We start from the raw sequence: 57,671 nt of genomic DNA, 5'->3' as shown, positions 1-57,671 counted from the left end.
AGGAGTCAAAACTCACGAGACCATCAGCGATGCACTCTATATGTTGAGTAACATGGAGCACAGAGGAGGTAGAGGAAGTGATCCGAAGACTGGCGATGGTGCCGGGATTTTGATTCAAATACCTCATTCATTTTTGAAAGAAGTCACTAGCAGGGCCGGCTTTGATATCCCCGGAGAAGGAAGCTATGGTGTGGGAATGACATTTTTCCCCAAAAACAAACAGCTTTACAAGAAGTCTAAAGAACGGCTTAACGAGATCATTAAAGAACTTGGGTTCAAATTACTTGGATATAGACAAGTTCCTGTAGACGAAACAGTTCCTGGGTCAGGTGCATTGGATGTAATGCCTATCATTGAGCAAGTATTTGTAAGACATAGAGATGGGCTTCAGGATATTGATCTAGAGCGCAAGCTTTATGTATTGAGAAACTATGCTACACGCGAGATCAACAAAGAAATCCCTGGTGTAAATAATGCTTTTTATTTTGCAAGTTTTAGCTCCAATACCATTATATATAAAGGTCAGCTAAGAACTGATCAGGTGCTGCCATTTTACAAGGATCTGCAAAACAACAAAATCACCTCAGGGCTGGCTATTGTCCATTCAAGGTTTTCTACGAATACTTTTCCTAACTGGAGATTGGCGCAGCCTTTCAGGTACCTGTCTCATAATGGAGAGATCAATACGATCAGAGGTAACTTGAATAAAATGAAGTCCAAGATGTCACTCATGCGCTCAGTGAACTTCACCGATGATGAGCTAGCCAAAGTCATGCCTGTGACCAACAAGCAGTACTCAGACTCAGCAAACTTGGATGCATTGGTAGAGCTATTGACTTTAAGTGGTCGCTCGCTCCCACATGTGATGATGATGCTTGTGCCAGAAGCTTGGCAAGACAATCAGATGATGGATAAAGAGCGTAAAGCATTCTACAAATTTCACGCTGCATTGATGGAGCCTTGGGATGGTCCAGCTGCATTGCTTTTTACTGATGGCAAATCGATCGGAGCTACATTGGATAGAAATGGACTGAGACCTTTGAGATATTTCATCACCAATGATGATCGGGTCATTCTCTCTTCTGAGGCTGGCGCACTACCTATCAGAGAGGCTACTGTCAAAGAAAAAGGAAGAATCAGCCCTGGAAGAATGCTTTGGATAGACTTAGAAAAGGGTAAAATATCCTTTGATGATGAAGTCAAATCAACAGTATGTGACAACAAACCTTATGACAAGTGGGTAAGAGAAGAGCGGATCAAATTGAGGTTGATGCCAAATCCTAAGACCCTCAGCAACCCTTATGATACCGCAGAAATCAAGAAGAAGCAGACGATTTTTGGATATACCTCAGAGGAAGTAAAGGTCATCTTAGCTCCTATGGGAGACACCTCTTATGAGCCAATCGGTTCTATGGGGGCAGACACGCCCTTAGCTGTCCTCTCTAAGCAAAGTCAACACATTTCAAATTACTTTAAGCAGCTTTTTGCACAGGTCAGCAATCCTCCGATTGATCCGATCAGAGAAAAGCTGGTGATGTCTCTATTTACCCGAATCGGAGAAAGCCATAATATATTGGATGAAAGCCCTAGACACACAAGGCAGATCCATATCTCTCAGCCAGTCTTACTCAATGAAGACTTAGAAAAACTAAAACATTTAGAAGATCAAGGCTATAGGGCTGTGACTTTATATGCACATTTTGATGCCACAAGCAGACCGGGTAGTTTGCTCGAGGCACTGAATGAACTCGGAAAGCAAGCTGAAGGAGCCATCTATGCAGGCAAGAACATCATCATCATCTCTGATAGAGGTACGGATGAATCCAAAGCACCAATTCCTAGTTTGCTAGCTATAGGCGCTGTACACCATCATTTGGTGAAGAAAAAACTACGTACCAGAGCAGGCCTTGTAGTAGAGGCAGGTGACATTAGAGAGACGCATCACTTTGCTACTGTTATTGGCTATGGAGCTTCTGCGATCAACCCATACTTAGCCCTCGAAACTCTTTTAGACCTCAATGAAAAAGAGCAACTCAGCAAAAAACTAACACCAAATCAACTATTCAGCAACTATCAAGCAGCCGTAGGTAAAGGATTGCTCAAGGTGTTATCTAAAATGGGAATCAGTACACTCCAATCATACCAAGGAGCTCAAATTTTTGAAGCTATTGGATTAGGGCCAGAGGTAATAGACCGATGCTTCAAAGGAACGGTGAGTAGAATATCAGGTATTTCATTTGATGAATTGGCAGAAGAAGTCTTGGTCAGGCACCAAGCAGCCTACCAAAATGAACGTCCAGTACTAGAGACTGGTGGAGTATACCAATGGAAGCGGAGAGGAGAAAAGCATCTTTTCAACCCTGAAACCATTCATTTGCTTCAGAAGTCTACCAAGCTCAATGATTATGCACTTTACAAAAAGTTTGCTGAAAAAATCAATGTACAGACCAAAGATGCCCTGACCTTACGTGGATTATTTGAATTCAAGAAAAGAATATCCATACCCATAGAAGAGGTAGAGCCTGTAGAATCTATTATGAAGAGATTTGCCACAGGAGCGATGTCTTTTGGCTCGATATCACATGAAGCCCATACGACATTGGCCATCGCCATGAATAGAATTGGTGCTAAAAGTAACAGTGGTGAAGGAGGAGAGGATGAAATCAGATTTGAAAGAAAAGAAAATGGGGATTGGGAGCGATCTGCAATCAAGCAGGTGGCCTCAGGAAGATTTGGTGTGACATCTAACTACCTCAGTAATGCCGAGGAAATACAAATCAAAATGGCTCAAGGCGCTAAGCCTGGGGAAGGTGGACAGCTTCCTGGTCACAAAGTTGATGATTGGATCGGTAGAGTGAGACACTCCACACCAGGTGTAGGACTGATCTCTCCGCCGCCTCACCATGATATCTATTCAATAGAAGACTTAGCGCAATTGATCTATGATCTAAAGAATGCAAATAGAAGAGCTAGAATCAATGTCAAATTAGTGTCGCAAGCTGGTGTCGGTACAGTAGCCGCAGGTGTAGCCAAGGCGCAATCAGATGTGATCCTGATTTCAGGTGCTGATGGTGGAACAGGTGCATCACCACTCAGTTCAATTCGTCATGCAGGATTGCCTTGGGAGCTCGGACTTTCAGAAGCACATCAGACCTTAGTCAAAAACAACCTCAGAAGCCGCGTAGTCTTACAGACAGATGGACAGTTGAGAACAGGCAGAGACATCGCTATAGCTACTCTACTTGGCGCTGAGGAATGGGGAATATCTACAGGTGCGCTTGTAGTAGAAGGCTGTATTATGATGCGTAAGTGTCATTTGAATACTTGTCCAGTAGGTATCGCCACACAAAATCCAGATCTGAGAAAGCTCTTTACGGGAGATCCAGAGCATGTGGTCAACTATTTCACTTTCTTAGCCCAAGATCTCAGAGAAATCATGGCTTCCTTAGGTTTTGCAACTATTGATGAAATGGTGGGTCAAAGTGATGTATTGAAAGCTACTGGGAATATGAATCATTGGAAATGGGACAAGGTAGATCTCACACCAATATTCCACAAGGTAGAGGTACCAGATCATGTGGGTATCCACAAGCAGATCGATCAGGAATTTGAGCTGAAAAAAGTACTCGATAGAAAGCTGATCAAATCAGCACTTCCAGCGCTAGAGCAAGCCAACCCTGTAAATGGGAAATTTGAAATTAAAAATACAGATCGATCAGTAGGAGCCATGCTATCTAATGAGATCTCAAAAATATATGGTAGCCCTGGACTTCCAGAAGACACCATCAGGTACAAATTTATCGGTTCGGCCGGTCAGACTTTTGCTGGCTTCCTGACCAAAGGCGTGACTTTTGAACTAGAAGGAGAAGCTAATGACTACTTTGGAAAAGGGCTATCAGGGGGAAAACTCATTGTCTACCCTAGTCGCAACGCCAGCTTCAAGGCTGAGGATAATATCATAATCGGTAACGTAGCCTTTTATGGAGCGACATCGGGAGAAGCTTATATCAATGGCAAAGGAGGTGAGCGATTCTGTGTTCGTAACTCAGGGGTGAGCACAGTGGTAGAAGGGATAGGAGATCACGGGTGTGAGTACATGACAGGAGGTCTTGTGGTCAATTTGGGTGAGATCGGACGCAACTTTGCTGCGGGGATGAGTGGCGGTATTGCTTATATTCTCAAAGACTACCTTCATTTGATCAATCCAGAGATGGTCGATATAGACCCGCTCAATGAGGATGATTTCGTCACGATCAAGGGGATGATAGTAAGGCATCAGGAACTTACCAATAGCCCGCTTGCTACATATTACTTGGATCACTGGGAAGATTACAAAGGGCATTTTGCTAAAGTAATACCGAGAGATTACAAAGAAGTGCTGAGAAAAAGAGCTTTGGAACAAACAAAAACATTAGTGTAACATGGGAGCGAAAGAAGGATTTATCCAATACAAGAGAGAGCTACCAGAATCACGCTCTCCAGAAGAAAGGATCAACGATTACAAAGAAATATACAAGCCATTTGATGCCAAAAAGTTGAATGAACAATCAGCTCGATGCATGGATTGTGGCATACCATTTTGCCATCAGGGATGCCCGCTGGGCAATGTAATACCCGAGTTTAACGATGCTGTGTACCATAATGAATGGGAGGAAGCTTTTCATATTTTACGAAGCACTAACAATTTCCCAGAATTTACCGGTAGGATTTGCCCAGCGCCCTGTGAGGCATCATGTGTATTGGGGATCAACAAAGATCCTGTAGCCATAGAATTAATTGAGAAAAATATCGCTGAGAAGGCATATGAGCATGGATTTGTGAAACCAAAACTACCTAAAGGTAGAACTGGCAAAACTGTAGCTGTGATAGGTTCTGGACCAGCTGGCTTGGCTGCTGCCGATCAATTGAATCAAGCAGGGCATGAAGTGACAGTATTCGAGAAGGATAAAAAAGTCGGTGGATTGTTGCGCTATGGAATTCCAGATTTCAAACTTGAGAAGTGGGTGATTGACCGTCGTGTGGAAGTGATGGAGCAAGAAGGTGTGATTTTCTCAACTGAGACGGAAATTGGCTTCAATATCAAAGCGGAAAATATCCTTTCTAATTATGATGCAGTAGTATTGGCAACAGGAGCTGCACAACCTAGATCTCTAAACATCAAGGGTTCAGATCTAAAAGGGGTTCATTTTGCCATGGATTTCTTAGGCAAACAAAATCAGGTAATCGCAGGTGAAATCAAAGAAAACCCGATTTCGGCCAAAGGTAAAGATGTAATTGTCATAGGTGGGGGAGATACAGGCTCAGATTGTATCGGAACTTCAAATCGTCATGGTGCAAAAAGCATTACACAACTTGAATTACTTCCAAAGCCCCCGCAACAAAGAACTGTTCTCAATCCATGGCCAGAATGGCCAATGACATTGAAAACTTCAAGTTCACACGAAGAAGGAGCTGAGCGCGTATTCTCAATACTCACCAAGGAGTTTGTTGGAAATAAAAAAGGGGAAGTCACAGGACTAGTATTGGTCGATCTGGAGTGGAAAGAAGAAAATGGCAGGATGCAGTTTGTGGAAGTTCCAGGTACAGAGCGTACAGTTCCTTGCGATTTAGCATTCATAGCTATAGGGTATATAGGTCCTGCTGAGAATGGATTATTGGAAGCTTTTAAGGTTGAGAAGATGGAAAACAGCCTTCCTAAATCAAAGAATTACCAATCTACTTCTAAAAAAGTCTTTTTGGCGGGGGATATGCGTAGAGGCCAATCTTTGGTAGTGTGGGCCATCTCCGAAGGTAGAGAAGCTGCTGTGAGAGTGGATGAATTCCTAATGGGAAGCTCATCCCTACCTAGAAAAGATGAAGGCTTCTATCAAGTAGAGGAAGAAGTCACTTTATGATTTTACGATAAACCACTAGTTCAACCTAAACCGATCTGGGATTTCTCGGGTCGGTTTTTTTATTAAAAAAGCAGGCCACAAGCCTGCTCTTTACTTTTCATCTGATTACTCAGACTTTCAATTAACCAACCTTTTATGAAAATTTATCTTTGGCCTCTTGGGCGTATATTTCCTCTACTTCGCTGTTGAAGTTTTTCAGAATCTGGATTATTTCTTGCGTCGCGAATCGTGTTCATTCTTTCTCTGTTTTCATCCCTTAGCTCGACAAATTTCTCTCTTTGTTCGGGAGTCAAAACAGCTTCAATTTTAGCTTGTTGTTCTTTTTGCTTGGCCAGCATCTCTTCTCTTTTGGCTTTCATTTCGGCTCTTCTAGCTTCCATTTCTGCTTGGCGCTTGCTGGCGTTTTCCAAATGTATGGCATATACTTCTTGCTTTTGTGCTTCATTGAGCTCAAGTTTTTCTGCCATCCTGTTTGTCATCATCTCAGCCCTTTTTTCTGGACTTGCCATTTCGGCTCTTTTTTCTGCATTCATTCCACTTCTCTGCATTGGACCTCTTTGGGCATGGGCGGATAAGATTCCAAAGGAAAATACTGCGGCAATTATCAATAACTTTTTCATGATTTCTCTGATTTAGTAGTTTTGTTTTTTGTTGTAATCCATCACTAACCCGGGTGTGATGGTATGTTGGCTTAGTTTCCATTCATTTGTGAAACTTGTCTATTAGACCAGATATTAGTTCGTAGGTTTAAATAGACTATCTAAGAAAAATGTTAACAAATCTTAAAAGCTTTCTACGTGAGGGGTAGGGCATAAAAAAAAGCTACTCCGTCACTAGAGTAGCTTGCTTTAGGGTTATTATTGGGTTATTGATTATTTTCTAATTCTTCTACATTGGGCGTGAAAGGGTTAGAGTCTCTGATGAGTCCAGCAGGGAGTTCTCCTTCTGTGGAGGCTACCGTCACACAAACTGCGGCATCTCCAGTGATATTGACTACTGTTCTGAACATGTCCAAAATTCTATCTGGAGCTATAATCAAAGCTACACCTGCACCAGGTACTCCGATGGCTTCCAATACGATAATCAACATAATTAAGCCAGCTCCCGGTACACCAGCAGAACCAATTGCAGCCAAAGTAGCTGTCAATACAATAGTCAGTTGCTGAGATAATGTCAAGTCCATACCCAGTGCCTGAGCTATGAATACCGCTGCTACCGCTTGGTAAAGACTCGTGCCGTTCATATTGATGGTAGCTCCCAAAGGCAAAACAAAGCTGCTTACTTCCTCAGAAACTCCCAATTCTTCTTCTACCAATTTCATGGTAACTGGTAAGGTAGCAGAGCTAGAAGAGGTTGAAAATCCGAGCAACATGGCAGGCCTTAATGCCTTGATAAAATCCCTGAAAGAAATTTTGGTGAAAGCTTTCAACATGGTCGAATACACTCCTACTATAATCAAAAGTAGGCCACCCATCACTACCATAGTATATTTTAAAAGAGCCAAAAGTAGCTCGACTGCCGAATCTGGATTATCTCCGGCGATCTCAACTATCAGTGAGGCCATCAGAGCAAAAACCCCATAAGGAGCAATCATCATGATATATTCTACTATCTTAATGATCACATCATTAAGTGCATCAAAGAAGTCTGTGAATGTTTTTGCCTTATCTTTAGGAATCTGAAGTAGAGCAATCCCTGCTATGATGGCAAAAAATACCACCTGCAGCATGCTTCCATTGTCAGCTGCTGCGGCAATCAAGTTTTCTGGTACGATGTCTACAAGTGGCTGAAGAGGCCCTTGGTCTTTGATGGCCGAGGCAGTTGCTGCTTTAGACCCAGCTTGAGAGTCAAACTGCGCCATCAATTTATCTCTGGTGTCTTGTGGCAGCTGCTCCCCTGGTTCAAAAACATTGACCAATAATAAACCGAGCGTAATGGCAATCACTGTAGTGACTAAATACGCTAAAATAGTTTTACCACCAATTCTGGAAAGCTTAGAAATGTCTCCTAGGTTGGCTACGCCTACAATCAAAGATGCTAATACCAATGGTACTGCGATCATTTTGAGGGCATTGATAAAGATAGTCCCAATGGGCTTGATATAGTTTACCGTAAACTCGGGTGAGATTCCAAATTGGATAATTACCAAACCGAAAATCAGACCTAATACCAATCCAGCAATAATCTGGGTGTGTAAAGGTATCTTTTTGAACATAATATTTGGGTTAAATGTATTACAGTTTGTTTGTACGACTGATCAAAAGGTAGTCAGCAAGAACTAAAGCAGCCATGGCTTCCACAATTGGGACAGCTCTAGGTACCACGCAAGGATCATGTCTGCCTTTTCCTGATACGGTCACTGACTCGCCTGCTTCGTTGACAGAATCTTGATCTATCATAATTGTAGCTACAGGTTTGAAAGCCACATTGAAATAGATATCCTCGCCATTAGAAATACCTCCTTGAATGCCTCCGCTATGGTTAGTTTTAGTGCGAACTTTTCCTAATTCATTCGTGTAGAAGCTATCATTATGCTCGGAACCTTTCATTTTGATACCTTCAAACCCACTTCCGTATTCAAAACCTTTGACAGCATTGATACTCAGCATGGCTTTGCCTAATTCAGCATGGAGCCTATCGAATACTGGTTCACCTATCCCTGCTGGTACCCCCTTTGCTACACAGGAAACAACTCCACCGATTGTATCTCTAGATTTTCTGACGCTATCTATAAGTTCGATCATCTGCTCAGCCATTATTGGATCAGGACACCGAAGAATGTTGTCTTCTGTCTTAGATAGGTCTAGATCTTGATAGGACTTATTCAGTTTAAGTTCCCCAACCTGACTCACATAAGCATCTACACTGATGCCGTAGTGCTTGAGAAACATCTTAGCTATAGCTCCCGCAGCTACCCTTGCAGCGGTCTCTCTTGCACTACTTCTACCTCCTCCTCTATAGTCTCGGATCCCGTATTTTTCGAAATAAGTAAAGTCAGCGTGTGAAGGTCTGAATTTATCTGCGATATGCCCATAATCTTTACTTTTCTGGTCAGTATTCATGATGACCATCCCGATAGGCGTACCAGTACTCTTTCCCTCAAATACTCCAGATAGGATTTGGAACTCGTCTTCTTCTTTTCTTTGGGTAGTGATTTTGGATTGACCTGGCTTTCTGCGCTGCATTTCATTTCTGATGAAATCTTCATCAATTGCCAATCCGGCTGGGCAGCCTTCAATAACTACCCCTAGCCCCTTACCATGGGATTCCCCAAAGGTGCTTATTTTAAATATTTTTCCGAATGAATTACCCATTACTCTTTTTCACGATCAGGACAGCAATCAGAATCACCGAAGCCGCCAATAGTATATTGATAAAGATGGAAAAATAAGATTTATATCGCTGGTTTGAAAGTTTATTACTTTCTACTTCGATCAAATCATAAATACCCCCCAATCTTTGATTAGAAATGGCCTGATTAACCTTAGATTCTCCTGTGATATTCAAAACAGCTTGCGGACGGAGTGTATCATACTTAGCAAGCCTTGGGTTGAAATATATCCACTCAAAATGATCAGAAAGCTTTACTTCCCCCGGTTCATTGACCGTGAGATAATAGCTGAATTCTTTGATACCAGTGACTCTACCCATCCCTTTATTGACTTGCTGCCTTACGTTGGGGTCGTAAGTGTTGAGTTTTTGAATTTGCTTTGTGCGGGGTTTGGAGATAGAATTTACATTACCCACACCAGAAATACCGAAGTTATAGGTGATCCCTTCACCTGTTTCCACATTTTTTTCCTTGAAGTTTTCTCTAAGTTGGAATTCACCCACACTGATTTCATTTCTCAATGGATGGGGGGGAAGTGGCTTTACCTTAATAGACTTGGCTGCCGAATAGAATGTCTTATAGTCTTCCAGTCTGTTAGCTCCGAAGAAAGTTGGGTTTTTGGCTACCCGGTATTTGATCATTTCCCAAGAGATAGATGGAATGGAAATTTCTCCATCTGAAAAAGGGAAAAAGCTGGCTTCATACACTTTATATTTGATCCAGTTTTTGCCGTTGATATTGACTCTCTCTGGTTGGATGCTGGTGATATTGAAGTTCTCCTCCCAAGCATTGCTAGGTTTCAGTTTTTTGAGAATATTATCCAACTGTCGACCTGGCTCATAAAATTGGAAAGGAGCTTGGTTCTGTTCAGACATGTAAAATGCCAAGCTGACATTCACCCCTTCACCTACAAAAATCTCTGATTTATCTACAGAAGCTGCAAAAAATGCTTCGTCATCAATCTCAATAAATTCTGGTTCTTCTCTATTTCCCCTACCAAAAAGATCATCAAAAGGGTCAAAAGTATTAGACTGTCTCTGAGAAGCACGGGCATCTACTACAGTGATGGTTTTACCCTGTGAGGAATAATCATTACCATTGATTTTTACAGTAAATCTTTCTAATTGAAATTCTCCCCTTCTGCTTGGCTTATAGTATTGGATAATGCTATTGGTTGAGCTCATCTGTCCATTGATGATATTCATGGAGGAGGACTGCTGAATCCCCTGTTTTTGAAAACCCAAAATCTCAGGAAATTGGTCGTAAGATTTTATTTTATCATCAGAAATGGTTACTTTAATGCTGAAGGTTTCATTGAGGGCAATCTCACTCGGGCCAAGTTCAATTTTCACCTCTTGTGCCAAAACATTTAAGGAGATAATGCTTAAAATCAATACCAGAACCCAATAGGCCTTCGTTCTAATCATAGTGTTTGTTTATTATGACTGCAAATTAACTTTATATTTTATACGCAACAAACGATATGTAGTATCGTATGGGTATAAAGTTGTTTCTGTTTAACCAATAATTAATTTTGAGCCATGCTAGAATATGTTAAGACTGTCTTGATGAAAGTGAGTTTTGACAAAGCGCTCTTCGAAAAAGAGCTGAGAAAAAGCCTTAACTTGATTCTGCCTGCAGAGATCAAAGAATTTAAGGCCTGGTGTTACAGGACATTCGCTAATATGTACGAATCTGTATTGAATAAATATTTTGTCAAGCTCGCTGGCTGAACATCTAAGGCTCCCCAAAAAGGAGCCTTTTACTTTTTAACAAATGAAATATTTCTCCTCAATCCCTCTAATTTTGGTCGCTTTACAGCTGATTTTTGAAATACCTTATTGAAAGTTTCTTGCGTGATCTCTTCCCAATCTTTTTTTGAAAATGACATTAATTCAGGATGGGGATTGAATTCAGGCTCTTGATGTGGTTTGGAAAATCTATTCCAAGGGCATACATCTTGACAGATATCACATCCAAAAACCCAATTTTCAAATTTACCTTTCACTTCTGTGGGGATTTGATCCTTGAGCTCAATTGTGAAATATGAAATACATTTTGATCCATCCACTACTCCAGGTTTGACAATGGCATCTGTGGGACAAGCGTCAATACATTTTGTACAGGTTCCACAATAATCTTTTGCCATCGGAGTATCTGGGCTAACTTCCAAGTCAATGATCAATTCTGCCAAAAAGAAAAAACTTCCCATTTGGCGGTTGAGCAAAAGGCTGTTTTTCCCTGTCCATCCCAAGCCGGATTTTTGTGCCCATTGTCTTTCCATTACTGGCGCAGAATCTACAAAAGCCCTTCCCCCAATTTCTCCTATTTCTTCGTTTAATTTTTGGAGAAAATCTCTCAACTTGTCTTTGATCACAAAATGATAATCTTTGCCATAAGCATATTTTGCGATTTTGTAATCCTGGGGATCTTCACTCAATTTTTTTGCTGGATAATAGTTGTAAATCAAGCTTACCACAGTTTTTGCCCCTTCAACCAGCTTGGTTGGATCAAGTCTTTTGTCAAAATTGTTTGCCAAATAACCCATTTGGCCATGATAATTTTGATTGAGCCAATTCTCAAGTCTTGGCGCTTCCTCTTCCAAAAATCCAGCTTTGGAAATACCACAAAAGTCAAAGCCCAGGTTTTTGGCCTGGGTTTTTATAATTTGGGCATACTTGTCTTTGGAATATAGTAAACTCATTTAATTTTATATGATGATTATCCGCTATCACGCAAGTGAATGTGTTTTACAAGATTTAAACATCACTTTAAGACCAATATCCATGAATATCGAATGTCAATTAATATCTGGATTTTAAATATCCCTTTTCTATTTCCTTAATGGTGTCATTGCTGACATAAATTTTTTAATTAAGAAAATAAGCTTCCTGTTTCACTACCAAAATTCGGTTTGATTTTGAGATGCTTATAGGCCAATTCTGTAGCCATCCTACCTCTTGCAGTACGTTTGAGGTACCCTTCTTGAATCAAAAATGGCTCGTAAACCTCCTCAATAGTCTCCGCCTCTTCCCCACAAGCAGTAGCAATGGTGCTTAATCCGACTGGACCACCTTTGAACTTTTCTATGATGGTCATCAAGATTCTATTGTCCATCTCATCTAGACCATTTTCATCTACATCGAGTGCATTCAGTGCGAATTTTGCGATTTCCAAGGTAATGGTTCCATTGCCTTTGATTTCAGCAAAGTCACGGGTTCTCCTAAGAAGCATGTTTGCGATTCTAGGCGTACCACGGCTCCTTCTTGCTATTTCAAATGCCGCAATTTCATCTATGGGTGTTTGAAGAATACTAGCCGACCTGATCACAATGTCAGTCAATAACTTTGCATCATAATATTCCAATCGGGAATTGATGCCAAACCTTGCCCTCAAAGGTGAAGTGAGCAATCCTGATCTGGTCGTAGCTCCAATAAGAGTAAATGGACTCAAAGAAATCTGCACCGAACGGGCATTTGGGCCAGAATCAAGCATGATATCGATCCTAAAATCCTCCATAGCAGAGTATAAATATTCCTCAACAATAGGATTGAGTCTATGAATTTCATCAATAAAAAGCACATCGCCCTCTTCAAGATTGGTCAATAGACCTGCCAAATCAGAAGGTTTATCCAAAACTGGCCCTGAGGTGATTTTTATTCCTGCTTGGAGCTCGTTTGCTATAATATTACTTAAAGTAGTCTTTCCCAAACCTGGAGGGCCATGCAGCAAAACATGATCCAGAGGTTCTTGCCTGCGCTTAGCAGCGGCCACAAAGATCTTAAGATTTTCTACGATTTTAAATTGTCCTGTAAAGTCGTCAAAACTCAAGGGTCTCAGTGCTTTTTCGATTTCTTTGTCCGAAGAACTCAGATGATCCGAATCACCACTCAAATAATCTTCTCTCATACTTCCTACTTGTCTTGTTACAAATATAGAAAAATCAATGAAGGCATGAATCTTTGTTCCCCATTCAAACTTGCAATGAGATTGCAATTCAATGACCTTTGTCGCCCATGATTTTGAAAAAATAGCATTAACTTTCGCAAAAATTCCAGATATGCGTAGTAATGCCAATAAAAATATCATCTATTCCATCATTTTACTCCTTTTGGTAGCGATTGTTTATCTATACAGAGAAAATCAAAAAAAACCAGTAGAGCAAGAGGTTGAAGTAACTACAGGAAAAATATCCTTCGCTGGAAACACCATGGGGACGAGTTATAGGGTAGTCTATTTGGATGCTGAAGAGCGAAATTTTAAAGCACAAATTGATTCGATCTTAATTATAGTCAATGAATCACTTTCTACATACATTCCAAGTTCTGAGATTAGCCGTTTCAATCAAAAAGACACCTTATTTTTTGACCTGCCCTATTTCTTACCGGTATTAGAAGAAAGTAAAAGCATCTATGAAATGACCTCTGGTGCTTTCGATCCCACTGTTGGTCCATTGGTTAACCTTTGGGGTTTTGGACCAGGGGGTCCTCAATTAAAAGACAGTGTAAATGTAGATGGCATGGTCTCTTTGGTGAACTTTGGGGCCATTCAATTTGATGATCAAAAAGCTTGGAAGCCAAGATCGGAGATGTATTTAGATTTTTCTGCAATTGCAAAAGGATATGGGGTAGATGTGTTGGTGGATTATCTATTGAATCAAGGCATAGAAGACATGCTGATAGAAATTGGAGGGGAGTTGGTCGCCCGTGGAGTCAATGAATCTGGAGAGCTTTGGAAAGTAGGAATAAGTACTCCAAATGAAGATAGCCCAAGCGATGAATTGTTTGGAATCATAGCACTCAATAACCAAGGACTAGCCACCTCTGGTAATTATAGAAACTTCTATGAAGTAGATGGGGTGAAGATTTCCCACACCATTAATCCCAAAACAGGTCGACCTGTCCGGCATGGATTGCTCAGTGCAACAGTAGTGGCTGAAAATTGTATGAAAGCCGATGCTATTGCCACGGCATTGATGGTCATGGGAACTGATGAAGCTATTGCTTTGCAAAAGCAAAAGGGAGGATTTGAGATCTACCTGATTTATAATGACGAAAATGGAGAAATTAAGTCCTATGCCAGTGAAGGCATGAAGCCTTATTTATCTTTTTCCGTGAATTGACCCATCATCCAACATACCCAAGACATCACTCATGTTAACCAATTTTCTTTTACTCTTTTTCACGGCCATGATCGCAGGGGGTCTGGCTTACTTTATTCCCAATTGGCAAGAACGCTATTTCAAACTTGTTTTGGTTTTTGCGGGGTCCTATTTATTTGCCATTACGGTCTTACATATTCTTCCAGAATTATTTGTAGGAACTGAAGATGCCACTAAGATGGGATTGTATATACTTCTTGGTTTCCTTTTGCAGCAGGTATTGGAGTTGCTTTCATCTGGGGTAGAGCATGGGCATATTCATCATCATGGGCATAAGCATGGTATAGAGTCGGGCGTATGGACCTTGATGATTGGATTGTTTTTACATGCTTTTTTGGAAGGAACCTTGCTTTCTCATGATGGAGTACTGGTAGCACATGACCACAGTCATCATGGGCATGATCACCATCATCATGGTAGTGGAAATTTGCTTTTTGGCATCATGTTGCACAAAGGGCCTGAGGCATTTGCTTTGGTAGCAGTCTTAATGACAGCATTAAAGAAAAGATGGGTTTTTGTGCTCTTGATCATTTTTGCCTTGGCTTCTCCTTTAGGTATGATTCTTAGTTCCTTTTTATTTGATACGGAGTTTATTGGAAGAGGTGCCCTCAATGTCTTCTATGGCATGGTGGCAGGAGGTTTTCTTCACATCTCTACCACTATTTTCTTTGAAAGTAGCCCTGACCATAGGTTTCATTTGAATAAAGTGATTATTAGTATCATTGCTTTTGCATTGGCCATATCGTTTGAGATGCTTGCTTGATCTTTTAAAGATGGAAATGAGTGCAATTTTCAGTATTATATTTGGTTATAGGCTTTTGTATATCGAAACTTAGCTATATATTGCTAATATATTATACTTTCGCTAAATTGATATATCAAACCCAAAATATGTGGATATGGAAAAGCCAATATGTCCAAAATGTGAGCATACTAAAATCGTTAAAAGCGGAATAGTTGGGGGTAGACAGCGGTTTAAGTGCAAAAAGTGTGGTTATCACTTCACTGTGAATAAACTCGGGAAAGCCATCGATAAATACTATGTAGTCAAGGCACTTCAGCTATATATCGAAGGAATCTCTTATCGAGAAATCGAAAGAATATTAGGTGTTAGCCATGTTTCGGTCATGAATTGGGTGAAGCAATATAAGATCAAAGCACCTGAGAGTTATGATTACAGACCAACTTACAAAGTCCTTAATCATACTGAATTAGTTAAATTTATGGCGATAAAAGAAAATCTCTTGGATACTGGAATGCTGATCACTGAGCTGGGCGACAAGTTTATGATCATCAAATGGGAAAGGTTTAAAAACCGATAATCCAAATAATATTTTTTTTCCTATACTAACTTAACGTATATATATGCTTGACTTTTCTTTTGTTGGGTAACTTTTCAATTTAGACTTCACTTGTTACCGGGCCTGGGCAAGAAAGACAACAATAACCCAAAGCACAATGAAACATCATTTCGCATGGCTAATAGGCATGTTCTTGATGATCTTCAGTTTTAGAATAAGCTATGCTCAAGATACTATTCCTGAGACAGTCTTAGCCAAACAAAAAGCTGGAGATTTCATAGATCATACTTACAAGCCACTTACCCTCAAGCTCAGTGATGATGGCTCTAAATATATTAGATTTCTCTTTTGGAATCAGATGTGGGCCAGAGTGACAGAAAATAACCCAGGAACTCTTGATGTATCTGGTAATCCACAAGCAACTTCCACAGACATAGGAATTAGGAGAGCTAGGGTCTTAGCTTATGCTGAGATTTCTCCAAGGTTTCTAATACTTTCTCACTGGGGGATCAATAATCAAACCTTCACTAATGGGGGAGTTCCAGGTGGCGGTCTTACGGGAAATCCAGGAGGAATCCCCGTGGCAGTAGATCCAACCACTGGTCAAGGCACAGCAGCTGGTATGTCCGCCAAGAAACCTCAACTCTTTTTTCACGATATTTGGACGGAATTCAAGGTGGTTTCAGAGCTCTATGTAGGTATGGGATTGCATTATTGGAATGGCATTTCGAGAATGACCAGCCATAGTACCTTGAACTTTATGGCCATAGATGCCCCGATTTTCAATTGGCCTCTGATCGAACTTACGGATCAGTTTGCTAGACAGTTTGGTTTTTATGCCAAAGGTCAAGTTGGAAAATGGGATTATCGTTTGGCATTGAACAAGCCTTTTTCCATTGGGACAGGTGGTCGATTTGACGAGGCCAATAATAGACCTGTAGCAGCCAACGTAATCAATGATAATTGGGCGACACAAGGATATATAGCCTATCAATTTTTGGAGAAAGAAAATAATAAGCTTCCATTTTTCGTAGGCTCTTATTTGGGTACCAAAAAAGTATTCAATATTGGTGGAGGATGGCATTATCATCCCGAAGCTACTAATTCCAGAAATGGAGCGGGAGCAATTCAAAACCATGATATCAAGCTTTTTGGCTTGGATACTTTCCTAGACCTGCCACTTAATAAAGCTTCAGGCACAGCCTTGACCACCTATGCAGTATTTTACCAGTATGATTTTGGGCCAAACTACATGCGTAATGTCGGTATTATGAACGTAGGCTTCGGTGCTGGAACCACTCAGAATGGACCAGGAAATGCGCAACCCACCATAGGAACAGGGAGTATTTTCTACACCCAAAGTGGCTTTTTGCTTCCAAAAGATATTTTGGGAGATAAAGGAAAGCTGCAACCTTTTGGGGCCTTGACACACAAGAATTTTGAATTCTTCAATGACAGCAGTTGGCAATATGATTTGGGGATGAATTATTATATCAATGCCCACCAAGCCAAAGTCACCTTGCAGTATAGCCAAAGACCATTATTTGAAAACTTCAATAGGTCAGGGTCAGCGGGAGAGTTCATATTACAAACACATATCTTCTTATAGCAACATTTAAAACCCAATAACCATGTCAGAAAATAAATTCAGTAAAGAAGCCTATTGGAAGAAGAACCTGAAAATACTCAGTGTGCTTCTTGTCATCTGGTTTGTCGTGTCCTTCGGATTCGGAATTCTTCTTGTCGAACCCCTCAATGCCATCCGCTTAGGAGGCTTTAAGTTAGGGTTTTGGTTTGCTCAGCAGGGCTCTATCTACACATTTGTCGTGTTGATTTTTGTCTATGTAGTTCGTATGAATATGCTCGACAAGGAATTTGATGTAAACGAAGAATAGGCCTCTAATTAATAAAAACAATGGATATTTTAACTTGGACATATATTTTAGTGGGCTTGTCATTTGCCCTCTACATTGGAATCGCTATCTATACGAGAGCAGGTTCTACCAAAGAATTTTATACAGCAGGTGGAGGTGTCTCTCCGCTCGCCAATGGAATGGCTACAGCAGCAGATTGGATGTCGGCGGCTTCTTTTATCTCCATGGCGGGGATCATTGCTTTCTCAGGTTATGATGGCTCAGTTTATCTGATGGGCTGGACTGGAGGCTATGTTTTGCTAGCCTTATTACTTGCACCTTATTTAAGAAAGTTTGGGAAGTTTACTGTGCCGGATTTCGTTGGGGATCGCTATTATTCCAACAAGGCTCGCGTAGTAGCTGTGGTTTGTGCACTCTTTATTTCCTTTACCTATGTGGCAGGCCAGATGCGTGGAGTTGGGATCGTATTTTCCAGATATCTGGAAGTGGATATCAATACTGGAGTGATTATCGGGATGTGTATTGTTTTTTTCTATGCTGTACTCGGAGGTATGAAAGGTATTACCTACACCCAAGTAGCTCAGTATTGTGTTTTGATCTTTGCTTTTATGGTACCAGCGATATTCGTTTCAATGCAGCTTACTGGAAATCCAGTGCCACAATTAGGTCTGGGTAGCACAGTTGCTGATGGCACTTACCTTTTGGATAAATTGGATGGGGTATTAGGAGAAATGGGTTTTGCTGAATACACATCAGGAAGAAAAAGTATGGCCGATATTTTTGCCATTACTTTGGCACTGATGGTGGGCACTGCTGGATTACCACATGTGATCGTAAGATTTTTCACTGTACCAAGAGTGAAAGACGCAAGGTTGTCGGCAGGGTATGCTTTGGTATTCATTGCCATCCTATACACCACAGCACCGGCTGTAGCAGCTTTTGGGATTTATAATGCCATCGAAACAGTAGCTGATAAGCCTGTCAATGACCTGCCAGAGTGGGTGGATAATTGGCAAAAAACAAACCTCATTACAGTCAATGACAAAAACCAAGATGGCATAGTACAATACACTGCCAACCCTGAGACCAATGAACTGAATATAGATAAGGACATCATGGTGCTTGCGAGCCCTGAGATCGCTAAGTTGCCCAACTGGGTGATTGGGCTTGTGGCAGCAGGCGGGATGGCGGCAGCGCTTTCCACAGCTGCAGGTTTGCTTTTGGTGATCTCTACCTCAGTTTCTAGAGATTTGTTCAGGACTTTCAGACCTAATATGACAGAGAAAAGAGAATTGCTGATCGCTAGAATTTCAGCAGCAGGGGCTGTTGGCTTGGCGGGTTATTTCGGTGTGAACCCCCCAGGATTTGTGGCAGAAGTAGTTGCGTTTGCTTTTGGTTTAGCCGCAGCATCTTTCTTCCCAGTGATCATTATGGGTATCTTTTCGACTAGAATGAACAAAGAGGGAGCGATAGCGGGAATGGTATCTGGCTTGGTATTCACCCTGGCTTACATTACTTTCTTCAAATTTGGGGTAACCTTATTTGGTTTGACACCTGAGATGGTTTCCTCAGAAAATTGGTTCTTTGGAATTTCACCAGAAGGAATTGGAAGTATTGGGATGTTGGTGAATTTCATTGTTTGCTACTTCGTTTCCAAAGTCACACCTGCGCCGCCTCAAAATGTACAGGATATGATTCAAGAAATCAGAATTCCGCGTGGAGCAGGCCAAGCTCATGACCATTAAGGATTGATTGTAGATTGATACAGGGAAGCTCTTTCAAGATTGTTGGGGTTTCCCTTTTATCCGTCATGCAAATGCTGTAATTTAAAAAGATGAAAGAAGGCTTAAAAAAGCAATATTTATGGGCAGTATTTTTCTTGGGAATGTTTCTCCTGAATTACCCTGTTTTGTCCATTTATGATATTCCAGAGATCTGGCTTGGAATTCCTGTGCTTTATCTTTTGGTATTTGCTTTTTGGTTTTTGATGATATTGCTAACCTATTGGGTGATCAAAAAAACAGACCAAGACAAGCGTGTTTAGTAATCTGCTGATCATATCGTTTACTTTTGGCTATCTCGCCTTACTCTTTGCCATTGCATGGTTTTCTGAGCGCACTGCCAAAAAAGGCAGAAAACTTTCAAATCACCCAGCCATTTATGCCTTGACTTTGGCAGTCTATTGTACCGCATGGACTTATTATGGTTCTGTGGGGAGAGCAGCTACCAATGGCTTAGAATTTTTGACAATCTACATAGGTCCCAGCTTGATAGCACCACTTTGGTGGGTGATCATGCGGAAGATCATTCGGATTTCTAAAGTTCAGCGCATATCCTCCATCGCAGATTTCATATCCAGTCGATATGGAAAAAATGTTACACTTGGGGGAGTCGTTACTATTTTCTGTTTACTTGGGATTTTACCTTATACATCCATTCAGATAAAAGGGGTGGCTTCCTCTTTTCAGATTTTACAGGAATCTAATGCTTCAGAGCTTTTGACGAATATACCTTTCTATCAAGACACAGCATTTTATTTAGCAATAGGACTGGCATTGTTTACTGTACTTTTTGGTACCAGAGATATAGAAGCGACAGCTCAGCACGAAGGCATGGTAATGGCTGTTGCTTTTGAATCTATCTTTAAATTGATCGCTTTTTTGGTGGTTGGGATATTTGTTAGCTTCTTTGTTTTTGATGGTTTTGCGGACATTTTCAGTCAGGCTGCTAGTTCCGGATTAGAACATCTTTTCGTCATGCAGGGGGACAATGGCATCTCGGAGTGGTTTTGGATGTCTGTATTGTCTATGATGGCGATATTATTCTTGCCAAGACAGTTTCAGATGGGGGTGATCGAAAATACCAACGAGAAGCACATCGATACAGCCATGTGGCTATTTCCGCTTTATCTCCTTTTGATCAATGTATTCGTACTCCCAATTGCGTTAGGGGGACTAGTCTATTTCCCTTTTGGAAGTTTTGAAGCAGATACTTTCGTTTTGGCATTCCCGATTGCATTCAATCAAGAGTGGTTGGCTATATTGGTGTATTTGGGTGGATTTTCGGCTGCGACTGGGATGATCATTGTATCTACCATAGCGCTTAGCACCATGGTAAGTAATAATTTGGTGATGCCTATTTTACTTTTCAATGAAGGTTTCCAAAAGAAATATCAACATAAATTAGGTGCAATTCTGATTTGGTCGAGAAGAACGGCTATTTTCCTGATCATCTTGGCGGCTTACCTTTATTACAAGGAGGTGGCGGGGCAATTTACCTTAGTTTCCATAGGTTTAATTTCTTTCGTTGCGATAGCACAATTTACACCCGCCATCATCGGGGGTATATTTTGGAAAAAAGGGGCTCGTCTCGGTGCTTTGGCAGGAATCATCGCTGGGTTTTTGATCTGGTTTTATACACTTGTGGTTCCTACCATGGTGACGGCAGGTTATGTTTCTGAGGAATTATTAACTGAAGGTTTGTTTGGGTTAGGCTTTCTTAGACCCCAGTCTCTGTTAGGATTTGATGAAATGAGCTATATCACCCACGGCTTATTCTTTTCCCTTTCAATAAATACTCTACTCTATGTACTGATCAGTTTATTTACATTACAGACTTCCAAGGAACATAATCAAGCTGTGGTTTTCGTAGATATTTTCAGATTTAGTACTTCTTTGGATGCATCGGTAATTTGGAAAGGGCAGGCGTATCTCCCAGACTTGAAAGCTTTATTGGTGAATTTCCTTGGAAGGGAAAAAACCGATGAAGCGCTCAATGAATTCAAGACTCAGACAGGGAAGGCATTGAGTCAAAAGAATTTTGCTGATCCTGAGTTAGTGAATTATTCAGAGCGTTTACTATCTGGAATTATTGGTTCGGCTTCTGCAAGAATTTTGGTGTCCTCGGTGGTTAAGGAGGAGGAGATTAGCATGCAGGAGGTATTGGATATCCTCAAAGAGACCCAAGAGCTCAAATCTCTCAATGAAGAACTCAGGGAAAAAAGTGAGGAGTTAAAAATTGCTTCCGAAAAACTGCAAGCCATGAACGAGGCACTACGACTGAACGACATGCTCAAGGATGAATTCATCTCTACGGTGACGCACGAGATGAAAACACCGATTACTTCAATCAGAGCATTTTCAGAAATTCTGCTTGATGATGATTTGCCTGAGTCAGAGCGAAGAAGGTTCCTAGATATTATCATTCAGGAAGCCAATCGTATGAGTAGGCTGATTGATCAGGTATTGGATCTAGAGCGCTTTGATTCTGGTAGGCAGGAGCTGAATATTGAGTCTACAGATGTAAGGATCATGATCTTAGAAGCGACTGATACCATGTATCAGGTGATGAAGGAAAAAGGCTTGGATTTCAACATTGAGCTTAATCTTGAAGACTTGATACTTGATCTTGATGAAGATAGAATCAAGCAAGTGATTTTAAATCTGCTTTCAAATGCCTCCAAGTTTGCAAAATCCAAAGTTGAATTATCTGCCGATGTCAAAGATGGATTTTTGAGAGTTGTGGCCAAGGATGATGGAAAGGGAATTCCTCAGGAGGAGATCCCTTACATATTTGATAAGTTTTTCCAAGCGAAAAATCAAACGAGCAAAAAACCTATCGGCTCAGGATTAGGCTTGGCGATTTCAAAGAAAATCATAGCCTATCATCAAGGTGAAATTGTAGTCAATAGAATTGGTGGAGAAACTTGCTTTGAGTTCTCTTTGCCTATCAATAAAGATGTTTTGAAATTAAATCAACTAAGTAATCATGAGTAAAATATTGATCGTAGACGATGAGCCCAATATTCTCTTGTCTTTGGAATATCTATTCAAGAAAGAGGGTTTTCAGGTCTTTATCGCAAGAGATGGAGAAGAAGCATTGGGGATTGTGGAGAAAGATCTTCCTGAATTGGTGATCTTGGATATCATGATGCCCAAGGTGGATGGCTATGAAGTATGCAAATACATCAAGCAAAAAAGCGATGCAGTGAAGGTGGTCTTTTTGACAGCTAAAAGCAAGCAGAAAGACATTGAGAAAGGTCTGGGACTAGGTGCGGACCTTTATCTCACAAAGCCCTTTGGCAACAAGGAACTAGTCAACAAAGTTAAGGGGCTTTTAGACTAATAAGCTCCTTATTTCTAAAATTTAAAAATCACCCCGATTCATCGGGGCTAAAATCTGAATTATAAAATTTTAAATCTAAAATAACTAACCATGAGTGATAGAATACACACCCTCAGCGGGTACTTCCATGAATACCAAAAATCAGTGACACAGCCTGAGGAATTTTGGGCGAGAATCGCAGATTCTTTCCATTGGAGAAAAAGATGGGATAAGGTGCTCGATTGGAATTTCGAAGAACCTAATGTAAACTGGTTTGTCAATGGAAAGCTGAATATTACCGAAAATATTCTCGAGCGTCACCTATTCACTATTGGAGACAGACCTGCGATCATCTGGGAACCCAACGACCCGAATGAGAAAGGGAGGACGATTACCTACAAGGAGCTTTACCACGATGTTTGTAAGTTTTCCAATGCGCTCAAAGCAAAAGGAATAGGAAAAGGAGATAAGGTGATCATCTATATGCCGATGGTACCCGAAGCAGCCGTTGCCATGCTGGCATGTGCCAGGATAGGGGCGATTCATTCTGTTGTGTTTGCAGGTTTCAGCTCTTCGGCATTATCTGATAGAATCATTGATTGTGGTGCAAAAGCGGTCTTGACCTCTGATGGGAATTTCCGAGGGAATAAGAAGATTCCAGTCAAAGCAGTAGTAGACGAGGCCATGGAAAAAGCTCCTGTAGAAACGGTCATCGTCTATCAGCGAACCAATCAGGAAGTGAATATGAAAGCCGGAAGAGACCATTGGTGGCATGATGTCATCGAAGGTGTAGCGGATACGAATAAAGCTGAGGAGATGGATAGTGAAGATATGCTATTTATTCTTTACACTTCAGGCTCCACCGGTAAGCCAAAAGGTGTAGTGCACACCACAGGAGGCTATATGGTTTATTCCAAATATTCATTTGAAAACGTATTCCAGTATTCCCCGGGCGATGTTTATTGGTGTACTGCAGATATAGGCTGGATCACAGGTCATTCTTATATTGTATATGGGCCACTTCTGGCTGGAGGGACTTCCTTGATGTTTGAAGGAGTGCCTACTTTCCCTGATGCGGGTAGATTTTGGGCAGTGGTGGAGAAGTATAAAGTGAATATCTTCTATACTGCTCCTACTGCCATTCGAGCGCTGCAAGCTTATGGTACAGATCCGATTGAGCCTTATGATTTGAGTTCACTTAAGGTCCTAGGATCCGTAGGAGAGCCAATCAACGAAGAAGCATGGCATTGGTATCATACCCATATTGGAAAATCGAGATGTCCTATCGTAGATACCTGGTGGCAGACTGAAACTGGTGGCATGATGGTTTCACCACTAGCGGGTATCACACCTACCAAACCTGCATATGCCACATTGCCACTTCCAGGAATCCAACTTTGTATTGTAGATGCAGAAGGGAAGGAATTGACCGGCAATTCAGTGGAGGGGAACCTCTGTATCAAATTCCCTTGGCCTGGAATGATCCGGACGACCTATGGAGATCATGAGCGCTGCAAGCAAACGTACTTTTCTACTTACAAAAACATGTATTTCACTGGTGATGGCGTCAAGCGTGACCATGATGGTTATTATAGAATCCTGGGAAGGGTTGATGATGTGATCAATGTGTCTGGCCACAGAATGGGCACCGCAGAGGTAGAAAACGCCATCAATGAACATCCATTGGTAATCGAATCAGCGGTAGTCGGCTATCCACATGAAGTCAAAGGTCAGGGTATCTATGCTTATGTCATTTGTGACATGAAAAATAGAACGGCAGACAACCTTACTAATGAAATCAAGGACACTGTATCCAAAATCATTGGGCCAATTGCTAAGCCTGACAAAATTCAGATCGTATCAGGCCTTCCAAAAACAAGATCTGGTAAAATCATGCGTAGAATCCTAAGAAAAGTCGCCGAAGGTACAGTAGATAATCTTGGTGATACTTCTACCCTCCTCGATCCTGAAGTGGTGAAGGAGATCATCGAAGGTAGACAATAGAGACCTTGAAATAAGATCCACGAAATAAAGTTGATATATGCCTCTTCCTATCGGTAGACAGGTTCGGCGAAATATTTTATTCGAAATAGATAAAATTGAAAAATATTTCTTCTTGTGTATAAAAGTGAGGTTCTAGTTATGCTTTATATCGCCGAGGTATATTTCTATAATATTTCAACTATATTTCAATCCTTACTTTAAAATCAATCTACATATAAACCACCTGCTTGCTGTATTTAAAAAGAATATGTCAAACGTCATCGTCAACCGAGTTAAGGAATTCCTCAATAGGTTCCCACCTTTTCATTTTTTAGATGAAAAGATACTTATGTCTGTGGCCAAGGCTGTAGAGATCAGGTACTTTGGAGCAGGTGAATATTTGTTTCAAAAAGGAGATCCAGCACAGGACTTCTTTTTTGTGCTCCGAGAAGGCTCGATTCATCTGATAGAGCAGGAGGCTAATGAGGGGAAAATTGTCGAGGTCTGTGACGAAGGGGATGTTTTTGGAGTATTAGCCTTATTGGGCAAGCGACCTTATATTCTCAATGCTTTGGTAAAAGAGGATAGCTTGGTCTATGCCATTCCGGTAGCTATTTTCGAAAAGGTCCTTCAAGAAAATAGCAGAGTGAGTCTTTATTTTGCCGCAGGGTTTGCCTCAGGACAGGTGGTAGTAAGAAGGGATCTTTCACAAGGTCAAAAGGCCAGAAGTGAGTTGAAGGAAGGCTCCAAGGACAATGGATTGTTGATTTTCACAGGGCAATCCGATATGAATTTTTCAAAGGATGTACTTTGTGTTTTTCAAGGGACAAGTATCGGTGATGCTGCAAAGGCCATGGCCGAAAAGGGAGTAGGTTCGGTGGTAATTACAGACGATAGTAGATTCCCTGTTGGCATCATTACGGATAAAGACCTCCGCAATCGGGTAGTGGCCAAAGGGCTCTCTAATGATGTCAAGGTGGAAGCAGTCATGACTACGCCTGTGATTACTAAGCGGAAGGATGCTGGTTTTGCCCATCTCTATTTGACGATGATTAAAAACAGGCTGCATCACCTGATTTTCACTGAAGATGGAACTGAACAAAGTCCCGTCACGGGAATTTTATCAGATCATGATATCCTACTCTCTCAAGGGAATAGCCCAGCAGTCTTGATCAATGCGCTGATGAACACTTGGGAGGTCAGTGAAATGGCCAAAGTTAGAGATCGGGCCGAACTACTACTCAAATATTATTTAGAGAATGAAGTTGCGATGGACTTTGTCGCCAATATCATTTCAGAAATCAATGACATCATTATACAGCGTGCTGTTCAGTTGGCCAAGCAAAAGCATGATTCCGAGCACCCGGAAGCGGCTAAGATTAAATTCTGTTTTCTTTCCTTGGGAAGTGAGGGTAGAGAGGAGCAATTGCTACGGACAGACCTTGACAATGCCATCGTCTATGAAGATGTTCCTGCAGAAAAAGAAGCTGCCGTTAGGAAATATTTGTTGCTGATAGCAGAAGAGGTCATTGAGATCTTGCTGGCTTGTGGTTTCCAAGCTTGCCCTGCCGATATGATGGCCAATAACCCTGAATGGTGTCAGTCGCTCTCACAGTGGAAGTGGTATTTTTCTGATTGGATATTGAGTCCCAATCAAAAAGCGCTAATGCATGCCACAATTTTCTTTGATTTTCGCCCAGTGTTTGGCCATAGGTCACTTTCAGATGCTATGACGGAGCATATCTATCAGGAAATATCAGGGAAATCAGTATTCTTAAATTTTCTAGCCAAAAACGCCTTGCTGAACCCAGCTCCATTAGGTTTTTTCAAAAACTTTATCGTAGAAAAAAGCGGAGAACATCGAGACAAATTTGACATCAAGTTACGCGCAATGATGCCGTTGACTGATATGGGAAGGTTGCTAGTACTCAGTCATCGTGTGGTGGGTATTAATAATACCTTTAAGCGATTTGAAAAGATCGCTGAGCTCGAACCCAATCATCGGGAACTGATGCTTGAGGCAGGCAAGGCCTACGAAATCCTGATGCGGATGCGGGCAATTGAGGGTTTACGAAGTGGTAACTCGGGCAGGTATATTCAGCCAGAGGCTTTGGGTAAGCTGCAGCGGCAATTGCTTAAGAATGCTTTTGCACCAATCGACGAACTACAACAAGTCATGCGGGTAAGATTTCAATTAGACTATTTCAATAGCTGATGATGGGTTGGTTAGATTTTTTATTTCGAAAAAAGATAGCAAAAACTGCTTTTGTGAAAGCATACGAAGCATTATTCGCTAAAAATATTCCAGATCAGCGACCTATTTCGCAATTGAGTTTTACTGTTTTGGATACAGAGACGACGGGATTGGATGTGAAGAAGGATTATATCGTCTCCTTCGGTGCGGTCAAAGTGAAAGGTTATCGCCTGCAACTCAACCAAAGCAAGGAGGTCTATCTCAATACACCCATTCAGAAAGCGGACGCTCTCAAGGTGCATGAGATCCTTTATCCTATAGAGATTTCACCTTTGAGAGATTTTGCTGAAGATTTTTTAAAATATGTGAGCAATGATATCATCGTGGGTCACCATATCGGTTTTGACTTAGGGATGTTGGAGAAGCTACTGAAGCAATATGGCTTACGTAGCTTATTGAATCCCGTCATTGATACCCAAGCCTTGGCGATGCGATTGGAAAAGGGGCCACATTATGACCCAAGGATGGGTAAGCGGGGGGAATTTGCACTTGATGCACTCTGTGAGCGCTATGGAATTGCTTTGGATGATAGGCATACTGCTGCTGGTGACGCCTTCCTCACTGCACAGTTGCTGATGAAGCTGCTGAAATTGGCTGAGCAGAAGGGGATCAGGACTTATGGAGCACTAGTTTGATTTCAGAACCTTAATAGGAGCTTTTTCTTTTAGGCAATTTAAATGCTTCTAATCCAGATATTAATGGATATTGGTCTGAATCAACCCATATTTTTACGAGCATCTGCTAATAGCACAATTACGTACTTGGAATCAATAAATATCTCAATAGCTTAAATCCATTAATATCGAAAAATACTATCCTTGAACGAATCAATTTTTTCAAAATTCCATCTTCCAACCCTTACCACTCGTGTAAATTTTAGAATTCACATAAAAATAATTTATACCAACTAATAGGCTATTTAATCTACCAAAAAGTCAATTTTTTTGAATTTAGTTTTGAGAAGCAAAAAGCAATGATTTTTTAAGCTTATAAAAGCTTGTCAAATTTCAAAACAATAAAAATGCTATTCATATACAAAAATTTGCTTTTAGAATCTTTTTATTTACTTTTCTACTCAAATTATAACCAAAACTAATTTTAATGATGAAGACCAATTTATTTAGTATGTTCCGAAACGGCATGGCTGTTTTGTTGAGCGCTGGGCTGCTTTTTTCATGTAGCCAAATCGAAACATTTGATACCCAGGACTTGAGCGTGGCTCAAGAGAGGATGCCATTTGCATTCAAATCAACTGATGCAAATGCAAGAATGCACACAAACATGTTTACATGTAACGATGTGATGACTCCTTTGATGGCAGGGCAAAACATTCCTGTAGGTGAAGTTCATTCTTATAATGACAACGATAATCTTTATGTACATGTAAGTATTGAAGGAGATTATACACAAGATTGGTTTATCCAGAAGGTAAACATGTTCATCGGTCAAGTTGAATTAGAATTCCAGCCAGTTGGCAATGGAAAGTCTAAAGCCAATAAAAAAGGAATCATCAATCCAGCACCGGGTAAGTTTCCTTACTCTTCTAATATTGAAACAGACCTGAGTTTAGGTGTTCAGGAGTATTTATTTACTCTTCCAATCGGAGAAGGAATGCAAGAATTTGGTGAGTTTGATATTGCAGTGCATGCTGATGTTGTAAGGGCGACAGGTATTACTTTTGAAGATGGAGTTGCTTATGGTACGCCTGTTCAATTTGAAGGAGCTTGGGCTGAAGGAGAAAGATTTAATCCAGAAGGTTTGGGTAATTGGTCTATGTTCTTCTCTTACAGCGTCACTGAATGTGAAGAGGGGGACTGTAATCCAAATTGGAGTAGACTGGTTGAGATTTCTGGTGCTAATGGGAATATTAATTATATAGCCGATCCAGAAGATGAATTGGAAGTGACATACACGGTTAACGGTGATAATGGAGGTAGAGTTGGAGAAGTTACTTTGAGAAGAACTGGGAATGCTAGTGATCCTAAGTTTATAGCTGTATTCACTGCAGATGAAGACTTTGAGTTTACGGATCTTTCTTTATGTGTCACAGACTTAGCTGGCGATGGTGAAAAATGTGTTACTGACTTTACAAAAGTAGATGGAGTCTATACTTTAGAACTTGATAATGCTCCATTTACAAAACTTACCTTTGAAACAAACCCTAACGGTAATATCAGAGTATTAACTTCAGGAAGTAAAGTTAACTTAAGTGCCGTTTCAAACGCATGTGAATAATTAAATTATAAATCATAATTTTCAAAAGCTACCCACCTCGGGTAGCTTTTTTTATATCCATACAAGCTTAAGAAGTTTTATATAAATACTTTCAAAATTCTAACTCTCTACTTTATCCAAATACAGAGAACTACCGATTCAAATACATATAGGACAATAAAATTATAACTGTCGTGAATGTTTTTACAACCATCTCGAAAACACCAGTGTTAATCGCATGAATTAAAATTAGATCAAAGCTGATTTTAATTATCTTAGGAACTATTTGAAGAATAGTAGAGAAACCTCACAAACTCTAATCAATCAAATCCCTAGTTGACCTTTTTGAGGTCTTCTAGGGATTTTCTATTTTCAGTATATTCTTCACTTTGAATTGCAAGAAATGACGTATTAATATTAGGCTTCATAAACAAGCTTTGAGTGGGGTATTCAATATGAATTTATTAATCCAAGAATTTCAGGTGTAAATTGCTTTTTATTAATAAAAACTTGACTTTTTTAAAAATATTGAATTAATTCGATGGTCTTTAAACTTGGTATATTTATGACCTTTGCAGCTCTTCGTTCTTTTTCTGTTTTTTTCGCAGTATTTATACTTTTGCTTTCTTGTAGTAAAAAAGAAGATCTAGATCCTGATTTGGAAACAGACAATCAAAGTGAAAATGACCGGATTATTTTGGAATCCTTCACTCATGGAGAGTTTTTTAGCCAAATGAAATCTTTCGAAGACGTGGATTGTGAAGCCTATTGCATTATTGATTCACCTGAATCTTGGGTTATGAAAGAAAGCAATCACAGGTTTAATGCACAGTTTTCGATAGACTTGAAAATTTATAATACACCAACCGACATTATCTATGCCTTTCATATCAAGGCAGGAAATAATAGCAGGCCTGTCATCGGGACTATCAATGGCCAAGCTGTGAATGCTCCAACCTATGAATTGAAGATCCCCAAAGAAACTGATTGGAGTACATGTGAGTTGATTGAGAATCAATTTACCGTGACTAGAGGTGCAGGAAATCCTCTTGTAATCAATGCATCATATCATTTATTTGAAAAATGTAAATAAGGTTTTTCAAGTGTAATAATTGTGAAATCTAAAATCCAATACTATTTTAAAAGGATAGAATAAAAAAGAGCAAGTCGACCTGACTTGCTCTTTTTTTAACTTTTCAACTTTACTAATCTTTCAACCCTTAGATCTTCTCGAAAATCCTCCTAAAGCTACAAGCCTCCGCCAATCTACCATGAAGTTCAGAGATAGCAACTCTTTCTTGCTCTGTGGTATCTCTGTGACGGATGGTGACGGTGTTGTCTTCGAGCGTTTGATGATCAACAGCGATGCAATATGGCGTACCGATCAAATCCTGACGAGCGTAACGCTTACCTATCGATGCAGCATCTTCATAAATAATATTGAAATCATACTTCAGGGCATCGAAGATTTCTTTTCCTTTTTCAGGCAAGCCATCTTTTTTCGTGAGTGGTAGGATGGCAGCTTTGACAGGGGCAATCGCTGGGTGGAACTTCAAATAAGTTCTCTGCTTTCCATCTACTTCTTCATCCACATATGCATTGCAGAGGGTCATCAAGAATAGACGATCTGCTCCGATTGAAGTCTCGATCACATAAGGAATGTAATTTTGGTTGATTTCAGGATCGAAGTATTGTTGCTTTTTCTTGGAAAACTCTTGGTGGCTCTTCAAGTCAAAGTCTGTTCTAGAGTGAATCCCCTCTACTTCTTTGAAACCAAATGGGAATTGATATTCAATATCCATGGCTGCATTGGCATAGTGGGCCAATTTTTCATGGTCATGTCTTCTGAGTTTTTCCTCAGGAATACCCAAAGCTTTGTGCCATTTCATACGTGTCGCTGCCCATTCTTTGTACCAGTCAAGTTCAGAACCAGGTCTTACGAAGAATTGCATTTCCATTTGTTCAAATTCACGCATTCTGAAGATAAATTGACGCGCGACGATTTCATTTCTGAAAGCCTTTCCAATCTGCGCAATGCCAAAAGGAACCTTCATTCTGGCTGTTTTCTGCACATTGAGGAAGTTCACAAAAATCCCTTGTGCTGTCTCTGGTCTCAAATAAATTGTGGAGGAGTCTTCTGCAACAGAACCTACCTGGGTGGAAAACATCAGATTAAACTGACGCACATCTGTCCAGTTTGTTGTTCCAGAAATTGGGCATTTGATGTCCTCATTGATGATCAGATCCCTCACACCAGCAAGGTCTTCTGCTTCCAGCAAGCGTCCCATGGCATTGAGCAGTTGTTGAGCTCTGTCTTTATCACCAGCATTTTCGTAAGCAGCAGCTTTTTCTTCGATCAAGACATCTGCACGGTATCTTTTCTTAGAGTCCTTGTTGTCAATCATGGGATCGTTAAAGCTATCCACGTGACCTGAAGCCTTCCATGTAGTCGGGTGCATAAAAATCGCTGCATCGATCCCTACAATATTGTCATTGAGACGAGTCATGGTTTCCCACCAAAGTCTCTTCAGGTTGTTTTTTAACTCTACTCCATAGGCTCCATAATCATAGACGGCCTGTAAGCCATCATAGATTTCAGAAGAAGGGTAAACAAAACCATACTCTTTGGCATGGGAAATTATATCTTTCAGTTGCGCGTTTTCCGCAGTTTGTTCATTTTTTGCCATAGCTGCAAAATTAAAGAAATTCTTGAGAATGGTGGTGAAAAATGAAGCTAGAATAAATTGAACGTTTCTAGTACCAAGTATAAAGTACGATGTACCAAGATGCCATAGCAAAATATCTGTGAAGGTTATCAACAGATGAATTGTATAATCGTGTAATCGATTAGAACACTCTCAACCATTACTCGATTAATCAGTTACTCAATAGCTATTACAACTAATCCCCAATAACTTAATCAACTATTCAACAGTTACCCTAATACCATCCGAAGATTCTTCTCTTTTCTCGGGTATGTCCGCTTTAAATTGAAATTTATTTTACCTCAGAGTTGATTGGCAATCAGAATTGTTTGTATCTTTGACGGGCAAATAGGGTTACCTAACCAAATTTGCTATGAATCGAAATTCAGATAAATTCCTCTTCGAAGCACTCACCTACGATGACGTGCTACTTGTCCCGGGATACTCAGAAGTCCTACCGCGCGACACCAATACTTCCACCCAACTTACTAAAAACATCAGGCTGAATATTCCTTTGGTCTCTGCTGCTATGGACACAGTGACCGAAGCAGAATTGGCTATTGCTATTGCCTTAGAAGGTGGTCTAGGCTTTATTCACAAAAACATGTCTATCGAGAAGCAAGCTGCCCAAGTCAGGAAGGTGAAGCGTTCTCAGTCTGGGATGATTTTAGATCCTATCACACTTCACATAGACTCCAAAGTCCGTGATGCCGAAAAAATCATGAGTGAGTACCACATTGGCGGAATTCCTGTGGTAAATGAAAACAGGATCTTGATGGGAATCATTACTAACAGGGACCTAAGATTTATCAAAGATCCAAATAGGGATATCAAGGAGATCATGACCAAAGAAAATCTGATCACGGCAAAGGCTGGGATCACTTTGGAGGAGGCTGAAGAAATTTTGCAAGAATTCAAGATCGAAAAACTACCGATCATAGATGATGAAAATAGGTTGACAGGACTGATTACTTACAAGGATATCTTGAAAAGGAGAGATAAGCCACATGCTTGTAAAGATCAATATGGTCGCCTAAGAGTTGGTGCAGCAGTAGGAGTGACAGCAGATATTGTAGAGCGAGTAGAGGCTTTGAAAAATGCGGGTGTGGACGTAGTGTCTATTGATACTGCTCACGGGCATTCTAAAGGAGTGATAGAGACTTGTAGAAAAATCAAAGACGCATTCCCTGATTTGGATGTGATCGTTGGGAATATTGCTACACCTGAGGCAGCACTAGCCTTAGCAGATGCTGGTGCAGATGCTGTGAAGGTCGGGGTAGGTCCAGGAAGTATTTGTACCACTAGGGTAATTGCTGGAGTGGGTGTGCCACAGCTTTCTGCCGTATTTGAGTGTGCAGAAGCATTGAAAGGCAGAAATGTTCCTGTAATTGCAGATGGAGGTATCAGATACTCAGGTGATTTGGTCAAAGCGGTAGCTGCTGGTGCTAGTTCCATTATGATTGGTTCACTTTTGGCAGGTACAGAGGAAGCACCTGGAGAAATGATAATTTTCGAAGGTAGAAAATTCAAATCTTACAGAGGAATGGGTTCATTAGAAGCCATGGAGTCAGGTTCGAAAGACAGGTACTTTCAAGACGCTGAAGACAATATTAAAAAGCTGGTTCCCGAAGGTATCGTAGGTAGAGTAGCCTATAAAGGCCTCGTACAAGAGGTGCTTTACCAATTAGTAGGTGGACTTCAAGCAGGGATGGGTTATTGTGGTACCAAAACAGTTGAAGACTTGCAAAAAAATGGCAAGTTTGTCAAAATCACCGCAGCAGGTGTGAAAGAATCACATCCACACGACATCAGCATCACAAGAGAGGCCCCAAACTATTCTGCAAAAATGTAGGGTATTTCTTTGAAAATTTCAGCCCCATCGGATCATTTCGGTGGGGCTTTTTCATAAGGTATCAATAAAGTCACTTTGGTTCCTTTATCTGCTTGACTTGTCAAAGTAACAGGTTTGAGATCAGGATTTTGAAGTATTAGGTTGATCCTTTCTTCAATCAAATACACCCCTCGAGATTCGTGTAGGCTAACTTTATTTTTGGCTTGAATTCCCCTGCCATTGTCAGTGATTTCACATTTGAGAATTCCTTCTTGATAGATGTAGTAAGAGATTGTTAATTCAGGGTTGGGATGCTGTCGGCTGAAGGCATGGACAAAGACATTTTCAACAAATGGCTGTATCAACATCGGAGGGACAAGGTAATTTTTCAAATCGCTCAAATCCTTGTCATCTACTATAAAATCAATATTCCAATGAAGCCTATTTCCCATTCTTTCATTTTCAATTTCAATATAAGACTGGATAAACTTAATATCATCTAGTAAGGTAATTAGCTTCTTAGAACTGATGTCCAAAGTTTGACGCATCAGTTTGGAGAATTTTCCTAAAAATTCTACCGCATCTTCTTCCTGATTATTGAGGATGTAGTATTGGATGGAATTGATGGCATTGAAAATGAAATGAGGATTCAGTTGACTTCTTAGCGCTTCTATTTTGAGGTCATTGATTCTATTTTGGATAGCGATTCTTTTCTGTTCTTCTTGTCTATAATTTCTGATTCTGTTGTGGTAAATGCCGACAAAAATCAAAATCAATCCAATCAAAATGAAACTGATAAACCAAGGATTCAGATAGAATGGAGGGTTGACTTGGATATTGAGCAGATAGAAGTTACTTGATAAGCGCGTATGTGTATCCAATACTTCTACTTCCAATGTGTAATTTCCACTTGGAAGATATGGGAAAGCTAATCTTCTATCAAAAGTAAAGGGACTCCATGGAGTATTGCTATTGAGTCTAAACCTGTATTGAAGTTGGTCTGGAAAAATGCTTCCCTCAGGCTTTAAATCAAGATAGATGGTATTGTTTCGATGAGAAAGTGTAATGTTTTTCTTTTTGTATTTGAACCAGGAGTAATCACTCTCTGGGGCTGGGTCATGATTGATGGTTAATTTACCAATTCCCAAGTCGAATTGCCTAGGTTCAGGAGTTAATATATTGTCAAGTGAAAGGTGATAGTAGCCCAAGCCAACGGGTAGATAAAGTGAGCTTCCGAGCAAACTTGGTTGTTTGAAACTGGCCAATTTTAATCCATTTTCATTATTGATCAACCGTACGTTTCCCTCGTGATAAATATTCACCCCAGCTTCTGTACCTATGAAAAGGTGTTCTTCATAGCTTTCTATAAAAAGTATATTCTTGCCAGAAATCACATCTCTTGTAATTTCTTGGACTATTCGAAATTCAGGGTTTGTTTCTACGATAAAAATGGAACCGAACTCTGTAGCCAATACCAATTGGTCTTTTTTGTAGGCTTTGATATGTTTGAATTTGAGTTCAGACCAAATGCCTTTATCTAAATAGGAAATAAATTCTTTCCCATTCCATTCGTATAAGCCAGTGAAGACAGAAGCGAAAAATAGACTGCCATTACTCGCTGCTATACCTGTGACTTGAGTAGGAGTAGTCGGGAGGTCTTTTGAATAATACTGGTAGATCAGCTTATCCAAATCTTCATATATCCTGACTCCACCGTAAGGGTTTGTCTCGACAAGTTTCCCTTCTTTGGTAAATGAAAACTGATATGTGTGAATAGGTATGTATTTGAGGCATTTACCTCTTTCATCAAAGGCATAAATCCCAATATTGGTATTGACCCAAGCGAGGTTTTGATGGATTTGCATTCCGTAGAATTCAATAGCTGAAGCTTTGGTATCTGCTTTCAATTCAAAGAAATCGTCTTCAAATTTTGGAATTTTTTTACCTGAACTATAGTAACTACTTTGGATTTCTTTAAAAGTTTGATTGGGAATTAAAAACTCACCATTCTGGTCTTTTTTTGTGAATTGCATCCCATTTTCTTGGAGAAGAAGCTGAGAGGAGCCTAATTCTTGAATATTGATGATTTTGTATTGATCAGATTTGTGGTAAATCAGTCCATCATCAAGTCGAATTACAAATAATCCTTGATCCTTAGTTCCTACAAAAAGTTTATTCCGTTTTGGGCTGAATTCAAGTTGAAGGATTTCCTTGGATGGAATGTCATAGAGTACTTCCATTGATTTGAGTTGGCCATACTTCAAGTGATATACACCTCCATTGTTGCTGTATATGCCCCATGCGGCACCGAGAATTTCACCAGAGGGTATTTTGAGAAAATCCCAAAAAATGGTTGAGCCATACGAGTTTTCAGGATCTTCACCTTTAATGAAATTGTCCAATGGAAATTTATTTAACAATTCCTTGTCGCTGGTAAATAGCTTATCATCGATAAGACCAATAGAATAAATTAATTTTTGATCACTGATTTTTTTTGCAGAAACATGATTATCAGAAAAAATGATTTCATGTAAGCCTACCCCGTAAGTAGTAAAAAACACCCTGTCTTCATATTCAAAAAAACCTGAAATATAACTCTGTTGGTTATCAAAGATACTCTCGGGAATGACAGTTACTTCAAGAGTACTGATATTGATGATGGCTACACCATTTTCGGTACCAATGAATATATCATCTTTGTATGAATAAATTGTTCTGATTCTTCCATCAAAAGTGCCATCTGCAGTTCCAAAGGCTGTGAACTTTACTCCATCAAAGAAACTCAAACCTCCCCCATAGCTACCGAGCCAGATATTGCCAAGAATATCTTCTGCAATAGCCCAGCAGTTGTTGAAAGCAAGTCCATCTGCAGTAGTGAAGTTTCTAAAAGTCCCATTCTCTCTTACTGCAACGCCATTCTCGGTACCGATCCAAAGTAAGTCTCTAGAGTCATTGTAAAGTGCTCGAATGGAATTATTGGGTAGTCCATCTGCAGTAGTATACTGCATACTTGGATATTGCTGTGCAAAAAGGGTCATACTTAGAACCCCTGTCAACAATAATAAAGCGGCCGCTTTTAATTTAAAACCCATTGAAGATATTAGCCAATTTCCTCATGGAAACAGAGAGCTTTTCGCCGTTTTTGAGGTGAAGAAAGAGTGATTTTTTGTCATAGCGATCAATCTGAGACCGATTCACTAAAATAGATTGATGAACTCTAATAAATTCATCAGGAGGGAGGATTTCTTCTATTTTTTTGAGATTTTTAGAAACAAGGATTTTATTTCCATTTGTTCTGATGATTTCTGTGTAATTTCCCTCTCCTTTACAGTATATTATTTCATCAAAATTCACCACATAATCTCCTTCTTGGGTATTAAAGATCTCCATGCGTTTACCATTGAGCTTAGATTCTAATCGATTTAGCCTTTCTATAATGACATCTTTATTCGTGGCGATTTCTGATTTTAATCTCTCGATTGTCTCTCTCAACTCCTGTAGATCAATGGGCTTGAGCAGATAGTCAAAAGGCTGATGCTTGATTGCTTTGCGGGCATATTCTTCGTGAGCAGTAGTGAAAATCACTCTGAAGTCAATTTTTTCAAATGCTTCAAATAAATCAAAACCGTTTTCACCGGGCATCTGAATATCTAAAAATACTAGATCAGGATTGTACTTATTGATAGCCTTGATACCTCCTAATACGGATGATGCTTTGGCGACAACATCAAACTGACCTTCAAAATACTTATCCAATAAAATATGAATGGACTCTTGAGCCATATGCTCGTCATCGATGATGATTACTTTGATCATAGTTTACTTTCTTCTTGGATAGGTGAGATTTGGGAAAATTGGGGTGAATTTTCGATAGGATAAAAATACATGCTCCTATCACAGCAAAAAATACCATGTTCAGGGTATTTTTGACCAAATCTTAAACATTTTAATCTCAAAATCTTCAATGATGTCTGTGACCATGAAGTATCCTTTTTTTTAAATGAGACCTATCCGCCGCAGCGGACAAGTTATTGATTGATATTAGGATACTTAGATATTGGTCTATATCAGTCGTTTGTTGAGAATATAGTTTCATTGAATAGGATGAGCCATTCATATTTCCTTGCCTCAAACTTAAGCATTAACCTAAATGGTTGAGCTAGATTGACAGCGATTGACCTAAAAAAGAAAAGCAGCCTGAATCACTCGATTCGGCTGCTTTTTGAGTTCATCCTTCTATGATGTTAATTACGCTGACTTATTTCGCGGGGAACCTCTGAATTTCTAACAGATTTTCTTGCACCAAATAAGCTTTTGCTGCGTTTTGGATTCTTTCAGGAGTGACCGAGTCGATAGATGCTTTACCTTCTAGAATGACTTCCCAAGGCAAGTCATAGGTTCTTATTGCAGACATCTGTCCATTCCAGTAATTGTTTCTCTTGAGGCTTTCCTCGTAAGCGATTCTTCTTTTTTCTTTGACTTTGTTCAGATCTTCCTCAGTAGGTCCATTTTCTTGAATTTTCTTCACTTCTGCCCAAGCGGCCTCCGTGAGTTTATCCACCATATCTGGACTACAAGGGAATGAAATTGAAAAGCTAAAGTTGCCTACTGGCTGTATACTCATATTCCCACTAGCACCAACACCATATACACCGCCGATTTCCTCTCTTAAGTTTTCGATCAATTTGATTGTTAGGATTTCTCCCAAATAACTAATGTCTGTAGATTTTTTTCTATCATAGTCAGTCTCTCCTGAGAAGAACATGATCACTTGTGATTTCTCATCTGTTCCTACTTCTACCCTTTCTTTTAAACCTCTAGGAGTTCTGATTCCTAAGTCAATGAAACTATCCTTAGCGCCTGCATCACCTGGTAAGCTTCCGATATACTGTTCAAGCAATGGGATAAAAGTATCCATGTCAATATTACCAGTGAAAAAGAACTCAAAATTGGCAGCATTGGAGAACCTATCAGCAAAGATTTCAAGACCTCTGTCAATGTCAATTTTGTCATAATCCTCTGGATCTACTATGCCCATGGCTCGCGGATTTCCTCCTGAGACTATTTTATTGACAGCTCTAGAGAACTGATAGTCTGGATTTGCTTGCGCTCCTGCTAACTGCGTTTTTTGGTTCGATTTATAAACCTCGTACAATTCAGCATCTTTCCTAGGCTTAGTGAAATACAAATGCATCAACTGCATAGCCGTTTCCAAATCTTTTGGAGAGGTGATACCAGAGATATTTTGGGAATAAGTACCAATATTTGGAGTCAAGGAAACTGTTTTGCCCGACAGTACTTTTCTCAAATCTGTTGGAGAAAAGTCCCCTACACCCATGACATTGATCATTACGCCTGCATTGCTTGCCGTCAGGTGGTCTTCATCTGAATAGAGTGAGGTACCACCTTTGCCAGTGGCAGAGATTAGAATTTCATCATTTTTGAAATCAGTTTGTTTGACAAAAACATTTGCACCATTGGAAAGCGTGATTTCTTGAATGTCTACGCCTGATATTTTATTTATGCTGCTGACTTTCCCAGCTGTAGGTAAGTCCGTGATTAAGTCTTCTGCAAGTAATTTTTCCTCATAAGGAGTCAGCTGCATGTTGTCTACTGCTGTGAAAAGCGCCAATACATCTCGTTCTGTAGGAAGGTTTGCTTTTTCCTTTTCTGGAGCAGATATGACCACCACTCTGTTATCATCTCTGACCAATTCCTTTGCTAAAGCATTGATTTCATCCAAAGTGATTTGAGGCATGACTTCTTGATAGAACTCGTATCTCCATTGCTGATCTTCTGCAAAGCTCCCCTCAAGATAATGTGAAACATATTTGCCTACCAGAGAACCTGATTCTGCTTTGTCCATTTCTTTGGCTGCTCTTTCGGCTGAGTTGAGCAATGATCTTTTGACTCTTTCTAGTTCACCTTCCGTGAATCCAAATTGAGCTACTCTTTCATTCTCTTCGATCAAAGCTTTGATCGCGACTGCTGCTTTTCCTGGGGCTACTGCGCCAGATGCAGAGAAATAGTCCATATCTCTCACAAAATTACCATAGCCAGTGCCGGCATATATAAATGGAGCATCAGGTTTTTGTCTAATTTCATCAAGTCTCTGACTTAGCATACCGCTGTAAAGCCTTCTTTTGAGGATATTTCTATAATCTTCCTTAGTACTTGTTGGTAAAGCCTTATGCTTGTAGTACAATTGAATCTGAGTCCCTGGAGCTTCTGGATCTGTCACTAGGGTGACGAAAGTCTCTTCATGCTCAGGAACAGGGAAATGCTCACGGGGTTTTGGGTTGGCTGGATTTTCCAAGCCTGAGAAATACTCCTTGATCAATGCTTCTAGTTTGTCTGGGTCTTCATCACCTACTGCCACTACAGCCATCAGATCTGGTCTATACCAATCCCTATAGAATCTTCTGATGGTTTCGTATTCGAAGTTTTCGACTACTTCCATCTTGCCGATAGGTAATCTGTCAGCATATTTACTATCATGAAGCAATATAGGAAGGAATTGGTCTCTTACCCTTTGGTTGTAACCTTGCCCAGTTCTCCACTCCTCTACGATAATCCCGCGCTCACCATCAATATCCTCTTCATTCATCAATACACCTCCAGCCCAGTCGGCCAAGACTAAAAATCCACTTTTTAGCTTTTCTTCATCGTCTGATGGAATTGGTAAAATATAAACTGTCTCGTCGAAGCTGGTGTAAGCATTCAAATCCCCACCAAAAGAAACGCCAATGGATTGTAGGTAGCTTACTAGTTCGTTTTTTTCAAAGTTTTTGGTGCCATTGAAAGCCATGTGCTCTGTAAAGTGAGCTAAGCCAGCTTGATCGTCATCTTCTAGAATTGAACCTGCATTGACAGCCAATCTCAGTTCTACCTTTTTTTCTGGTTTAGGGTTTTGTTGGACGTAATATGTAAGTCCATTGGCTAGTTTTCCTGTTCTTACCCTCGAGTCTAATGGGACTTTTTCTTGGCTTTGTGCCATTGTGGCTAGACTTGTTCCTAGCCAAAAAGCCATCAAAATGATGATTCTAGTATACTTCATATATTTGAATTTTAAAATTGCCCTGTAAACTAATAAAATTATCTTAGTTAAATAGGATGAGTTTATGAAAAAATGTTAAAAATTACCGATAGGCTGAAATAGTTACCGTTTATCAGGATTTCTTCAAGGCTATTCACTATTGATGGTGGTAGGGTTCATTTTTGAGTATAGTAAAGGCCCTGTAGATTTGTTCTATAAAAAAGACTCGAACCATTTGATGGGAAAAAGTCATTTTGGATAGCGAGACTTTACCATTGGCTCGCTGATAAATCGCATCAGAAAAGCCGTAAGGCCCTCCGATTACGAATACTAGCTGCTTGAGGCCTGAATTCATTTTCTTCTGCAAATACTCAGAAAAGTCTACCGAGCTAAATTGTTTCCCGTTTTCATCCAACAGGATAAGCTCGTCAGCACTTTGAAGTTTTTTGAGAATAAGTTCACCCTCTTTCTCCTTTTGGTTGGACTCAGATAGTGATTTAGTGTTTTTGAGATCAGGGATGATTTCAAAATCGAACTTGATGTAAAACCCCAATCGCTTTACATATTCTTCAATCAGCTCTTGTATAGCGCGGCTGTCTGTTTTTCCTACAGCGATTAGTTTTATTTGCATTTGACAAAGTTACAAGGACTAACCGTTTGTGTAAAATAATCTTTGAAAAATACCTGAATGACTTTAAAAATGAATTGAAGCGCATCAAATTGTAAATCAATGAACTCTCTAAAAAGATTACAAATTATTGATAAACAATCACATGGGTTTTGGGATTTATACAACACAAACCAAAACTATTATTATTATGAAAAAATTATTGTCTTTTGCGTTGATGGTTGCTTTTTTTACAACCACCGCATTTACGCTCAACAACGACGCTAACAACAATGTAGATAATGACATTGTAGATCTAGCAGCGCAAACAGAATTTTTGTCTACGCTAGTGGCTGCTGTACAAGCTGGTGACTTAGTAGGGGTACTGAAAGGCGATGGTCCTTTTACAGTATTCGCTCCAACCAATGATGCTTTTGCTAAATTGCCTGCGGGCACTGTAGAGAATCTATTGAAGCCTGAGAATAAAGATCAATTGGTTCAAATCCTTACCTACCATGTTGTACCAGGCAAAGTATATTCCAAAGATCTTTCTGATGGAATGACTGCTACCACGGCTCAAGGAAAAGACATTAAGATTTCTTTAAAAGATGGGAAGGCAATGGTCAATGGTGCTACCGTAACAACAGCTGATATTGAAGCTTCTAATGGTGTAGTACACGTAATTGACTCTGTGATCCTTCCTCCAATGTAAGATCGAGAGTAAATTTTCTCTCATCTAAAAGTGTGGGTTAAATGTCAAAAAGCCTTGCAGATGCTGTCTGCAAGGCTTTTTTTAGATCTCAAGTGTAAGGGTTTTGACTTTAAACTATCATATTTCATTAAATGATAATCTGAAAGTGTAGCTTAAAAATACATCTCTATCAGAAAGTAATATCTAATATCAATAAGTATCTATTTAAGGTTTATAACCTCTTTTTACATCTTGAAGATGAATAGGATATTATTCACCAATATACCCTTTTCTTTTCAAGATGGTTTCGACGAACTTCTTGTCATTATCAGAATTGAAAATCTTGAAAGGAAGATGGATAAACTGAGCTTTGGACATGACTAATACAAAAGCATCTTTGGTCAGCTGTACACTTTTGATCATGTTCCAGTTGACTGGCATGCCTTGCTTTGTATTGATTTTCATCAGAATTTGTCTGCTGTCGATTTCGTAGGCCATTTTTTCAAACATCACCTTGTTTTGCTCCATCTGAGTGACACCCGTAAACTGTATCACCCAAAACAAAACATATAAAATATAAGCTAATATGGCCATGCTGATCCACCACCAAGAGGCAATCCAGAAATAACCACATGCAATTGCTACTGCGATCAGGATCACCCACCACTGTTGCTTAAGGACATTCACTAATCCCATCTTGATGTAGGTACCTGCTTCGAGTTTGTATTTTTTTGTTTTTACGATCATTGTGATAAATTTTCAGTCCGCAAATATCCGATGATATCGCTTATTTACCAAGCCAATCAAAAAACCTTTGAAATTTTTTAGCTTTTCTCTAATCATTATGAGATTGTGCGTGTTAATTAATTGATATATAAAACTATAAATATTAACTTGAGAAAAAGTTTTTCTGATTATGAGTAGTCTACTAGTTGATTTGGTTCTCCTTGGTCTCACTTATGTGGTGTTGATTTACTTTGTAGCTACCCTAACCAAAGCCCGACTCGACAGTGGAAGAAATAATAGTGGAGATGATGGTGATGGCGGGATAGAAGATTATACACCACCCAAAATTGACCTTCCTCCAGGTGTAGTTTGGCCTTCTGATGTAGATAAAAGAAAAAAAGAAAAAACACCAGTTAATTTTTAACTACACTTATCACAGATACCTTGCACCAATAAACTCACTTCTTTATTGACAAAGCCATCAGGCAAATCGATTTTTGGGAGTATTGCTTCTTCTAAGCACATGGTTTTTCCACATTTTTCACATTTGAAATGTACATGTTCATGGTCATGATGATGGTGGTCTCCATCGTGATCATGCGAACAGAGTGCATATTTGGTAGCTCCACTATCGTCAAGAACTTTATGAATCAGGTCTTTTTCTAAAAAAGTTTTCAAGGTTCTGTAAAGTGTTACACGGTCAAAGTCATCTTTAAGCACATCTTCTAAGTCGGCATGTGAAAGCGCTGAGTCTTTGGATAAAAATGTTCTTAGCACCTCTTGCCTGCAATTGGTGATTCTAAGTTTATGATCTTGAAGTATTTTTAAAGGAGTCAATGCCATGATTTGCTTATTTATTCCAATCTCTCGTAAAAATAAAGATTATTTTTTGTTCTCTTGTATGAATAAGGACTTGATTGATTTGCAGATACTATTTGCTTATAAAAAATGAAACTGCCCCCAATTTGGAGGCAGTTTTGTATTCATTCATTCGAAATGAAATCCTATTTAGGATCTAAAACAGCTTTTACTCTTTCTAGTGCATCTTCCAAATGGAGTTTAGATGCTCTGTCAGAAGTCCTGCCAATAGCAGCAGTGATTTGTCTTTGAAGTGTTTTCAATTCACCCCTTACCATTGGTCTGATGTCTGACTGAGAAGCATTGATCACCGCGCCAAATCTTCTAGCGGCGGCAGGCTCGTCATTGGTCATCAAATACTCTAATCTTTCGATATGAGCTCTTTGAAGGCTTCTGCGATGAACATCGATCGTTCTTCCACTTGCCAATTCCGACCAGATACCAGCTCTTAAGTCATCAAATAACTCTGTCATGCTGTAGGCGTCTTTGCCATTGAGGGCTTCATTTTCTATTACTCTACCCAATCTGCCCCATTCGAGGATACCATTCAATGCACCTACTTGAACGCCTCTTACTCTTTCTAGCGCCCCAAAATCACCAATTCTTGAAATGATATCCTGATCCATCAACCAAGTAGGGGTTGAGAAAAGCTCCTTATTGAGGAATTGAACGGCTCTTTTTTGAGTAGCTTTGTCAGTATGTACATAGACCGCTTCACCTTGACCTGTAGATTTATATAATTCATATACGCCACCTACATTGGTTCTTACATGACCCATGTATCTGTTGTACTGACCAATTACCTGACCATACATTTCTTCTAAATCTGAATAATCTTTGAAAGGCTTGTCATCTTCTGCAGTCCATTCCATCAAGTTTGGAAGGATTACCTTCAAGTTTTTGATTCCATAGTCAGAAGCTTTCATAGCATCATCACCCAAGTCTTCACTTTGTGTACTTGGGTCATAGCTATTGCCTTGACGACCAAATCTATAGATAGGATCACCTGCTTTTTCCAAAATCCACTGATCTAGAATCGGCTGCTCGTCTTCTGGAGTTTTCGCGTCTAAAATTGGCTTATAACCCCACATGATGGAATATTTATCATAAGGTCCTACATTAGGCATTAAGCTTACATCTTTGTCTCCTGGCTGTGCTACATAGTTGAATCTCGCGTAGTCCATGATAGATGGAGCAGTGCTATACTTTGCAGTAAAAGTGGCAGATCTCAAAGAGTCTACTGGATACGCGTGTGAAGAGGCGAAGTTGTGAGGAAGACCCAAGGTATGGCCTACTTCGTGAGAAGATACAAACTGAATCAATCTGCCCATTACTTCTTCTCTGAATTTCACGCCTCTGGCTTCAGGATTTACAGCAGCAGTTTGGATAAAAAACCAGTTTCTCAATAAGTTCATCACATTGTGGTACCATCCGATATCAGACTCGATAATCTCTCCAGATCTTGGATCAGATACGTGAGGACCGTATGCATTTTGGATATCAGAAGCGAAGTATCTGATGACAGAATATCTTGCATCTTCTGGACTCCAATCAGGGTCTTCTTCTTTGCTAGGGGCATCCTTAGCGATGATGGCATTTTTGAATCCGGCCATTTCAAAGGCAGCTTGCCAATCTTCCACACCTTGCTTCAAGTAAGGCACCCATTGACTTGGGGTAGCTGGATCAATGTAGAATACGATCGGCTGCTTCGGCTCTACCAACTCACCTCTTCTGTATTTGTCATAATCTTCTTCTTTGACTTCTAGTCTCCATCTGTCAAGGAATCTTCTGGAGGTAGCTTTCTGCTCATCAAGTCCATAGTCTACTACAGATCTGCTGAACCATCCAACTCTTCTGTCAGCTAGACGCTTCATCATTGGCTCTTTTGGCAGCAATACCATAGAAGAGTTCATCTCGACAGTGATCAGCCCTGTGCTTGAATTTGAAGGTGGCTCAGTAGCTGCGTATGTCATCACGTAGCGCGCTTCGATATTCATCGGATATGGACTGAGTCTTTCAATATAAGATCTGTCAGAATCCAATCTTGTTACTTTAAACTGGGTTCTTCTATTTCTAGGTAGTCCAATAGCTTGTACATCCTTAGCAAATAGATCTGTCACTTCGATAACTACGCCTCTTTCATCTTTTGATAGTGCTTTTACATCAAATTTTTGAAGAATAGGCTCTAGGTTGGAGTTTTTTACAGCAATAGATATAGGCAAGGAATCAGCTGCCACATTGGAGTAAGATACTACTCTCAACAGGACATTATCACCTTCTCTATCCCATCTTACTAAAAGCGTATTGGTACGCTCTCCGCCATAGCCAATGCCATCAGCAGTTTTAGCAATGGTGGTTACGATTAGCATTTCTCTTCCCAGCATTTCTTCGGGAATTTCATAGAAATACTTACCTTCGATTTCGTGGACATTGAAGAGACCTTCTTTAGTTTTTGCTTTTGAAGTGATTACTTCAGAAAATGCTTTAGGCCCTGATTTAGCCTGTGGTTTTGGTGCAGGTGCTGCCGGAGTGGCAGTTTTCGGATCTTCCTTCTTTTTTCTTTGAGACCATGCATCATCAGTAATGAGTACAGATCCTAAAAAAAGGAGACCCATGATTCCGAATCGGAAATTAATTTGGGAAAACTTCTTCATATAGATTGTAGTTGACATTTAATAAGTTTTGAAATTAACCCGTAAAAAGGCTTTATTCTTAATAGTCATTATCTAAATTTGATAAGCGGTAAATCATCCAAATAAAAGGCATATAAATCCATGCAAGTAAAGGAAATTATAATTATTGGAGGAGGTCTAGCGGGATTGATTGCTGCTAACTTGCTTGGAAAAGCAGGTAAACAAGTCTTGGTCATCGAGAAAAAGACTTATCCTTTTCATCGTGTTTGTGGAGAATATATCAGCAACGAAGTACGCGAATTTTTAATGCAAGAAGGCCTTTTTCCAAATGAATTTGATTTAGGTGATATCCATACTTTTCAACTCACTTCAACCAAAGGTAAAAGTGTCAGTATGCCGCTAGATATGGGTGGTTTTGGCATTAGCAGATTCGCATTAGATGCTTTTCTTTATCAAAAGGCCAAAAATATTGGAGTTGACTTTTTACTTCAAACACAAGTAGAAGAGGTCTTTTTCGATCAAGATGCCATGAAGTTTATTCTCACTCTTGGAGATGGACGTCAGCTTGTCTGCAATCACTTGATAGGTGCGTATGGGAAGCGGTCTAAGGTGGATAAATTTTTGGAGCGTGATTTTATGTCCCAGCGGAGCCCTTTTATTGGAGTCAAATATCACATCAAAACTGATTTTGATCATCATACGGTGGCGCTCCATAATTTTGAAGGAGGCTATTGTGGAATCAATAGGGTAGAAGATGGAATTTTCAATTTATGCTATTTAGGATCTAAGGAACAGCTGAGAAGTGCTGGGAGTATTCAGCAGATGGAAATAGATTTTCTTTGGCAGAACCCATTTTTAAAACATATATGGCAACACAGTGAGTTTTTATTCGAAAAGCCAGAAGTAATCAATGAAATCAATTTTTCTTCCAAAAAACCTGTTGAAAATCACATGCTCATGGTAGGAGATGCTGCAGGCTTGATCACTCCGCTCTGTGGCAATGGAATGGCTATCGCAATACACACAGGTAAATTGGCAGCGGAGGCATTAATTAAATTTTCAAGAAGAAATGAGATTGAACAATTCTATAACTTTCAGTGGAACACCCATTTTAGAAAGAGACTTTGGGTGGGTAGAAATATCCAAAGGTTGTTTGGAGCTAAGGGAGTATCGGAGTTTTCCGTAGGCCTTATTAAAAGGTCTCCATTTCTTGCCACTCAAATCATGAAACGTACACATGGCGAAATGGTCTGACTACATAACTTGAAGTATCTGGGTATTTTCGAGAAAGTACCAGAAGAAAAAAATGTTCAGAGCTATCGCAGAAATTCTATTCATCCACATCGCCCAAGAGTAAGTGACGTACTTTTTAGAATTTTTGGTTACGAAAGAGAACCAAACCAAAAAATACAAAATTACAGGAGACATAGCAGCCATAAATCCATATAAAGCCCAGATTTGATTTTTTTCTACAAAAAACCACGCAAAGGCGATACCAGCTACAAAAAACCAAATCGAAGAAAAAAGGAACGTCCCCTTGATGCCGAGTTTCAAACTAAGTGTTTGATCTCCACGTTTAGCATCCTCTTCGTGCTGATATATTTGTGTCAAAGGATACGACCCCCAGAGCATCAAGGAGGTCAAAAGCCCTGGAATCACCACATGGGGTCTAGTCAAAACCTCAAAACCAAAATCACTCAATCCAGCATAAGCCATACAAAAAGTAAAACAACCTTGAAAAAACCCCGCCACAATCCAGCTGACGTAGGGCATTTTTTTAAGCCGGATACTTGGGTGGCTGTAGGCCATTGAAACTAGCCCATACACGATGACCATACCAGCAAACGAGGGATTGATCAAAGCAGCTAAAACTATTGCAATAAGGAAAAAAACCAAAGAGAGGTAATATAGCCCTTTGTTCACCTTTGGTGGATTTTTTAAACCGCCAATGCTACCCTCGTCTTTGTCAAAGTAACTATTATAGCCATTGCTAGATGGGTAGAGAAACAAATGCAAGCTAAGAAAGACCAATAGCATCCTTTCTGGATTATGATTGGGGGTAAAAGCCAATGCCAAAATGAATATGGGAAGGAGGTAAAAAGAAAAAGGAATCCGTAAATGTTTCCAACTAGATAGACTGAACATAAGATTATGAATTGTTTTTCTTAACTTTTGTGGAAAGTACTTGTTTCGTTTTAGTCATCCAAATTTAATTTTAACAGAGATACCGTTTTGATGGAAAATCATATTTTGAGTATAGGTACAGCCAATCCAGGATCTCCGATTCCGCAAATGCAGATCAGTAAGTTTATGAAACTTGCACATCAACTGGATGAAAGAGAAGGGAGAAAGCTAAATTTTGTATATAAGTCATCAGGAATAGAATTCAGACATAGTGCATTGGAAGATTTCAAATATAATGATCCATCCAGTTTTAAGTTTTTCCCACCTAATACAAGCCTCGATCCATTTCCAAGCACTGATAAGCGGATGAGGGTTTTTGAAAAAAATGCTTTGGATTTAGGTAAGGCAGCGATTAATAGTTGTCTTGAAAAATCAAAAGTGCTTGCTGAAGAAATCACCCATATGGTGTTGGTTTCTTGTACTGGTATGTATGCGCCAGGGCTGGAGATTGATTTGATTCACGAACTAGGAATCCCTACCAATGTAGAAAGATACTGTATACATTTTATGGGTTGCTATGCTGCATTCAATGCCATTAAGTTGGCTGATAGAATTTGCGATTCTGAACCGAGTGCCAAGGTGCTGATTCTCTCCGTGGAGTTATGTACTATTCATTTTCAAAAAGAATACAACGAGGATAACCTGATTGCCAATGCAATTTTTGGAGATGGAGCTGCTGCGGCAATAGTAGCTAAGCAAGAAAAGGGCTTAGCGATTAAAAACTATAGTAGCCAAATCATCAGAGAAGGCATTCATGACATGGCTTGGAGGATTGGTGATTTTGGATTTGAGATGAAACTGAGTAAATATGTACCAGAACTGTTGCATAAAGGATTGAATAGCCTTTCTGGCTATTTGGAAAAATTACATCAACTTTCTGAGGTAAATCACTTTGCTGTCCATCCAGGGGGAAAACAGATTTTGCAAAAGGTTGAGGAAGTTTTTGGAATCACCGCTTCCCAAAATGATCTCTCACATCAGGTTTTAAAGCAATATGGCAATATGTCTTCTGCGACAATTTTGTTTGTATTGGCTGGCTGGCTTGCAGATAGGGATCGGTTTGGAAAAATTTTAGCAATGGGCTTTGGTCCTGGATTGACATTAGAAACACTTTTACTTGAAAAGTCATGATAGATTTCAAGCACCGTAGTTCAGAAAAAGAAATCATGGATGACCTTGCTTGTGATGGGCCAGTATTAGATCAAACCTTAAAAGAGCTCAAAACCATCAACAAGCTCTTAGGGGGTAACCATGTCACTACAGATGGGTTGAGTAAAATCATAACCCAATATCCGCAAGCATCCTATACCGTAGCAGACATTGGCTGTGGAGGAGGGGATATGATCAGAGTAATGGCTAATTGGGCAAGCAATGAAAAAGTTGACCTGCAATTCATAGGTGTGGACGCAAATCCTAATACCATAGAATTTGCTAAAAACAGGTTGGCTGACTTGAAAAATGTCGATTTTTTGATCAAAAATGTGTTTGAGGCAGGGTTTTTGGACAAAAAAGCAGATATCATTACCTGCACATTATTTACCCATCACTTCACAGATGAGGAACTAAGAAATTTGCTAAAATCCTTGATCAATCAGGCAAAATTAGGAGTAGTCATCAATGATCTTCACCGTCACAAAGTTGCTTATTATAGCATCAAGTTTTTGACCCGCTTGTTTTCAAAATCAAAAATGGTCAAACATGATGGACCGCTTTCCGTTTTGAGAGCTTTTTCCAGGACAGATTGGGAAGAGATTTTTAGAAATATTTCAGTTCCATCCTATTCCTTGAAGTGGTTTTGGGCTTTCAGATGGCAGGTTATCGTAATGAATCCTTAAATTTGTATATCTATTTTAAACTTAAACTTTCAGATATGGAATTAGATTTAGCAACAGTAGAAAAGATACAAGAGAAAGCAATTGATTTTGTTTTTGAATATGGTCCAAGTTTACTTGGTGCCCTGATTACATTTATAATTGGTCGATATATCATCAATTTATTGATGAAAGGGCTGAATAAAATTTTTGATAAATATGAAATAGATGCTTCTTTGTCCACATTTTTGACAAGCTTTTCTAGGGCATTATTATTCGTTCTTTTATTTATTTCTATAGCTACCCAAGTGGGGATGGAGTTGACATCCTTTATCGCTATACTCGGTGCGGCTGGTTTGGCAGTTGGGTTGGCCTTGCAGGGCTCTTTGTCCAATTTTGCAGGAGGAGTTTTGATCCTGATCTTTAAGCCATTCAAAGTAGGAGATACTATTGAAGCGCAAGGCACGCTGGGAGCCGTAGAAAGTATAGATATCTTATATACCAAAGTCAGAAACTTTGACAACAGGGTAGTGACTATTCCTAATGGTGCATTGGCTAACAATTCTATTATCAATCTATCTCAAAAGCCGACAAGAAGGGTAGAGATGGCTATCGGAGTGGCTTATGGGACCGATTTGAAAAAAACCAGACAGGTGATTTTGTCAACATTGGGGAAAGATGAAAGAATTCATGCTGATCCAGAACCCGTGGTGAAATTCACGAGCTTCGGGGATAGTTCCTTGGACTTGGTAGTCAGATGTTGGGCAGATGCAGGTGATCTATGGCCGGTATATTGGGATAATATGGAGGCGCTAAAAGAAGCATTTGAAGCCAATGACATTGAGATTCCATTCCCTCAAAGAGATGTCAATCACTATTACCCAGAAGGCAAAAAGTAATCAGCCTTTTGTGATTAAAACCAAAATAGCTACCCATTTGGGTAGCTATTTTGGTTTTAATCTTCCTTTTCTTTGTCGCTTTCAGATTGAGTAGATTTTTCTTTTTGCTTCTTTCTACTTCCTCCTCCAGCACATCCAATGTTCTTGGTCAGATCCACATCTTCGGGAATTCCCCCGAAGCCTTCGCTGAAATCCCAATCTTCTGCTTCTTCTTCTGTTTTTTTAGGTTTTTGATCCATAGTAGTATAACGAAGCTATCGGGAAAAAGTGCAACTTAAATAGGCCAGTTGTCGGTAAACTTTTGCCCTTTCAGAAATGCTACCACTTCACTGGGATTTAGCAAGCAACTTTCTAGCTCTTGCTGAATCAATTCCTGATCTAAGTCTTGACCTATGATCACCAGTTCATTTTGCCGATCACCAAAGTTCTTGTCCCATTTGGCCTCTATCAATATTTGATTGTCTAGGTAAGATGCATATCGCGTCCTATCCTTGAATGGCATACTGGCCCACCATACTCCAACAGGTTCTGCTTTGACAGATCCTCCTGCTTGTGACCAAGAGATCGCTTGATCTTTTCTCGAAGCAATGTAGAATAGCCCTTTGCTTCGAATTACATTGCCGGGCCAATTGAATGAAATAAAGTCCCAAAACCTCTGAGGATGAAAAGGACGCTTATCTCTGAAAACAAAAGAAGAAATACCGTATTCTTCCGTCTCAGGTGTGTGGTCTTTATCAAGCTCCGCTTGCCATCCCGCAGAATTGGAGGCCTCTTCAAAGTCAAACATACCTGTGTTCAAAATTTCAGTAGGGCTGACCTTGGAGTTTTCTGTGATGATGATTTTAGCTGCTGGATTGAGTTTGTTAATGATTGCTTTCAGTTCAGCCAAATGCCTCGCCTCTACCAAATCAGCCTTATTGATCAGAATAACATTAGCAAATTCAATTTGATCAGTTAATAAGTTGACAATGCTCCTTTGATCTTCAGGATCATCAATGAGATTTTTAGAATATACGGTGTCGGCACTTCCAAAATCTTTGTAAAAATTGAAAGCATCGACTACGGTAACCAGGGTGTCTAATTGACTGAACCTAGAGAGGTCTATACCTTTTTCTTCGTCCACAAAGCTAAAAGTCTGAGCAACAGGAAGTGGTTCGGAAATCCCCGTACTTTCGATTAGAAGGTAATCAAAACGATTTTCCTTAGCTAATCGCTCCACTTCAATCATAAGGTCTTCCCGGAGGGTACAACAGATACAGCCATTGCTCATTTCTACCAATCGTTCCTCTGTTCGCGACAAGGTGTTTTCTTGCCTCACCAGCTGTGCGTCTACATTGACCTCGCTCATGTCATTGACAATTACGGCAACTTTGAGGCCTTCTTTATTGTGAAGAATGTGATTGAGGAGGGTTGTTTTACCAGCCCCTAAAAATCCGCTGAGTACTGTGACAGGAAGTTTTTTTTGCATTTTTAGTCTAAGATGATTTCGGCATCTTGGAGTATAAAATTGAGCTCTTCAATATCATCTTCATTGAGTCTCAGTTTACCTCTTATTTTGACGATCTCATCAGTTTTTATTTTGCGATTGGGTTTCTTTTTTAGATAGCCGACCACAATGCTCTCAGGTCCAGCTCCCCCGCAAAAGAAACATTCTGCTTGAGGAAACTTAGAGATCACTGCAATATTGGAAGCGTTCATTTCAAGCGGAATATAGAAACCCGAAACAGTCACTGAGGTTCCCTCTAGCGCTTTGAGTTCATCTGAAAATTTAGGATATAGAAAATACATCCCAAATTCCCTGTTGAGTTTTTCTATGAAGCGGGTTTTGGAAAACATCGCCCACATATCTGGGTCTGGGCTGACCATACTGCTCAGGAGAAGCATTCCTCCAATAAGTGTCAAAGCTAACTTTTTCATAGGTGTTCTTGATTTTTCTAATAAAAGACTCCAATCCGAAGATTGGAGCCTAATTGTCAACCATCATCATTCAAATGAAGAGAACACTATATGAATGATTAGGTTCCAAAGGTATTCTGAATATTTTTAATATGCAACATTGTTGCATTTAATTTTTTTCTTACTTCAAAAGTAATTTTCTGAATGTGGTTAACACAATTTCAAAGTTAATCAAAACTGATTTGTAACCTCGTCCATCCATCATAAGGTTTAGCACTTCATTTTTTATTTCGGACCTAAACCGTATTTTTACGCACTATTTAAGATTCAGTAAAAAAGTAATTTATATATGCCATATTTATTTACATCGGAGTCAGTTTCTGAAGGACATCCGGACAAGATTGCAGATCAGATTTCTGATGCATTGATTGATAATTTTTTGGCTTTTGACCCTAGGTCTAAGGTAGCCTGTGAGACTTTGGTAACAACTGGCCAGGTGATCTTAGCGGGAGAAGTAAAGTCAGATACCTACTTGGATGTACAGAAGATCGCTCGTGATGTGATCAATAGGATTGGTTATACCAAAGGGGAGTACATGTTTGACGGTAATTCTTGTGGTGTACTTTCGGCCATTCACGAGCAATCCCCAGACATCAATCAAGGAGTAGACAGGAACAGTCCAGAAGAACAAGGAGCAGGAGATCAAGGGATGATGTTTGGCTATGCAACCAAAGAGACCGAAGATTACATGCCTTTGGCTTTGGACCTTTCGCATAGAATCTTGAGAGAATTGGCAGCATTGAGAAGAGAAAATGATCAAATCAAATACCTCAGACCAGATTCTAAATCTCAGGTGACGATCGAGTATTCTGATGATAACGTACCTCAGCGCATCGATGCCATTGTGATATCTACACAGCATGATGACTTCGCAGATGAGCCTACCATGCTTGCCAAAATCAAGGAAGACTTGATCGCTATCTTGATTCCAAGAGTAAAAGCTCAATTGAAACCAGAAATTCAAGCCTTATTCACTGAGGATATTACTTACCACATCAACCCTACAGGCAAATTTGTCATTGGAGGGCCACATGGGGATACTGGATTGACTGGCCGGAAAATCATCGTTGATACTTATGGTGGCAAGGGCGCCCATGGTGGAGGAGCATTTTCAGGAAAAGACCCTTCGAAAGTGGATCGCTCCGCGGCTTATGCAACAAGGCATATCGCAAAGAACATGGTGGCTGCAGGCATTGCTGACGAGATCTTGGTTCAGGTATCCTATGCCATCGGTGTGGCCAAGCCCATGGGGATCTATGTTAATACTTATGGGACTTCAAAATTGGGACTTTCCGATGGAGCAATTGCCAAGAAAGTAGAAGAAATATTTGATATGCGTCCTTATGCTATAGAGCAGCGACTCAAGTTGAGGTATCCGATATATGAAGAGACAGCGGCTTATGGTCACATGGGTCGAAAAAATGAGGTGGTCAGCAAAACCTTCTTTACGCCTGATGGCAAGTCCATTGATTTGGATGTGGAGTTATTTACATGGGAAAAACTCGACTATGTAGATAAGATCAAAAAGGCTTTTGGGCTTTGATGAAGTTAAATTAAAAAAAGCGGCTTTTGAGTCGCTTTTTTTAATTTGCCTAAGCTCTAGGGAAAAAATAAAACGGTTAGTCTCTTTTTTTCTTTTCTTCTTGTTTGGCTTTTTTATCAGCTCTTTTTTCCTTCAAGTTTTTTTCAGCCTTCTTCTTCTCTGTTTTTTTTGCGGTATGTTCCTTAGCCATGATATTGAGATTTGTAGGAAGATACCGCTTTTAATCGGTTGATTTTTAAAAGCCCTTGAAATTATTCTTTAAGATATCTAAAGAAAAATAAGAAGCCGTCCAATTATATCTGGACGGCTCTTTATTTATTTTCCTTCTGGCTTGTAGATCGCACCAGTGGCGAAGTCTACAATCAAACCCGGCATAAATAATAGGATGTTTGCCACCAAAGCACCAACTCTAACTTGCCTTTGAGGCTCACCTGGCCCTGGCTTGGTTCGTTGATATTCTGTCACTGGGCCGCCAAAGATAGTAGCACAGCTAGATAAAGAGGCCATGATCAAGACCATGGAAAGCAATTTGGTAATAGTCGTTTTCATTGGATTAAATTTTAAGATTTGATTAATATAGTTTGTGAAAAATGATCGTGAAGACCTTTTTCGGTAATGAAATAAGAAAGAAAATAGAAAGGGAGTCCCCTTAAGAATGTTCTAATCAAAATTTGATAGGCTTTTGCTTTTTCGCCAGTTCTTTTGTCTACAACTTTTGTTTTGGTAAGCATCTTACCGAGCGTTTGTCCAAAAACCAATTCACTTGTAAAATAATAGAAAAAGTAAAATCCAATGAGGAAGTTTCTAACCGATTCTTTTTCAATGACCCCTTTGAAAACCCATAAGATCACTACAGAAAAAATCAAAAAGGCTGAAATATCAACAAGGAAATTTACAATTCTATATTTGAAATTCATTATAACTAAATTTCTGCTAACATATAAAAAGTTAACTAAAAGAAGAAATTTATTTGTTAGTTTCTAGTATGGATTTAGAATTCTAATTTATTGCTTTGATGAAAAAATCTAAGGGAAGTTTATATATATAAATAATAAAACGTAAAATGATGCAATAACCTGCAATCGGTTTTGTAGTGTTTCTAAAAATAGCAAACCCCAATTACAGCCTGAAATCGGGGTTTTATAGTAGCCGCGCTAGGGATCGAACCTAGATCTAGCGTTTAGGAAACGCTTGTTCTATCCATTGAACTACGCAGCCATATTACTTCAAACATTTCAGAAACTCCTTTTTTGCCCCTGATTTAAGGAAAATTTCTTTAACCCTAGCTTGTTCTCTAGTTTCAACTTCTTCTTTATGTAAAAGGGTCCAAGGTCTCCAGCCTTTTGTTGATTGAGTTTTACCAGCATTGTACTCTTTTTCTTTGTACATCATACTTTGTACATTTTCAAACCATCTCTACCAATATCTCCACGCTTCACCTTCGAAGAATCGCTAATTTAAATCAAAATCTTCAACCTAAGCAAATATATTTCTGACTACTTGTGACTTTCAATATAAAAGCCATATCTTTGCAGTCCAAAAATCACGATGGACGGGATCCATCAATTCACTAAATATCAATATAATATGGCAGTAAAAATCAGATTAGCGCGTAGAGGTAGAAAAAGATTAGCCATCTATGACGTAGTAGTAGCTGATGCTAGAGCTCCACGTGATGGACGCTTTATCGAGAAACTGGGTACTTACAACCCAAACACTGACCCTGCATCTATCAACATCAACAACGAGCGTGCTCTTAAATGGTTGTTGAACGGTGCGCAGCCTACAGACACTGTAAAGGCAATGCTTTCTTACAGAGGTGTATTGCTTCAGAAACACCTTCAGATCGGTGTATTGAAAGGTGCAATCTCTCAGGAAGAGGCTGACAAAAAATTTGAAGCTTGGAAAGCGAGCAAAGAAGAAGCTATCACTGGCAAAGTTGACAAATTGGCTAAAGAGAAAGCTGATGCACGTCAAAAAGCCCTTGATGCTGAAACTGCTAAAAACCAAGCTAGACTTGATGCTATCAAAGCTAGAGAAGAAGAAGCAAAAGCCGCAGCTGCTGCTGAGTCCGCTGAAGCTGAAGTTCCTGCTGCAGAAGAAGCTCCTGAAGCTTCTGCTGATGGTGAAGAAACTCAAGCTTAATATCCTACCTTGCCATGAACAAAGACAATTGTTTTCAATTGGGCTATATTGCTAAGGTTCATGGTCTTCATGGAGAAGTTACTGTAGTATTGGATGTGGATTATCCAGAAGTATATGAAGGCATCGAACATGTTTTTATAGATCAAAAATCCAGACTTGTTCCTTTCTTTCTTGAGTATTTTGACCTTCAGCCAAACAATAAAGTCTTGGCAAAATTTGAAGATTACAATACCTTGGACGATGCAGAAAAGTTAGTCGGTTCGGAATTATACTTGCCTCTGACAGCACTTGAGGAATTGGGTGAGAACCAGTATTATTTCCATGAATTAATAGGATTCGAAGTAGTAGATGAAAAACTCGGCTTGATCGGGGAAATCAAAATTATCTATGATCTTCAAACACAAGATTTGATGGGTGTAGACCACAATGGAAAAGAAGTGCTGATACCTATTCAGGACGGAATTATCCAAAAGGTAGACAAGACAGCTAATAAAGTTTACTGTCAACTCCCAGAAGGCTTACTTGAAATATATCTAGAGGAATAATGATGCGCATAGACATCATCACGGTAGTGCCTGGCTTATTAGATGGTCCATTTTCACATTCTATTCTCAAAAGAGCAGAAGAAAAAGGGCTAGCAACTGTCAAAGTGCACAACTTGAGAGATTATGCTACTGGAAAACAAAAGCAAGTCGATGATTATGCTTTTGGAGGTGGTGCAGGCATGGTCATGATGATAGAGCCTATCGCAAAATGTATCCAAGAGCTCCAAAGTGAGAGAGATTACGACGAAATCATCTATCTTACTCCTGATGGCAATACATTCAACCAAAATATGGCGAATGAATTGTCTCTTAAAGGAAATCTGATGATGTTGTGTGGACATTACAAAGGAGTGGATGAAAGGGTCAGACAGAAATTCATCACTAGA

49 protein-coding genes and 1 tRNA gene (2 of these 50 running past the window's edge) are annotated in these 57,671 nt (G+C 39.7%); 28 read left to right on the top strand and 22 right to left on the bottom strand.

Annotated elements, in window-relative coordinates; translation table 11 throughout:
• Nucleotides 1–4,420, top strand: partial view of a glutamate synthase large subunit gene (gltB, locus tag CHB66_RS04620; protein ID WP_089238440.1) — the 3' portion only. The gene continues 71 nt to the left of window position 1, outside the view; 4,420 of the gene's 4,491 nt are visible here — the last part of the coding sequence; its start codon lies beyond the left edge, outside the window; the stop codon is at nucleotides 4,418–4,420.
• Nucleotide 4,421: 1 nt separating this feature from the next.
• Nucleotides 4,422–5,894: a glutamate synthase subunit beta gene (locus tag CHB66_RS04615; protein WP_089238438.1), complete on the top strand. Its 1,473-nt coding sequence runs from the start codon at nucleotides 4,422–4,424 to the stop codon at nucleotides 5,892–5,894.
• Between the two features lie 143 nt (nucleotides 5,895–6,037).
• Here the strand turns inward: CHB66_RS04615 and CHB66_RS04610 are convergent, their stop codons facing one another.
• The 4 genes from CHB66_RS04610 to CHB66_RS04595 all read right to left on the bottom strand — a co-directional run bounded on the left by CHB66_RS04610 (nucleotide 6,038) and on the right by CHB66_RS04595 (nucleotide 10,652).
• Nucleotides 6,038–6,514, bottom strand: a complete 477-nt coding sequence (locus tag CHB66_RS04610; protein WP_089238436.1) for a Spy/CpxP family protein refolding chaperone — start codon at nucleotides 6,512–6,514, stop codon at nucleotides 6,038–6,040.
• Between the two features lie 245 nt (nucleotides 6,515–6,759).
• The gene (locus tag CHB66_RS04605) at nucleotides 6,760–8,109 is read right to left on the bottom strand and encodes a dicarboxylate/amino acid:cation symporter (protein WP_089238434.1); all 1,350 of its coding nucleotides are present in this window, start codon (nucleotides 8,107–8,109) and stop codon (nucleotides 6,760–6,762) included.
• Between the two features lie 19 nt (nucleotides 8,110–8,128).
• On the bottom strand, nucleotides 8,129–9,208 hold the full coding sequence (gene aroC, locus CHB66_RS04600) for a chorismate synthase (RefSeq protein WP_089238432.1): 1,080 nt from the start codon (nucleotides 9,206–9,208) through the stop codon (nucleotides 8,129–8,131).
• Nucleotides 9,201–10,652 (bottom strand): BatD family protein, encoded by a 1,452-nt coding sequence (locus CHB66_RS04595; protein WP_089238430.1) that lies wholly within the window; start codon nucleotides 10,650–10,652, stop codon nucleotides 9,201–9,203. The genes aroC and CHB66_RS04595 overlap by 8 nt, the downstream gene beginning before the upstream one ends.
• A gap of 114 nt (nucleotides 10,653–10,766) precedes the next feature.
• On the opposite strand from CHB66_RS04595, the gene CHB66_RS04590 reads away from it, so the two are divergent.
• Nucleotides 10,767–10,958 carry a hypothetical protein gene (locus tag CHB66_RS04590; protein WP_076498608.1) on the top strand — a complete coding sequence of 64 codons (192 nt, stop codon included), beginning with the start codon at nucleotides 10,767–10,769 and terminating at the stop codon, nucleotides 10,956–10,958.
• 29 nt (nucleotides 10,959–10,987) lie between these two features.
• Here CHB66_RS04590 and queG read toward each other — a convergent pair whose 3' ends face one another.
• Nucleotides 10,988–11,929: a tRNA epoxyqueuosine(34) reductase QueG gene (gene queG / locus CHB66_RS04585; RefSeq protein ID WP_089238428.1), complete on the bottom strand. Its 942-nt coding sequence runs from the start codon at nucleotides 11,927–11,929 to the stop codon at nucleotides 10,988–10,990.
• Between the two features lie 170 nt (nucleotides 11,930–12,099).
• Entirely contained in the window at nucleotides 12,100–13,134 is a 1,035-nt protein-coding gene (gene ruvB / locus CHB66_RS04580; protein ID WP_089238611.1) for a Holliday junction branch migration DNA helicase RuvB, read from the bottom strand.
• A 151-nt stretch (nucleotides 13,135–13,285) separates the two neighbouring features.
• On the opposite strand from ruvB, the gene CHB66_RS04575 reads away from it, so the two are divergent.
• The 14 genes from CHB66_RS04575 to CHB66_RS04510 all read left to right on the top strand — a co-directional run bounded on the left by CHB66_RS04575 (nucleotide 13,286) and on the right by CHB66_RS04510 (nucleotide 30,208).
• Nucleotides 13,286–14,347 carry an FAD:protein FMN transferase gene (locus CHB66_RS04575; RefSeq protein ID WP_089238609.1) on the top strand — a complete coding sequence of 354 codons (1,062 nt, stop codon included), beginning with the start codon at nucleotides 13,286–13,288 and terminating at the stop codon, nucleotides 14,345–14,347.
• 31 nt (nucleotides 14,348–14,378) lie between these two features.
• Nucleotides 14,379–15,149 carry a ZIP family metal transporter gene (locus tag CHB66_RS04570; protein WP_089238426.1) on the top strand — a complete coding sequence of 257 codons (771 nt, stop codon included), beginning with the start codon at nucleotides 14,379–14,381 and terminating at the stop codon, nucleotides 15,147–15,149.
• 136 nt (nucleotides 15,150–15,285) lie between these two features.
• On the top strand, nucleotides 15,286–15,708 hold the full coding sequence (locus tag CHB66_RS04565; protein WP_076498616.1) for an IS1/IS1595 family N-terminal zinc-binding domain-containing protein: 423 nt from the start codon (nucleotides 15,286–15,288) through the stop codon (nucleotides 15,706–15,708).
• A 166-nt stretch (nucleotides 15,709–15,874) separates the two neighbouring features.
• Nucleotides 15,875–17,296 (top strand): porin, encoded by a 1,422-nt coding sequence (locus CHB66_RS04560; protein WP_394335273.1) that lies wholly within the window; start codon nucleotides 15,875–15,877, stop codon nucleotides 17,294–17,296.
• Between the two features lie 22 nt (nucleotides 17,297–17,318).
• Nucleotides 17,319–17,582 (top strand): DUF4212 domain-containing protein, encoded by a 264-nt coding sequence (locus tag CHB66_RS04555; protein WP_089238422.1) that lies wholly within the window; start codon nucleotides 17,319–17,321, stop codon nucleotides 17,580–17,582.
• A 20-nt stretch (nucleotides 17,583–17,602) separates the two neighbouring features.
• Complete coding sequence (locus tag CHB66_RS04550; RefSeq protein WP_089238420.1) at nucleotides 17,603–19,306, top strand: sodium:solute symporter family protein; 1,704 nt, start codon at nucleotides 17,603–17,605, stop codon at nucleotides 19,304–19,306.
• Between the two features lie 89 nt (nucleotides 19,307–19,395).
• Nucleotides 19,396–19,605 (top strand): hypothetical protein, encoded by a 210-nt coding sequence (locus tag CHB66_RS04545; RefSeq protein WP_089238418.1) that lies wholly within the window; start codon nucleotides 19,396–19,398, stop codon nucleotides 19,603–19,605.
• Nucleotides 19,598–22,336 (top strand): sensor histidine kinase, encoded by a 2,739-nt coding sequence (locus tag CHB66_RS04540; protein WP_089238416.1) that lies wholly within the window; start codon nucleotides 19,598–19,600, stop codon nucleotides 22,334–22,336. Before CHB66_RS04545 ends, CHB66_RS04540 begins: the two co-directional genes overlap by 8 nt.
• Nucleotides 22,329–22,685, top strand: coding sequence for a response regulator transcription factor (locus CHB66_RS04535; protein ID WP_089238414.1), 357 nt, complete (start codon nucleotides 22,329–22,331; stop codon nucleotides 22,683–22,685). Before CHB66_RS04540 ends, CHB66_RS04535 begins: the two co-directional genes overlap by 8 nt.
• A 90-nt stretch (nucleotides 22,686–22,775) precedes the next feature.
• Entirely contained in the window at nucleotides 22,776–24,668 is a 1,893-nt protein-coding gene (gene acs, locus CHB66_RS04530) for an acetate--CoA ligase (RefSeq protein ID WP_089238412.1), read from the top strand.
• 247 nt (nucleotides 24,669–24,915) lie between these two features.
• Nucleotides 24,916–26,862: a DUF294 nucleotidyltransferase-like domain-containing protein gene (locus CHB66_RS04525; RefSeq protein WP_089238410.1), complete on the top strand. Its 1,947-nt coding sequence runs from the start codon at nucleotides 24,916–24,918 to the stop codon at nucleotides 26,860–26,862.
• Nucleotides 26,863–26,915: 53 nt separating this feature from the next.
• Nucleotides 26,916–27,536, top strand: coding sequence for a 3'-5' exonuclease (locus tag CHB66_RS04520; RefSeq protein ID WP_245812668.1), 621 nt, complete (start codon nucleotides 26,916–26,918; stop codon nucleotides 27,534–27,536).
• Nucleotides 27,537–28,002: 466 nt separating this feature from the next.
• Complete coding sequence (locus CHB66_RS04515) at nucleotides 28,003–29,136, top strand: hypothetical protein (protein WP_141107368.1); 1,134 nt, start codon at nucleotides 28,003–28,005, stop codon at nucleotides 29,134–29,136.
• 544 nt (nucleotides 29,137–29,680) lie between these two features.
• On the top strand, nucleotides 29,681–30,208 hold the full coding sequence (locus tag CHB66_RS04510) for a hypothetical protein (RefSeq protein ID WP_141107367.1): 528 nt from the start codon (nucleotides 29,681–29,683) through the stop codon (nucleotides 30,206–30,208).
• Nucleotides 30,209–30,335: 127 nt separating this feature from the next.
• Here the strand turns inward: CHB66_RS04510 and CHB66_RS04505 are convergent, their stop codons facing one another.
• Nucleotides 30,336–31,802 (bottom strand): glycine--tRNA ligase, encoded by a 1,467-nt coding sequence (locus tag CHB66_RS04505; protein ID WP_089238404.1) that lies wholly within the window; start codon nucleotides 31,800–31,802, stop codon nucleotides 30,336–30,338.
• A gap of 391 nt (nucleotides 31,803–32,193) precedes the next feature.
• Here CHB66_RS04505 and guaB point away from each other — a divergent pair, with 391 nt between their 5' ends.
• Entirely contained in the window at nucleotides 32,194–33,672 is a 1,479-nt protein-coding gene (guaB, locus tag CHB66_RS04500) for an IMP dehydrogenase (RefSeq protein ID WP_089238402.1), read from the top strand.
• A gap of 32 nt (nucleotides 33,673–33,704) precedes the next feature.
• On the opposite strand, the gene CHB66_RS04495 is transcribed toward guaB, so the two are convergent.
• From CHB66_RS04495 to rlmH, 4 genes are all read right to left on the bottom strand, one after another.
• Nucleotides 33,705–36,743 (bottom strand): sensor histidine kinase, encoded by a 3,039-nt coding sequence (locus CHB66_RS04495; protein ID WP_089238400.1) that lies wholly within the window; start codon nucleotides 36,741–36,743, stop codon nucleotides 33,705–33,707.
• The gene (locus tag CHB66_RS04490; protein ID WP_089238398.1) at nucleotides 36,733–37,467 is read right to left on the bottom strand and encodes a LytR/AlgR family response regulator transcription factor; all 735 of its coding nucleotides are present in this window, start codon (nucleotides 37,465–37,467) and stop codon (nucleotides 36,733–36,735) included. The genes CHB66_RS04495 and CHB66_RS04490 overlap by 11 nt, the downstream gene beginning before the upstream one ends.
• Nucleotides 37,468–37,909: 442 nt before the next feature.
• Nucleotides 37,910–40,708 carry a M16 family metallopeptidase gene (locus CHB66_RS04485; RefSeq protein WP_089238396.1) on the bottom strand — a complete coding sequence of 933 codons (2,799 nt, stop codon included), beginning with the start codon at nucleotides 40,706–40,708 and terminating at the stop codon, nucleotides 37,910–37,912.
• Nucleotides 40,709–40,844: 136 nt separating this feature from the next.
• Nucleotides 40,845–41,318 carry a 23S rRNA (pseudouridine(1915)-N(3))-methyltransferase RlmH gene (gene rlmH / locus CHB66_RS04480; RefSeq protein WP_089238394.1) on the bottom strand — a complete coding sequence of 158 codons (474 nt, stop codon included), beginning with the start codon at nucleotides 41,316–41,318 and terminating at the stop codon, nucleotides 40,845–40,847.
• Nucleotides 41,319–41,505: 187 nt separating this feature from the next.
• Between rlmH and CHB66_RS04475 the strand changes: the two genes are divergently transcribed.
• Nucleotides 41,506–42,006: a fasciclin domain-containing protein gene (locus tag CHB66_RS04475; RefSeq protein ID WP_089238605.1), complete on the top strand. Its 501-nt coding sequence runs from the start codon at nucleotides 41,506–41,508 to the stop codon at nucleotides 42,004–42,006.
• Between the two features lie 249 nt (nucleotides 42,007–42,255).
• On the opposite strand, the gene CHB66_RS04470 is transcribed toward CHB66_RS04475, so the two are convergent.
• On the bottom strand, nucleotides 42,256–42,732 hold the full coding sequence (locus tag CHB66_RS04470; RefSeq protein WP_076498648.1) for a YcxB family protein: 477 nt from the start codon (nucleotides 42,730–42,732) through the stop codon (nucleotides 42,256–42,258).
• 169 nt (nucleotides 42,733–42,901) lie between these two features.
• Here CHB66_RS04470 and CHB66_RS04465 point away from each other — a divergent pair, with 169 nt between their 5' ends.
• Nucleotides 42,902–43,135, top strand: a complete 234-nt coding sequence (locus tag CHB66_RS04465) for a hypothetical protein (RefSeq protein ID WP_089238392.1) — start codon at nucleotides 42,902–42,904, stop codon at nucleotides 43,133–43,135.
• Here the strand turns inward: CHB66_RS04465 and CHB66_RS04460 are convergent.
• Nucleotides 43,132–43,554, bottom strand: coding sequence for a Fur family transcriptional regulator (locus CHB66_RS04460; RefSeq protein WP_089238389.1), 423 nt, complete (start codon nucleotides 43,552–43,554; stop codon nucleotides 43,132–43,134). The genes CHB66_RS04465 and CHB66_RS04460 overlap by 4 nt on opposite strands.
• Before the next feature lie 161 nt (nucleotides 43,555–43,715).
• Nucleotides 43,716–46,223, bottom strand: coding sequence for a zinc-dependent metalloprotease (locus CHB66_RS04455; RefSeq protein WP_089238387.1), 2,508 nt, complete (start codon nucleotides 46,221–46,223; stop codon nucleotides 43,716–43,718).
• A 120-nt stretch (nucleotides 46,224–46,343) separates the two neighbouring features.
• Here CHB66_RS04455 and CHB66_RS04450 point away from each other — a divergent pair, with 120 nt between their 5' ends.
• A complete protein-coding gene (locus tag CHB66_RS04450; RefSeq protein WP_089238384.1) occupies nucleotides 46,344–47,456 on the top strand; it encodes an NAD(P)/FAD-dependent oxidoreductase in 1,113 nt (370 codons plus the stop codon).
• Here CHB66_RS04450 and CHB66_RS04445 read toward each other — a convergent pair whose 3' ends face one another.
• Complete coding sequence (locus CHB66_RS04445) at nucleotides 47,457–48,347, bottom strand: UbiA family prenyltransferase (protein WP_089238381.1); 891 nt, start codon at nucleotides 48,345–48,347, stop codon at nucleotides 47,457–47,459. It abuts the gene before it with no gap.
• A 90-nt stretch (nucleotides 48,348–48,437) separates the two neighbouring features.
• On the opposite strand from CHB66_RS04445, the gene CHB66_RS04440 reads away from it, so the two are divergent.
• From CHB66_RS04440 to CHB66_RS04430, 3 genes are read left to right on the top strand one after another with little or no spacing between them, the layout of a single operon-like run.
• A complete protein-coding gene (locus tag CHB66_RS04440; RefSeq protein ID WP_089238379.1) occupies nucleotides 48,438–49,517 on the top strand; it encodes a type III polyketide synthase in 1,080 nt (359 codons plus the stop codon).
• On the top strand, nucleotides 49,514–50,221 hold the full coding sequence (locus CHB66_RS04435; protein WP_089238377.1) for a methyltransferase domain-containing protein: 708 nt from the start codon (nucleotides 49,514–49,516) through the stop codon (nucleotides 50,219–50,221). The genes CHB66_RS04440 and CHB66_RS04435 overlap by 4 nt, the downstream gene beginning before the upstream one ends.
• A 35-nt stretch (nucleotides 50,222–50,256) precedes the next feature.
• Entirely contained in the window at nucleotides 50,257–51,096 is an 840-nt protein-coding gene (locus CHB66_RS04430) for a mechanosensitive ion channel family protein (RefSeq protein WP_089238603.1), read from the top strand.
• A gap of 56 nt (nucleotides 51,097–51,152) precedes the next feature.
• Here CHB66_RS04430 and CHB66_RS04425 read toward each other — a convergent pair whose 3' ends face one another.
• From CHB66_RS04425 to CHB66_RS04415, 3 genes are read right to left on the bottom strand one after another with little or no spacing between them, the layout of a single operon-like run.
• Nucleotides 51,153–51,335, bottom strand: coding sequence for a hypothetical protein (locus CHB66_RS04425; protein ID WP_089238375.1), 183 nt, complete (start codon nucleotides 51,333–51,335; stop codon nucleotides 51,153–51,155).
• Nucleotides 51,336–51,370: 35 nt separating this feature from the next.
• Nucleotides 51,371–52,564, bottom strand: a complete 1,194-nt coding sequence (locus CHB66_RS04420; protein WP_089238373.1) for a GTP-binding protein — start codon at nucleotides 52,562–52,564, stop codon at nucleotides 51,371–51,373.
• 2 nt (nucleotides 52,565–52,566) lie between these two features.
• Complete coding sequence (locus CHB66_RS04415) at nucleotides 52,567–53,013, bottom strand: hypothetical protein (RefSeq protein WP_089238371.1); 447 nt, start codon at nucleotides 53,011–53,013, stop codon at nucleotides 52,567–52,569.
• A 328-nt stretch (nucleotides 53,014–53,341) separates the two neighbouring features.
• On the opposite strand from CHB66_RS04415, the gene metK reads away from it, so the two are divergent.
• On the top strand, nucleotides 53,342–54,595 hold the full coding sequence (metK, locus tag CHB66_RS04410) for a methionine adenosyltransferase (protein ID WP_089238369.1): 1,254 nt from the start codon (nucleotides 53,342–53,344) through the stop codon (nucleotides 54,593–54,595).
• A 315-nt stretch (nucleotides 54,596–54,910) separates the two neighbouring features.
• Here metK and CHB66_RS04405 read toward each other — a convergent pair whose 3' ends face one another.
• The 4 genes from CHB66_RS04405 to CHB66_RS16875 all read right to left on the bottom strand — a co-directional run bounded on the left by CHB66_RS04405 (nucleotide 54,911) and on the right by CHB66_RS16875 (nucleotide 55,987).
• Complete coding sequence (locus CHB66_RS04405; protein ID WP_245812667.1) at nucleotides 54,911–55,144, bottom strand: hypothetical protein; 234 nt, start codon at nucleotides 55,142–55,144, stop codon at nucleotides 54,911–54,913.
• A gap of 11 nt (nucleotides 55,145–55,155) precedes the next feature.
• A complete protein-coding gene (locus CHB66_RS04400; RefSeq protein ID WP_089238367.1) occupies nucleotides 55,156–55,512 on the bottom strand; it encodes an RDD family protein in 357 nt (118 codons plus the stop codon).
• A 229-nt stretch (nucleotides 55,513–55,741) separates the two neighbouring features.
• Nucleotides 55,742–55,813: transfer RNA gene (locus CHB66_RS04395), tRNA-Arg, on the bottom strand.
• A 3-nt stretch (nucleotides 55,814–55,816) separates the two neighbouring features.
• Nucleotides 55,817–55,987 carry a GIY-YIG nuclease family protein gene (locus tag CHB66_RS16875; protein ID WP_170932429.1) on the bottom strand — a complete coding sequence of 57 codons (171 nt, stop codon included), beginning with the start codon at nucleotides 55,985–55,987 and terminating at the stop codon, nucleotides 55,817–55,819.
• A gap of 195 nt (nucleotides 55,988–56,182) precedes the next feature.
• Here CHB66_RS16875 and CHB66_RS04390 point away from each other — a divergent pair, with 195 nt between their 5' ends.
• The 3 genes in view from CHB66_RS04390 to trmD are tightly spaced (at most 14 nt apart) and all read left to right on the top strand, a layout consistent with a single transcriptional unit that may run on beyond the window.
• On the top strand, nucleotides 56,183–56,740 hold the full coding sequence (locus tag CHB66_RS04390) for a 30S ribosomal protein S16 (RefSeq protein WP_089238599.1): 558 nt from the start codon (nucleotides 56,183–56,185) through the stop codon (nucleotides 56,738–56,740).
• Nucleotides 56,741–56,754: 14 nt separating this feature from the next.
• Nucleotides 56,755–57,285 (top strand): ribosome maturation factor RimM, encoded by a 531-nt coding sequence (gene rimM, locus CHB66_RS04385; protein ID WP_089238365.1) that lies wholly within the window; start codon nucleotides 56,755–56,757, stop codon nucleotides 57,283–57,285.
• A gap of 2 nt (nucleotides 57,286–57,287) precedes the next feature.
• Nucleotides 57,288–57,671 carry the 5' portion of a tRNA (guanosine(37)-N1)-methyltransferase TrmD gene (gene trmD / locus CHB66_RS04380; protein WP_089238597.1) on the top strand. The gene runs 303 nt beyond the window's last position, so 384 of the gene's 687 nt are visible here — the first part of the coding sequence; its start codon is at nucleotides 57,288–57,290; its stop codon lies beyond the right edge, outside the window.

Source organism: Belliella buryatensis (assembly GCF_900188245.1).
Taxonomy (GTDB): Bacteria; Bacteroidota; Bacteroidia; order Cytophagales; family Cyclobacteriaceae; genus Belliella; species Belliella buryatensis.
Note: the sequence above shows the minus strand (reverse complement) of the source record. Positions and strands in the feature narration are given on the sequence as shown.

Excerpts from the sequence above, each read along its gene's own strand:
- CHB66_RS04615 (WP_089238438.1), top strand. The coding sequence starts at position 4,422 with ATGGGAGCGAAAGAAGGATTTATCCAATACAAGAGAGAGCTACCAGAA.
- CHB66_RS04610 (WP_089238436.1), bottom strand. The coding sequence starts at position 6,514 with ATGAAAAAGTTATTGATAATTGCCGCAGTATTTTCCTTTGGAATCTTA.
- CHB66_RS04605 (WP_089238434.1), bottom strand. The coding sequence starts at position 8,109 with ATGTTCAAAAAGATACCTTTACACACCCAGATTATTGCTGGATTGGTA.
- aroC (WP_089238432.1), bottom strand. The coding sequence starts at position 9,208 with ATGGGTAATTCATTCGGAAAAATATTTAAAATAAGCACCTTTGGGGAA.
- CHB66_RS04595 (WP_089238430.1), bottom strand. The coding sequence starts at position 10,652 with ATGATTAGAACGAAGGCCTATTGGGTTCTGGTATTGATTTTAAGCATT.
- CHB66_RS04590 (WP_076498608.1), top strand. The coding sequence starts at position 10,767 with ATGCTAGAATATGTTAAGACTGTCTTGATGAAAGTGAGTTTTGACAAA.
- queG (WP_089238428.1), bottom strand. The coding sequence starts at position 11,929 with ATGAGTTTACTATATTCCAAAGACAAGTATGCCCAAATTATAAAAACC.
- ruvB (WP_089238611.1), bottom strand. The coding sequence starts at position 13,134 with ATGAGAGAAGATTATTTGAGTGGTGATTCGGATCATCTGAGTTCTTCG.
- CHB66_RS04575 (WP_089238609.1), top strand. The coding sequence starts at position 13,286 with ATGCGTAGTAATGCCAATAAAAATATCATCTATTCCATCATTTTACTC.
- CHB66_RS04570 (WP_089238426.1), top strand. The coding sequence starts at position 14,379 with ATGTTAACCAATTTTCTTTTACTCTTTTTCACGGCCATGATCGCAGGG.
- CHB66_RS04565 (WP_076498616.1), top strand. The coding sequence starts at position 15,286 with ATGGAAAAGCCAATATGTCCAAAATGTGAGCATACTAAAATCGTTAAA.
- CHB66_RS04560 (WP_394335273.1), top strand. The coding sequence starts at position 15,875 with ATGTTCTTGATGATCTTCAGTTTTAGAATAAGCTATGCTCAAGATACT.
- CHB66_RS04555 (WP_089238422.1), top strand. The coding sequence starts at position 17,319 with ATGTCAGAAAATAAATTCAGTAAAGAAGCCTATTGGAAGAAGAACCTG.
- CHB66_RS04550 (WP_089238420.1), top strand. The coding sequence starts at position 17,603 with ATGGATATTTTAACTTGGACATATATTTTAGTGGGCTTGTCATTTGCC.
- CHB66_RS04545 (WP_089238418.1), top strand. The coding sequence starts at position 19,396 with ATGAAAGAAGGCTTAAAAAAGCAATATTTATGGGCAGTATTTTTCTTG.
- CHB66_RS04535 (WP_089238414.1), top strand. The coding sequence starts at position 22,329 with ATGAGTAAAATATTGATCGTAGACGATGAGCCCAATATTCTCTTGTCT.
- acs (WP_089238412.1), top strand. The coding sequence starts at position 22,776 with ATGAGTGATAGAATACACACCCTCAGCGGGTACTTCCATGAATACCAA.
- CHB66_RS04525 (WP_089238410.1), top strand. The coding sequence starts at position 24,916 with ATGTCAAACGTCATCGTCAACCGAGTTAAGGAATTCCTCAATAGGTTC.
- CHB66_RS04515 (WP_141107368.1), top strand. The coding sequence starts at position 28,003 with ATGATGAAGACCAATTTATTTAGTATGTTCCGAAACGGCATGGCTGTT.
- CHB66_RS04510 (WP_141107367.1), top strand. The coding sequence starts at position 29,681 with ATGACCTTTGCAGCTCTTCGTTCTTTTTCTGTTTTTTTCGCAGTATTT.
- CHB66_RS04505 (WP_089238404.1), bottom strand. The coding sequence starts at position 31,802 with ATGGCAAAAAATGAACAAACTGCGGAAAACGCGCAACTGAAAGATATA.
- guaB (WP_089238402.1), top strand. The coding sequence starts at position 32,194 with ATGAATCGAAATTCAGATAAATTCCTCTTCGAAGCACTCACCTACGAT.
- CHB66_RS04495 (WP_089238400.1), bottom strand. The coding sequence starts at position 36,743 with ATGGGTTTTAAATTAAAAGCGGCCGCTTTATTATTGTTGACAGGGGTT.
- CHB66_RS04490 (WP_089238398.1), bottom strand. The coding sequence starts at position 37,467 with ATGATCAAAGTAATCATCATCGATGACGAGCATATGGCTCAAGAGTCC.
- CHB66_RS04485 (WP_089238396.1), bottom strand. The coding sequence starts at position 40,708 with ATGAAGTATACTAGAATCATCATTTTGATGGCTTTTTGGCTAGGAACA.
- rlmH (WP_089238394.1), bottom strand. The coding sequence starts at position 41,318 with ATGCAAATAAAACTAATCGCTGTAGGAAAAACAGACAGCCGCGCTATA.
- CHB66_RS04475 (WP_089238605.1), top strand. The coding sequence starts at position 41,506 with ATGAAAAAATTATTGTCTTTTGCGTTGATGGTTGCTTTTTTTACAACC.
- CHB66_RS04470 (WP_076498648.1), bottom strand. The coding sequence starts at position 42,732 with ATGATCGTAAAAACAAAAAAATACAAACTCGAAGCAGGTACCTACATC.
- CHB66_RS04465 (WP_089238392.1), top strand. The coding sequence starts at position 42,902 with ATGAGTAGTCTACTAGTTGATTTGGTTCTCCTTGGTCTCACTTATGTG.
- CHB66_RS04460 (WP_089238389.1), bottom strand. The coding sequence starts at position 43,554 with ATGGCATTGACTCCTTTAAAAATACTTCAAGATCATAAACTTAGAATC.
- CHB66_RS04455 (WP_089238387.1), bottom strand. The coding sequence starts at position 46,223 with ATGAAGAAGTTTTCCCAAATTAATTTCCGATTCGGAATCATGGGTCTC.
- CHB66_RS04450 (WP_089238384.1), top strand. The coding sequence starts at position 46,344 with ATGCAAGTAAAGGAAATTATAATTATTGGAGGAGGTCTAGCGGGATTG.
- CHB66_RS04445 (WP_089238381.1), bottom strand. The coding sequence starts at position 48,347 with ATGTTCAGTCTATCTAGTTGGAAACATTTACGGATTCCTTTTTCTTTT.
- CHB66_RS04440 (WP_089238379.1), top strand. The coding sequence starts at position 48,438 with ATGGAAAATCATATTTTGAGTATAGGTACAGCCAATCCAGGATCTCCG.
- CHB66_RS04435 (WP_089238377.1), top strand. The coding sequence starts at position 49,514 with ATGATAGATTTCAAGCACCGTAGTTCAGAAAAAGAAATCATGGATGAC.
- CHB66_RS04430 (WP_089238603.1), top strand. The coding sequence starts at position 50,257 with ATGGAATTAGATTTAGCAACAGTAGAAAAGATACAAGAGAAAGCAATT.
- CHB66_RS04425 (WP_089238375.1), bottom strand. The coding sequence starts at position 51,335 with ATGGATCAAAAACCTAAAAAAACAGAAGAAGAAGCAGAAGATTGGGAT.
- CHB66_RS04420 (WP_089238373.1), bottom strand. The coding sequence starts at position 52,564 with ATGCAAAAAAAACTTCCTGTCACAGTACTCAGCGGATTTTTAGGGGCT.
- CHB66_RS04415 (WP_089238371.1), bottom strand. The coding sequence starts at position 53,013 with ATGAAAAAGTTAGCTTTGACACTTATTGGAGGAATGCTTCTCCTGAGC.
- metK (WP_089238369.1), top strand. The coding sequence starts at position 53,342 with ATGCCATATTTATTTACATCGGAGTCAGTTTCTGAAGGACATCCGGAC.
- CHB66_RS04405 (WP_245812667.1), bottom strand. The coding sequence starts at position 55,144 with ATGAAAACGACTATTACCAAATTGCTTTCCATGGTCTTGATCATGGCC.
- CHB66_RS04400 (WP_089238367.1), bottom strand. The coding sequence starts at position 55,512 with ATGAATTTCAAATATAGAATTGTAAATTTCCTTGTTGATATTTCAGCC.
- CHB66_RS16875 (WP_170932429.1), bottom strand. The coding sequence starts at position 55,987 with ATGATGTACAAAGAAAAAGAGTACAATGCTGGTAAAACTCAATCAACA.
- CHB66_RS04390 (WP_089238599.1), top strand. The coding sequence starts at position 56,183 with ATGGCAGTAAAAATCAGATTAGCGCGTAGAGGTAGAAAAAGATTAGCC.
- rimM (WP_089238365.1), top strand. The coding sequence starts at position 56,755 with ATGAACAAAGACAATTGTTTTCAATTGGGCTATATTGCTAAGGTTCAT.